This window comes from Streptomyces sp. NBC_00370, from assembly GCF_036084755.1.
GTDB lineage: Bacteria > Actinomycetota > Actinomycetes > Streptomycetales > Streptomycetaceae > Streptomyces.
In genome coordinates this window covers 4,922,501-4,977,233 of record NZ_CP107968.1, presented here as the reverse complement: position 1 = coordinate 4,977,233, position 54,733 = coordinate 4,922,501, and the positions used below count along the sequence as shown (strand labels likewise).

The 54,733-nt window shown below is 70.5% G+C and carries 57 protein-coding genes and 2 rRNA genes (2 of these 59 cut by a window edge); 24 read left to right on the top strand and 35 right to left on the bottom strand.

Annotated elements, in window-relative coordinates; genetic code table 11:
* The 3 genes in view from OHS57_RS22285 to OHS57_RS22275 are tightly spaced (each overlapping or abutting the next) and all read left to right on the top strand, a layout consistent with a single transcriptional unit that may run on beyond the window.
* Positions 1-1,605: the 3' portion of a cobalamin biosynthesis protein CobG gene (locus tag OHS57_RS22285; protein WP_443042937.1), read on the top strand. The gene continues 45 nt to the left of window position 1, outside the view; 1,605 of the gene's 1,650 nt are visible here — the last part of the coding sequence; its start codon lies off the left edge, out of view; its stop codon occupies positions 1,603-1,605.
* Positions 1,602-2,252: a precorrin-8X methylmutase gene (locus tag OHS57_RS22280; RefSeq protein WP_041986063.1), complete on the top strand. Its 651-nt coding sequence runs from the start codon at positions 1,602-1,604 to the stop codon at positions 2,250-2,252. The genes OHS57_RS22285 and OHS57_RS22280 overlap by 4 nt, the downstream gene beginning before the upstream one ends.
* Positions 2,252-3,775: a precorrin-2 C(20)-methyltransferase gene (locus OHS57_RS22275; protein WP_328583136.1), complete on the top strand. Its 1,524-nt coding sequence runs from the start codon at positions 2,252-2,254 to the stop codon at positions 3,773-3,775. Before OHS57_RS22280 ends, OHS57_RS22275 begins: the two co-directional genes overlap by 1 nt.
* A gap of 10 nt (positions 3,776-3,785) precedes the next feature.
* On the opposite strand, the gene OHS57_RS22270 is transcribed toward OHS57_RS22275, so the two are convergent.
* On the bottom strand, positions 3,786-4,559 hold the full coding sequence (locus OHS57_RS22270) for a cobalt-precorrin-6A reductase (RefSeq protein ID WP_328583135.1): 774 nt from the start codon (positions 4,557-4,559) through the stop codon (positions 3,786-3,788).
* Between the two features lie 38 nt (positions 4,560-4,597).
* Between OHS57_RS22270 and OHS57_RS22265 the strand changes: the two genes are divergently transcribed.
* Entirely contained in the window at positions 4,598-5,716 is a 1,119-nt protein-coding gene (locus tag OHS57_RS22265; protein ID WP_328583134.1) for a cobalt-precorrin-5B (C(1))-methyltransferase, read from the top strand.
* A gap of 30 nt (positions 5,717-5,746) precedes the next feature.
* Here OHS57_RS22265 and OHS57_RS22260 read toward each other — a convergent pair whose 3' ends face one another.
* From OHS57_RS22260 to OHS57_RS22240, 5 genes are all read right to left on the bottom strand, one after another.
* A complete protein-coding gene (locus OHS57_RS22260; RefSeq protein WP_328583133.1) occupies positions 5,747-6,754 on the bottom strand; it encodes a hypothetical protein in 1,008 nt (335 codons plus the stop codon).
* Between the two features lie 70 nt (positions 6,755-6,824).
* Entirely contained in the window at positions 6,825-7,280 is a 456-nt protein-coding gene (locus OHS57_RS22255) for a hypothetical protein (RefSeq protein ID WP_328583132.1), read from the bottom strand.
* A gap of 116 nt (positions 7,281-7,396) precedes the next feature.
* Positions 7,397-7,585, bottom strand: coding sequence for a DUF397 domain-containing protein (locus OHS57_RS22250; RefSeq protein WP_328583131.1), 189 nt, complete (start codon positions 7,583-7,585; stop codon positions 7,397-7,399).
* A gap of 65 nt (positions 7,586-7,650) precedes the next feature.
* Positions 7,651-7,872, bottom strand: a complete 222-nt coding sequence (locus OHS57_RS22245; protein WP_328583130.1) for a DUF397 domain-containing protein — start codon at positions 7,870-7,872, stop codon at positions 7,651-7,653.
* Positions 7,869-8,609: a helix-turn-helix domain-containing protein gene (locus OHS57_RS22240; protein WP_443042936.1), complete on the bottom strand. Its 741-nt coding sequence runs from the start codon at positions 8,607-8,609 to the stop codon at positions 7,869-7,871. The genes OHS57_RS22245 and OHS57_RS22240 overlap by 4 nt, the downstream gene beginning before the upstream one ends.
* 217 nt (positions 8,610-8,826) lie before the next feature.
* Here OHS57_RS22240 and OHS57_RS22235 point away from each other — a divergent pair, with 217 nt between their 5' ends.
* From OHS57_RS22235 to OHS57_RS22225, 3 genes are all read left to right on the top strand, one after another.
* The gene (locus OHS57_RS22235; protein WP_328583128.1) at positions 8,827-9,078 is read left to right on the top strand and encodes a hypothetical protein; all 252 of its coding nucleotides are present in this window, start codon (positions 8,827-8,829) and stop codon (positions 9,076-9,078) included.
* A 325-nt stretch (positions 9,079-9,403) separates the two neighbouring features.
* Positions 9,404-9,763, top strand: coding sequence for a DUF1330 domain-containing protein (locus OHS57_RS22230; protein ID WP_041986090.1), 360 nt, complete (start codon positions 9,404-9,406; stop codon positions 9,761-9,763).
* A gap of 22 nt (positions 9,764-9,785) precedes the next feature.
* Positions 9,786-10,370, top strand: coding sequence for a VOC family protein (locus OHS57_RS22225; RefSeq protein ID WP_328583127.1), 585 nt, complete (start codon positions 9,786-9,788; stop codon positions 10,368-10,370).
* A 179-nt stretch (positions 10,371-10,549) separates the two neighbouring features.
* Here OHS57_RS22225 and OHS57_RS22220 read toward each other — a convergent pair whose 3' ends face one another.
* The gene (locus OHS57_RS22220; protein WP_328583126.1) at positions 10,550-11,086 is read right to left on the bottom strand and encodes a TetR/AcrR family transcriptional regulator; all 537 of its coding nucleotides are present in this window, start codon (positions 11,084-11,086) and stop codon (positions 10,550-10,552) included.
* A 72-nt stretch (positions 11,087-11,158) separates the two neighbouring features.
* Here OHS57_RS22220 and OHS57_RS22215 point away from each other — a divergent pair, with 72 nt between their 5' ends.
* Positions 11,159-12,202 (top strand): aldo/keto reductase, encoded by a 1,044-nt coding sequence (locus OHS57_RS22215; RefSeq protein WP_328583125.1) that lies wholly within the window; start codon positions 11,159-11,161, stop codon positions 12,200-12,202.
* Between the two features lie 10 nt (positions 12,203-12,212).
* Here OHS57_RS22215 and cobM read toward each other — a convergent pair whose 3' ends face one another.
* From cobM to OHS57_RS22200, 3 genes are read right to left on the bottom strand one after another with little or no spacing between them, the layout of a single operon-like run.
* Complete coding sequence (cobM, locus tag OHS57_RS22210; RefSeq protein WP_328583124.1) at positions 12,213-12,974, bottom strand: precorrin-4 C(11)-methyltransferase; 762 nt, start codon at positions 12,972-12,974, stop codon at positions 12,213-12,215.
* A complete protein-coding gene (gene cbiE, locus OHS57_RS22205; protein WP_328583123.1) occupies positions 12,971-14,269 on the bottom strand; it encodes a precorrin-6y C5,15-methyltransferase (decarboxylating) subunit CbiE in 1,299 nt (432 codons plus the stop codon). The genes cobM and cbiE overlap by 4 nt, the downstream gene beginning before the upstream one ends.
* 9 nt (positions 14,270-14,278) lie before the next feature.
* Complete coding sequence (locus tag OHS57_RS22200; protein WP_328583122.1) at positions 14,279-14,950, bottom strand: TetR/AcrR family transcriptional regulator; 672 nt, start codon at positions 14,948-14,950, stop codon at positions 14,279-14,281.
* A 95-nt stretch (positions 14,951-15,045) separates the two neighbouring features.
* Here OHS57_RS22200 and OHS57_RS22195 point away from each other — a divergent pair, with 95 nt between their 5' ends.
* Both OHS57_RS22195 and OHS57_RS22190 read left to right on the top strand, forming a co-directional pair.
* Positions 15,046-15,681 carry an NAD(P)-dependent oxidoreductase gene (locus tag OHS57_RS22195; RefSeq protein WP_328585131.1) on the top strand — a complete coding sequence of 212 codons (636 nt, stop codon included), beginning with the start codon at positions 15,046-15,048 and terminating at the stop codon, positions 15,679-15,681.
* 29 nt (positions 15,682-15,710) lie between these two features.
* On the top strand, positions 15,711-16,277 hold the full coding sequence (locus tag OHS57_RS22190; RefSeq protein ID WP_328583121.1) for a histidine phosphatase family protein: 567 nt from the start codon (positions 15,711-15,713) through the stop codon (positions 16,275-16,277).
* A gap of 49 nt (positions 16,278-16,326) precedes the next feature.
* Here OHS57_RS22190 and OHS57_RS22185 read toward each other — a convergent pair whose 3' ends face one another.
* The 3 genes from OHS57_RS22185 to OHS57_RS22175 all read right to left on the bottom strand — a co-directional run bounded on the left by OHS57_RS22185 (position 16,327) and on the right by OHS57_RS22175 (position 17,788).
* Positions 16,327-16,599 (bottom strand): GlsB/YeaQ/YmgE family stress response membrane protein, encoded by a 273-nt coding sequence (locus tag OHS57_RS22185; RefSeq protein WP_041986127.1) that lies wholly within the window; start codon positions 16,597-16,599, stop codon positions 16,327-16,329.
* Positions 16,600-16,715: 116 nt separating this feature from the next.
* Complete coding sequence (locus tag OHS57_RS22180; RefSeq protein ID WP_041986131.1) at positions 16,716-17,117, bottom strand: J-domain-containing protein; 402 nt, start codon at positions 17,115-17,117, stop codon at positions 16,716-16,718.
* Positions 17,118-17,218: 101 nt separating this feature from the next.
* Positions 17,219-17,788 (bottom strand): TIGR03086 family metal-binding protein, encoded by a 570-nt coding sequence (locus tag OHS57_RS22175; RefSeq protein ID WP_328583120.1) that lies wholly within the window; start codon positions 17,786-17,788, stop codon positions 17,219-17,221.
* 226 nt (positions 17,789-18,014) lie between these two features.
* On the opposite strand from OHS57_RS22175, the gene OHS57_RS22170 reads away from it, so the two are divergent.
* On the top strand, positions 18,015-18,878 hold the full coding sequence (locus OHS57_RS22170) for a helix-turn-helix domain-containing protein (RefSeq protein WP_328583119.1): 864 nt from the start codon (positions 18,015-18,017) through the stop codon (positions 18,876-18,878).
* Here OHS57_RS22170 and OHS57_RS22165 read toward each other — a convergent pair.
* The gene (locus OHS57_RS22165; RefSeq protein WP_328583118.1) at positions 18,866-19,486 is read right to left on the bottom strand and encodes a hypothetical protein; all 621 of its coding nucleotides are present in this window, start codon (positions 19,484-19,486) and stop codon (positions 18,866-18,868) included. The two genes, OHS57_RS22170 and OHS57_RS22165, sit on opposite strands and share 13 nt — an antisense overlap.
* A 76-nt stretch (positions 19,487-19,562) precedes the next feature.
* On the opposite strand from OHS57_RS22165, the gene OHS57_RS22160 reads away from it, so the two are divergent.
* Genes OHS57_RS22160 through OHS57_RS22150 form a run of 3 tightly spaced genes read left to right on the top strand, consistent with a single transcriptional unit; the run spans position 19,563 to position 21,797 of the window.
* On the top strand, positions 19,563-20,099 hold the full coding sequence (locus OHS57_RS22160) for a GNAT family N-acetyltransferase (RefSeq protein WP_328583117.1): 537 nt from the start codon (positions 19,563-19,565) through the stop codon (positions 20,097-20,099).
* A gap of 47 nt (positions 20,100-20,146) precedes the next feature.
* Positions 20,147-20,914, top strand: coding sequence for a metallophosphoesterase (locus OHS57_RS22155; protein WP_328583116.1), 768 nt, complete (start codon positions 20,147-20,149; stop codon positions 20,912-20,914).
* Positions 20,915-20,957: 43 nt separating this feature from the next.
* Positions 20,958-21,797: an NAD(P)H-binding protein gene (locus tag OHS57_RS22150; protein ID WP_328583115.1), complete on the top strand. Its 840-nt coding sequence runs from the start codon at positions 20,958-20,960 to the stop codon at positions 21,795-21,797.
* Positions 21,798-21,803: 6 nt separating this feature from the next.
* Here the strand turns inward: OHS57_RS22150 and OHS57_RS22145 are convergent, their stop codons facing one another.
* On the bottom strand, positions 21,804-22,289 hold the full coding sequence (locus OHS57_RS22145) for a MarR family winged helix-turn-helix transcriptional regulator (protein ID WP_041986149.1): 486 nt from the start codon (positions 22,287-22,289) through the stop codon (positions 21,804-21,806).
* 58 nt (positions 22,290-22,347) lie between these two features.
* Positions 22,348-22,863 (bottom strand): hypothetical protein, encoded by a 516-nt coding sequence (locus tag OHS57_RS22140; protein ID WP_241778496.1) that lies wholly within the window; start codon positions 22,861-22,863, stop codon positions 22,348-22,350.
* An 87-nt stretch (positions 22,864-22,950) separates the two neighbouring features.
* Between OHS57_RS22140 and OHS57_RS22135 the strand changes: the two genes are divergently transcribed.
* Positions 22,951-23,301: a YnfA family protein gene (locus tag OHS57_RS22135; protein WP_041986152.1), complete on the top strand. Its 351-nt coding sequence runs from the start codon at positions 22,951-22,953 to the stop codon at positions 23,299-23,301.
* 81 nt (positions 23,302-23,382) lie between these two features.
* A complete protein-coding gene (locus OHS57_RS22130; RefSeq protein ID WP_328583114.1) occupies positions 23,383-24,156 on the top strand; it encodes an SDR family oxidoreductase in 774 nt (257 codons plus the stop codon).
* Positions 24,157-24,175: 19 nt separating this feature from the next.
* Here OHS57_RS22130 and OHS57_RS22125 read toward each other — a convergent pair whose 3' ends face one another.
* Positions 24,176-25,375 (bottom strand): RtcB family protein, encoded by a 1,200-nt coding sequence (locus OHS57_RS22125; RefSeq protein WP_328583113.1) that lies wholly within the window; start codon positions 25,373-25,375, stop codon positions 24,176-24,178.
* A gap of 189 nt (positions 25,376-25,564) precedes the next feature.
* Between OHS57_RS22125 and OHS57_RS22120 the strand changes: the two genes are divergently transcribed.
* The 3 genes from OHS57_RS22120 to OHS57_RS22110 all read left to right on the top strand — a co-directional run bounded on the left by OHS57_RS22120 (position 25,565) and on the right by OHS57_RS22110 (position 29,039).
* Complete coding sequence (locus OHS57_RS22120; protein WP_328583112.1) at positions 25,565-26,452, top strand: DUF3558 domain-containing protein; 888 nt, start codon at positions 25,565-25,567, stop codon at positions 26,450-26,452.
* A gap of 123 nt (positions 26,453-26,575) precedes the next feature.
* Complete coding sequence (locus OHS57_RS22115) at positions 26,576-27,421, top strand: DUF3558 domain-containing protein (protein ID WP_328583111.1); 846 nt, start codon at positions 26,576-26,578, stop codon at positions 27,419-27,421.
* Between the two features lie 184 nt (positions 27,422-27,605).
* Positions 27,606-29,039 (top strand): DUF2637 domain-containing protein, encoded by a 1,434-nt coding sequence (locus OHS57_RS22110; protein WP_328583110.1) that lies wholly within the window; start codon positions 27,606-27,608, stop codon positions 29,037-29,039.
* 50 nt (positions 29,040-29,089) lie between these two features.
* Here the strand turns inward: OHS57_RS22110 and lysS are convergent, their stop codons facing one another.
* Positions 29,090-30,841 (bottom strand): lysine--tRNA ligase, encoded by a 1,752-nt coding sequence (lysS, locus tag OHS57_RS22105; protein ID WP_041986165.1) that lies wholly within the window; start codon positions 30,839-30,841, stop codon positions 29,090-29,092.
* Positions 30,842-31,000: 159 nt separating this feature from the next.
* Between lysS and argS the strand changes: the two genes are divergently transcribed.
* Positions 31,001-32,779: an arginine--tRNA ligase gene (gene argS / locus OHS57_RS22100; RefSeq protein ID WP_328583109.1), complete on the top strand. Its 1,779-nt coding sequence runs from the start codon at positions 31,001-31,003 to the stop codon at positions 32,777-32,779.
* Positions 32,780-32,837: 58 nt separating this feature from the next.
* On the opposite strand, the gene OHS57_RS22095 is transcribed toward argS, so the two are convergent.
* Positions 32,838-34,193, bottom strand: coding sequence for an FAD-binding protein (locus tag OHS57_RS22095; RefSeq protein ID WP_328583108.1), 1,356 nt, complete (start codon positions 34,191-34,193; stop codon positions 32,838-32,840).
* A gap of 67 nt (positions 34,194-34,260) precedes the next feature.
* Between OHS57_RS22095 and OHS57_RS22090 the strand changes: the two genes are divergently transcribed.
* On the top strand, positions 34,261-35,193 hold the full coding sequence (locus OHS57_RS22090) for an aminoglycoside phosphotransferase family protein (RefSeq protein WP_328583107.1): 933 nt from the start codon (positions 34,261-34,263) through the stop codon (positions 35,191-35,193).
* A gap of 5 nt (positions 35,194-35,198) precedes the next feature.
* Here the strand turns inward: OHS57_RS22090 and hemB are convergent, their stop codons facing one another.
* The 6 genes from hemB to OHS57_RS22060 form a co-directional block, all read right to left on the bottom strand.
* Positions 35,199-36,194, bottom strand: a complete 996-nt coding sequence (hemB, locus tag OHS57_RS22085; protein WP_328583106.1) for a porphobilinogen synthase — start codon at positions 36,192-36,194, stop codon at positions 35,199-35,201.
* Between the two features lie 52 nt (positions 36,195-36,246).
* Positions 36,247-37,905, bottom strand: coding sequence for a uroporphyrinogen-III synthase (locus OHS57_RS22080; protein ID WP_041986180.1), 1,659 nt, complete (start codon positions 37,903-37,905; stop codon positions 36,247-36,249).
* The gene (hemC, locus tag OHS57_RS22075) at positions 37,902-38,942 is read right to left on the bottom strand and encodes a hydroxymethylbilane synthase (RefSeq protein ID WP_078863478.1); all 1,041 of its coding nucleotides are present in this window, start codon (positions 38,940-38,942) and stop codon (positions 37,902-37,904) included. The genes OHS57_RS22080 and hemC overlap by 4 nt, the downstream gene beginning before the upstream one ends.
* The gene (locus OHS57_RS22070; RefSeq protein WP_041986183.1) at positions 38,939-40,315 is read right to left on the bottom strand and encodes a glutamyl-tRNA reductase; all 1,377 of its coding nucleotides are present in this window, start codon (positions 40,313-40,315) and stop codon (positions 38,939-38,941) included. The genes hemC and OHS57_RS22070 overlap by 4 nt, the downstream gene beginning before the upstream one ends.
* Positions 40,312-41,148: a redox-sensing transcriptional repressor Rex gene (locus tag OHS57_RS22065; protein WP_328583105.1), complete on the bottom strand. Its 837-nt coding sequence runs from the start codon at positions 41,146-41,148 to the stop codon at positions 40,312-40,314. The genes OHS57_RS22070 and OHS57_RS22065 overlap by 4 nt, the downstream gene beginning before the upstream one ends.
* Before the next feature lie 284 nt (positions 41,149-41,432).
* Positions 41,433-41,714 (bottom strand): glutaredoxin family protein, encoded by a 282-nt coding sequence (locus OHS57_RS22060; protein ID WP_328583104.1) that lies wholly within the window; start codon positions 41,712-41,714, stop codon positions 41,433-41,435.
* A gap of 151 nt (positions 41,715-41,865) precedes the next feature.
* Here OHS57_RS22060 and OHS57_RS22055 point away from each other — a divergent pair, with 151 nt between their 5' ends.
* The 3 genes from OHS57_RS22055 to OHS57_RS22045 all read left to right on the top strand — a co-directional run bounded on the left by OHS57_RS22055 (position 41,866) and on the right by OHS57_RS22045 (position 45,395).
* On the top strand, positions 41,866-42,837 hold the full coding sequence (locus OHS57_RS22055) for an HAD family hydrolase (RefSeq protein ID WP_328583103.1): 972 nt from the start codon (positions 41,866-41,868) through the stop codon (positions 42,835-42,837).
* 260 nt (positions 42,838-43,097) lie between these two features.
* Positions 43,098-43,892, top strand: coding sequence for an ECF subfamily RNA polymerase sigma factor, BldN family (locus OHS57_RS22050; protein ID WP_041986189.1), 795 nt, complete (start codon positions 43,098-43,100; stop codon positions 43,890-43,892).
* A 267-nt stretch (positions 43,893-44,159) separates the two neighbouring features.
* A complete protein-coding gene (locus tag OHS57_RS22045) occupies positions 44,160-45,395 on the top strand; it encodes a DUF5667 domain-containing protein (RefSeq protein ID WP_328583102.1) in 1,236 nt (411 codons plus the stop codon).
* An 86-nt stretch (positions 45,396-45,481) separates the two neighbouring features.
* On the opposite strand, the gene OHS57_RS22040 is transcribed toward OHS57_RS22045, so the two are convergent.
* The 10 genes from OHS57_RS22040 to OHS57_RS21995 all read right to left on the bottom strand — a co-directional run.
* Positions 45,482-46,561: a lysophospholipid acyltransferase family protein gene (locus OHS57_RS22040; RefSeq protein WP_328583101.1), complete on the bottom strand. Its 1,080-nt coding sequence runs from the start codon at positions 46,559-46,561 to the stop codon at positions 45,482-45,484.
* A gap of 1 nt (position 46,562) precedes the next feature.
* Positions 46,563-47,618 (bottom strand): NAD-dependent epimerase/dehydratase family protein, encoded by a 1,056-nt coding sequence (locus OHS57_RS22035; RefSeq protein WP_041995407.1) that lies wholly within the window; start codon positions 47,616-47,618, stop codon positions 46,563-46,565.
* Between the two features lie 126 nt (positions 47,619-47,744).
* On the bottom strand, positions 47,745-47,843 hold the full coding sequence (locus tag OHS57_RS22030) for a 30S ribosomal protein bS22 (protein WP_003948845.1): 99 nt from the start codon (positions 47,841-47,843) through the stop codon (positions 47,745-47,747).
* Between the two features lie 122 nt (positions 47,844-47,965).
* Positions 47,966-48,178 carry a helix-turn-helix domain-containing protein gene (locus OHS57_RS22025; RefSeq protein WP_014046653.1) on the bottom strand — a complete coding sequence of 71 codons (213 nt, stop codon included), beginning with the start codon at positions 48,176-48,178 and terminating at the stop codon, positions 47,966-47,968.
* A 128-nt stretch (positions 48,179-48,306) separates the two neighbouring features.
* Positions 48,307-49,122, bottom strand: a complete 816-nt coding sequence (locus tag OHS57_RS22020) for a phosphatase (protein ID WP_041986204.1) — start codon at positions 49,120-49,122, stop codon at positions 48,307-48,309.
* A 126-nt stretch (positions 49,123-49,248) separates the two neighbouring features.
* Positions 49,249-50,421 (bottom strand): acetoin utilization protein AcuC, encoded by a 1,173-nt coding sequence (locus OHS57_RS22015; protein ID WP_328583100.1) that lies wholly within the window; start codon positions 50,419-50,421, stop codon positions 49,249-49,251.
* The gene (locus tag OHS57_RS22010; RefSeq protein ID WP_328583099.1) at positions 50,390-51,610 is read right to left on the bottom strand and encodes an MFS transporter; all 1,221 of its coding nucleotides are present in this window, start codon (positions 51,608-51,610) and stop codon (positions 50,390-50,392) included. Before OHS57_RS22010 ends, OHS57_RS22015 begins: the two co-directional genes overlap by 32 nt.
* Before the next feature lie 43 nt (positions 51,611-51,653).
* Complete coding sequence (locus tag OHS57_RS22005; RefSeq protein WP_328583098.1) at positions 51,654-52,298, bottom strand: HAD family hydrolase; 645 nt, start codon at positions 52,296-52,298, stop codon at positions 51,654-51,656.
* 90 nt (positions 52,299-52,388) lie between these two features.
* A 5S ribosomal RNA gene (gene rrf / locus OHS57_RS22000) occupies positions 52,389-52,505 on the bottom strand.
* Positions 52,506-52,587: 82 nt separating this feature from the next.
* Positions 52,588-54,733: ribosomal RNA gene (locus tag OHS57_RS21995) — 23S ribosomal RNA — on the bottom strand; it runs 977 nt beyond the window's last position.

The following is a 54,733-nucleotide window of genomic DNA, read 5'->3' as shown; positions in this document are numbered from 1 at the left end:
GCACGGGAGCGCGGCCCCGCCGTACGCGAGCGCGGCGACGCGTGCCCCGGCGCGCTGCGGCTGCATCCGGCCGACGACGGCCGCCTCGCGCGACTTCGGCTGCCCGCCGGACTCCTGACGTTCCGTCAGGCGGAGGTGCTGGCGTCGGCCGCGGAGCGTCTTGGCGACGGCCATCTCGACCTCACGTCCCGAGGCAACGTCCAGCTGCGCGGTCTGGGCGAGAGCTGCGGCGGCGAGCTGGCGCGGCTGCTGTACGACGCCGGTCTGCTGCCGTCGGAGGAGCACGAGCGGGTCCGCAACATCGTCGCGTCACCGCTGGCCGGACTGGACGAAGTCCCGTACACGGACGTCCAGTTGTGGGCCCGCGAACTGGACGGGCTGCTCTGCGCGAGCCCGGCGGCGACGGGACTTTCCGGCCGCTTCCTGTTCGCGCTGGACGACGGCCGGGGCGATGTCGCTGAGCTGGGCGCCGATGTGACGTTGCTCGCACGGCCCGACGGATCGGCGACGGTACGTACCGGCACGAACAGGACAGGCGGCCCGGTCGTCCTGGCCGCGAACGCCCCGAAGGCGGCACTGGTGGCGGCGGAGACGTTCCTCACGCTGGCGGAGGCGACCGGCTCGGGCGCCTGGCGCGTAAGGGAGTTGCCGGACGGCCACGGCTTGGCCGGGGCGGTGGAGGGCGCGCTGCGCGCGGCGGGCCTCCTGGCGACCGGGGGCGCCACGGCGGAGCCGGGCGACACGGCAGGGCCCGGTGCCGCCGCAGACCGGGACACCGTCCAGGCGCCCGACACCACCACAGAGCGGGCGATCCAGGCAGGGCGCAACCAGTCCGCAGGACCGGAAACGCTCGCCAACCCGGACGCCACGGCGGAGCCGGGCAATGCGGGGCCGGAGGCCACCGCCGCGCCCTGCAGCACGCTGGCGCCGGGGCCGGAGTTCACGGCTGGGCCGGACCCCACGCCGGGGCCGGAGTTCACGGCTGGGCCGGACCCCACGCCGGGGCCGGAGTTCACGGCAGGGCCGGACCCCGAGGCCACCCCCCTGCCGGAGGCCACCGCCGGGCCGGGCAGCACACCCGGGCCGGACTCCACCGCGATACCCCCGTCGCCCGACGCCGGCACTGCCCGCCCTCACGTCCCCGGCGCGCAGCCCCCGCCCGGTCTCATCCACTCCCCCCGCGACGGCACCACCGCCGTCTCCGTCTACGCGCCGCTCGGCCGCCTCAGCGTCGCGCAGTGGCGGCTGTTGCAGGACACCCGCAGCGGAACGGGTGAGCTGCGCGTCACCCCCTGGCGTGGCGTCGTGATCCCCGGCCTCGCCCCCGCCGCCGCGCGTGACCTGCTGGCCCGCCTCCGCACGGCGGGCCTGATCACCGACGTCACCTCCCCCTGGTACGGCGTGAGCGCGTGCACCGGCCGGCCCGGCTGTGCGAAGGCGCTCTCGGACGTACGGTCCGACGCGGCCCCGCGCCGGCACCCGGACGACCCGCCCGTCCACTGGTCGGGCTGCGCCCGCCGCTGCGGCCATCCGGCCGGGCGGAGCTGGGTCGACCTCGTCGCGACGGGCGAAGGCATCTACCAACCATGGCGACAGACGAGATGAGCGAGACCCCTGTGTCCACAGCGTTCGACTACGAGAAGGACGGCGCGGCGATCTACCGCCGCTCGTTCGCCACGATCCGCGCCGAGGCGGACCTGACCGGACTCCCCGCCGATGTCGCGCAGGTCGCCGTCCGGATGATCCACGCCTGCGGCATGGTCGACCTGGTCGCGGACCTCGGCTTCACCACCGGCGTGGTGGCCCGCGCCCGCGAGGCGCTGCGGGCCGGCGCGCCGATCCTGTGCGACGTCTCGATGGTCGCCAGCGGCGTCACCCGCAAGCGGCTGCCCGCCGGCAACGACGTCGTCTGCACCCTGTCCGACCCGTCCGTCCCCGCCCTCGCCGCCGAGCTGGGCACGACGCGCAGCGCGGCGGCCATGGAGCTGTGGCGGGAGCGGATGGGCGGCGCGGTGATCGCCGTGGGCAACGCGCCGACCTCGCTGTTCCGGCTGCTGGAGATGATCGAGGACGGCGCACCCCGCCCGGCCGCCGTCATCGGCGTCCCGGTCGGTTTCATCGGCGCCGCCGAGTCGAAGGACGCGCTCGCCGCGCACCCCTCGGGTCTGGAACACCTCGTCGTACGGGGCAGGCGCGGCGGCAGCGCGATAGCGGCGGCGGCCATCAACGCGATCGCGAGCGAGGAAGAGTAGTGACCGAGAACACCGCAGGAACCGGCAGGCTGTACGGCGTGGGCCTCGGCCCCGGCGACCCCTCCCTCATGACCGTCCGCGCCGTCCAGGTCATCGCCGAGGCCGACGTCGTCGCGTACCACTGCGCCCAGCACGGCCGGTCCATCGCCCGCTCCATCGCCGCCGAACACCTGCGCCCCGACCACGTCGAGGAGCGGCTGGTCTACCCGGTCACCACCGGGACGACCGACCACCCCGGCGGCTACCAGGGCGCCATGGAGGACTTCTACGCCGAGTCCGCCGCCCGGCTCGCCGCGCATCTGGACGCGGGCCGCACGGTCGCCGTGATCGCCGAGGGCGATCCGCTCTTCTATGGCTCGTACATGCACATGCACAAGCGGCTCGCCGACCGGTATCCCACCGAGGTCGTCCCGGGCGTCACGTCCGTGAGCGCCGCTGCGGCCCGGCTCGGTACGCCGCTGGTCGAGGGCGAGGAGGTGCTGACGGTCTTGCCGGGCACCCTGCCCGAGGAGGAGCTGACGGCCCGCCTCGCGTCGGCCGACTCGGCGGTGGTGATGAAGCTCGGCCGCACCTTCCCCGCCGTGCGGCGCGCCATCGAACGCGCGGGCCGGCTCCCCGACGCCCAGTACGTCGAGCGCGCCACGATGAGCGGCGAACGCACCCTGCCCCTCGCCGACGCCGACCCGGACTCCGTGCCGTACTTCGCCGTCGCCGTCCTGCCCAGCCGGGTCGACGCGGCACCAAGACAAAACCGCGAACGCGGCGAGGTCGTCGTCATCGGCACCGGCCCCGCAGGCCCGATGTGGCTGACGCCCGAGGCGCGCGGCGAGCTGGCGGCGGCCGAGGATCTGGTCGGCTACACGACGTATCTCGACCGGGTACCGGTACGGGCGGGCCAGCGGCGCCACCCGTCCGACAACAAGGTCGAGTCGGAGCGCGCCGAGTTCGCCCTGGACCTCGCGAAGCGCGGCCGGCGCGTGGCGGTCGTCTCCTCGGGCGATCCGGGCGTCTTCGCCATGGCCACGGCGGTCCTGGAGGTCGCCTCGACCGACGCGTACCGCGACGTGCCCGTACGGATCCTGCCGGGCCTGACGGCGGCCAACGCCGCCGCCTCCCGGGTGGGCGCCCCGCTGGGCCACGACTACGCGGTCATCTCGCTCTCCGACCGGCTCAAGCCGTGGGAGGTCATCGCGGAGCGGCTGCACGCGGCAGCGGCAGCCGATCTCGTCCTCGCCCTCTACAACCCGGGCTCCCGCAGCCGCACCTGGCAGGTCGGCAAGGCACGCGAGCTGCTGCTCGAACACCGCGCCCCCGACACCCCGGTGGTGCTGGCGCGCGACGTGGGCGGTCCGGAGGAGCGGGTACGGATCGTCCGGCTCGCCGACCTCGATCCGGCACAGGTCGACATGCGGACGATCCTGCTGGTGGGCTCGTCCCAGACGGTGACGGTACGACGCGGCGACGGCAAGGGAGGCGACGGCGACCAGGTCGTGTGGACGCCCCGCCGCTATCCGGAACGGTAGATCCCGTCCGTCACTCCCCCAGCCGCACCGACAGCTGCTCCAGCCACGCCGCCGCCTCGTCCGCCGTCGACACCACCGCCACCCCCGCCGGCATGGCGGGCCGCCGCACGACGACGACCGGCAGCCCGGCCTCCCGGGCGGCGGCGAGCTTCGGGGCCGTGGCGGCGCCGCCGCTGTCCTTCGTCACCACGACGTCGATCTTGTGCCGCCGCAGCAGCTTCCGCTCCCCGTCGAGCGTGAAGGGCCCCCGGTCGAGCAGCGGCTTCATACGGGCCGGGTGCGGCGGCTCGGGCGGGTCCACGGACCGGGCGAGGAACCACACGTCGTCCAGGCCGGCGAAGGCGGCCAGCCCCGTTCGGCCGGTCGTGAGAAAGACCCGCCGCGCCCCGAGGCCGGGCAGCGCTTCCGCCGCCTCGTCCAATGAGCCGACCGGGTGCCAGTCGTCGCCCTCGGCCGGGACCCAGGACGGCCGGCGCAGGGCCAGCAGGGGAACATGGTCGGCGGTGGCCGCACGGGCCGCGTTGAAGCTGATGATCTCGGCGAAAGGATGGGTGGCGTCGATGAGCGCGTCCACACGGTGCTCACGCAGCCAGTCGGCGAGCCCTGTCACCCCGCCGAACCCGCCGATCCGCACCTCGCCCGGCGGCGGTACGGGCCGGGCGACCCGCCCGGCCAGCGACGTCGTGACGCGCAGCTCCGGCCGCCCGTGCAGGAGCCCGGCGAGGGCGCGCGCCTCGGTCGTACCGCCGAGGATCAACACATGGAGCACCGGCAATCCCTTCACGTGTTCCCCCTTCGCCCGCGGCCCGCACGGGTCGTGCCATGACTGAGCCTGCCAGGGGTGGGCGCGCGGCCCAACTCGAACACACCGGACTGCGGGCCGGCTGGACCACCGGCGCGTGCGCGACGGCGGCGGCGACCGCCGCGTACACCGCCCTCCTGACCGGCGATTTCCCGGACCCGGTCAGCATCACCCTGCCCAAGGGCCATACCCCGTCCTTCGCCCTCGCGACGGAGGAGCGCACCGCCGGGCAGGCGACGGCCGGGGTGATCAAGGACGCGGGCGACGACCCGGACGTCACGCACGGCGCGCTGATCCGCGCGACGGTACGGCAGCTGCGCCCCGGCGCGGGCGTCGTCTTCCGCGCGGGCCCCGGCGTCGGGACGGTCACCCTGCCCGGTCTGCCGCTGGACGTCGGCGAACCCGCCATCAACCCCGTACCGCGCCGCCTTATCCGCGAACACATCGAAGCGGTGGCGGCCCGGCACGGCGGGACGGGTGACGTGGAGGTGACGGTCTCCGTGGACGACGGCGAGGAGATCGCCCGCTCCACGTGGAACCCGCGGCTGGGCATCCTCGGCGGCCTGTCGATCCTCGGCACCACGGGCATCGTCGTCCCGTACTCCTGCTCGGCCTGGATCGACTCGATCCGCCGTGGCGTGGACGTGGCACGCGCGGCGGGCCTGACGCATGTCGCGGGCTGTACGGGCTCCACGTCGGAGAAGACGGTCCGCGCGGCCTATGACCTCCCGGAGCTGGCGCTGCTCGACATGGGCGACTTCGCGGGCGCGGTGCTCAAGTACATCCGCCGCCATCCGGTCGACCGGCTGACGATCTGCGGCGGCTTCGCCAAGCTCTCCAAGCTGGCGGCGGGCCATCTGGACCTGCACTCGGCCCGCTCCCAGGTCGACAAAGCCTTCCTCGCGGAGCTGGCGGTGGCGGCGGGCGCCTCGGCCGAGCTGGCGGCGCAGGTGGCGGAAGCCAACACCGGCCTGGCCGCGCTGCGCCTCTGCCAGTCGGCAGGGGTCCCCCTGGGTGACGCGGTCGCGCTGAAGGCCCGCGAGGAAGCGCTACGGGTCCTGCGCGGGGCGCCGGTGACGGTCGACGTCATCTGCATCGACCGAGCGGGCGCGATGGTGGGCCGCAGCGACCCCGCCTAGGCCCTGTCCGACCGGACAGGGCCCAGCCCGCTACGAACCGGCGAGCGCCTTCCGCGCCGCAGCGAGATGGTCCGTCATCGCCCGGCGTACGCCGTCCAGACGCGCGCCGTACTGCTTCACGGCCGCCTGCTGGTAGCCGAAATCGGCCGTGAACCACACGCCGACGACGTTGGCGTCGTGACGGCACTCCTGATCGGCCACCGCCACCCGCAGTTCCTCGGCGGTCGGGGCAGGTCCCGAGGACCAGCGGGCGTCGCCCGAGGCCGCGAGCGGGTCGGCGTACGGGTGGCCCTTGCGCTGCATGCAGTCCGCCCAGGAGGCGAACACCGCGCGGGTCCGCGGGTCCCGCTGCCCCTTGGCCAGCGTGTCGAACTTGAGTGACACGACGAAGTCGGGGTTACCCGCGCTGCCCGTGACGCTGCCGGTCAGGATCCGGTTCGCCTCACCGACGCAGCCGTGATCCGGGACGGTGCGGCCGTTGAGCGTCATGCCGCCGGGGCCGTTCTTGCGCTTCGGGTCGGCCGTACCGGTCAGTGCGGTGTTCTCGCCGGCCGTCAGCGAAGGGGCCTGACCTCCGGCTGCCGCTCCGGCCTGGGCTCCGGCCTGCGGAGACGCGCCCTCGGGGTGATAGCCGAAGGTCTTCGCGTGCGCCATGGTCTGGAACCCGAAATAGCCGTCCATGCGGGTGGTGGGCGCGTCGGCGCCGATGCCGGTGGTATCGCCGCTCTGCGCAGGCGGGGCGTAGTCGAAGCGCAGCCGTCGCATACACCGGGAGACCAGGGTCGCGGAGGCCTGGCTGATCGTCTGGAACTGCTTCGGGTTGAGCAGGTACGGATCCAGCGGCATGGCCCGGTGGTTGGCGTCGGTGAGCACCGGGACGCCCGACAGGCCGTCCAGCGCCTGTGGTGAGGCGCCTGTGGATGACGAGGACGAGGGCGACGCCGAAGGGGACGCCGAAGGGGACGAGGAGGAGCACCCCGGCAGCAGGAGGACGGCACACCCGAGGGCGAACAGGGCGGGCAGGCGACGCACGGTCATGAGTCCCGGTTCCTTGAGGTGAACGGAGGAACGGAGCCGGGGAGGGCGGCTGCCCTCCCCGGCCCGCGCATCACAGGAACTTGCCGGACGCGTTGTTGTTCTTGAGCGAGGAGTTCAGGTCCGCGCTGCCCTGCGCGGGGATGTCCTGGCAGGCCACGGAGCAGTTGTAGTTGCGGTTGTAGTAGATGCGGAACGTCGAGTTGCCCCAACTGTCCACGGCAGCGGCGTGGTTCTTCACGCTCAGGCCCGCGCCGGCGCTGCCGTTCTTGCCCGCGTAGAACTGCCAGTTCTGGTAGTCCGCGATCGGCGCGGCGGTGGCGAAGACGGCCCCCCAGCCGTACGCCGAGGAGTTGTAGTAGAGGCAGACCCAGCCCGCGGTGCAGTCGTGACCGGGCGGCACGACGGCGGGCTTGGCTGCTGCGGCGGGTTTGCTCGGTGCGGCGGACGCGACGGGCGCCATGGCCAGCCCCGTCCCGACAAGTCCGATCGCCGCTACGGCGACTGCGGCCGTTCTGTTGATGCGCATGGTGTCAGCTACATCCTTCACATGTGGTCAAGCATGCGGAATGGCAACCTCCCCCGTTCCTAAGGGAGTTGATGCCATCCCAACAGGCCGTCGCCATACGTGGGGCAGCGGAATGTTCAAGGCCGGGCCAAGTCGTTCACCCCTTGAACGAACGCGGACCAGCTCGCGGTCTTGAGGCGAAGGACGGGCCCGGCGGGGCGCTTGCTGTCGCGTACGGGGACGACGCCGGACGCGGCGGCGGAGGTCGGGTCCCACTCAAGGCAGTCGCCGCCGCCGCCGTTGCTGTAACTGGATTTGATCCACATGCAGCCCATAAGAACGGACGGCCGGACCCTGCACCAGGCAGGTTCCGGCCGTCCGTTGTTGTGGCTCAGGCTATGGGAAAACCCTCGTCGTTCAGAGCGTGGACGAACGCGGCCCAACCGTCGGCGTTGACGAAGAGGACCGGACCTGCGGGGACCTTGCTGTCCCGTACGGGTACGACACCGAACGCGGCGATCTTCGGCGCCCACTCCACACAGTCGCCACCATTGCCGTTGCTGTAGGTGGACTTGACCCACTCCGCGAGGGAGAGGTCCAGGGTGGTGCTCATGTCGGTAGTGCCTCCATGACCGATCGGATGAGTGCCGCCGAGTCGCGGGGCGGCAGGGCGTAGGCCCTCATCAGATGGTAGGCCCGACAATGGGCCCTGACGCTTTCCGGGTCTTCAAGCAGCGTGCCGGTGCCAATGCTCTCCTCGTAGGACACAACCTGTTTGTCGTCCAGAGTCATTAGCGTCAACGAGCCGCCCATAAGCGCATGCGCCCCGTGGGAAAACGGGAGCACCTGCACGGTGGTGTTGGGGCCGTTCGAGAGATCTATCAGACGGGCGAGCTGCGCTCTCATCGCGTCCGAACCTCCGACGGGCCGCCGGATCACTGCCTCGTCAAGGATCATGAACAGATCCAACGCCGGGGTGCCGTTGAGCAGCAACTGACGGCTCATGCGAGCGACCACCAGCTCCTCGATCTTGTCCTCAGTGGCCTGCGGATAGGTCTCGCGGAAGATGTCCCGGGCGTACGCCTCCGTCTGCACCAGCCCAGGAACGATCTGCCCGGCGTACTGGTCAATGGTCCGGGCCCGAGCCTCAAGCTCCATTCGGCGCCGGTACCTGTCCGGATGGATCTCCTTCCGAGCCAGCGCGTACAGCTCCTGGAAGATCCCGTCCGTCCCGAAGCAGGCGTCCAACTGGGCCGCCAGCCCCGGCGGTGGCACGTAGTCGGCGATCTCGATGCGCGACAGATGACTCTTACTCATGTGCACGACGGACGCCAACGACTCCAGCGTCATTCCGTGCCGTTCCCTGAAGACCCGCATCTTCGCACCGAACAAGTGTCGGGCTGACAGGTCGGGGGTTAATTCGCGCGAAGGGCGGGCCATAACACTGCCTCCAAAGCTCCCATGGATGGGCTCGGGACTCAAAACGCTTCTCACGGTACGCGGTTGGGCCGATGGTGGAGAGAGAAAAGCGTGAAGAGCACGTGACCCGGTGAAAGGTACCCGACCCATGGCGGAATCAATGACCCCCGAATCCAGCATTGTTCACGGCCCGAGCGAGGCCCGCAGGATGCTGTCGGAGATGACGGAGGAGTTCGGTCAGGACGGCATCCTCGTCGTCCGCAAAGCCCCTGGTGCCTGGGTCGAGGACGAGGGGGCGGAGCTTGCGCCCAAGTCGGCGCTGGACTGGCCACCGTGCGAGTGCGGCCACCCGAAGTGCCCCGACCGCAAGACCGCCGAGGACGCCGGCCCCGGTGCGTGAGGTGGCTGGGGCGGCGCATCCGAGCACATTTTCGGATGCGCCGGCGCACGCCGAAACAGAAACTCGTCCGCAGCTCCACGATTCGCCTTTTCATAGCGGCCCATCACGACCGTGAGGCGTTCCTTGCCGAACTCCACGCGACCGCAACGCCCTTACCGAGGACCGAAACTGCCGGGCCGCATTACTCACACGAATGAGCAGTGCCGGCGTCGTGCCACGTGACGAATTCCCCGCCCGCCTGCCCCCGACCGGCAAGCGGCCGCCGCCCGCAGTACGCTGGTCAAAATGTGCTAAACCCTGCCATACGCGCAAGGGACGGAGTCCCATGACGGCGTACCTGATCAACCATTTGCGCATCCCCGGCGGTGTTCCCACCGAGGAGGGACTGTCGTATCTGGAGCAAGTGGAAGGCACCGCAAAGCCGTTCGGCGGCCGGTGGCTGGCTCAAGGCCCTGTGGAGGTCGTCGAAGGCGCCTGGCCGGACTCCGCCGTACTGATGGAGTTCCCGACCATGGACGCCGCCCGCGAGTGGTACGACTCGCCGGAGTACCGGGCGATCCGGCACCTGCGGATCAACAGCGCCATCAGCGACTTGGTCTTCATCGAGGGCGTGGCCCCCGATTTCACCGTGGCCGGGTTCGCCCAGCAGGTACGGGCCGCCATCGCGGCGGCGGGTACGACGTGAGGAGGTCACGATGCGTGCTGACATGAAACTTGAAGTGGTCACCCTGCCCGTCTCGGACGTCGACCGGGCGCGGGAGTTCTACCAGAAGCTCGGCTGGCGGCTGGACGCAACTCCTCCGTGGGTCGTCCAGTTGACGCCGCCCGGCTCGTGGTGCTCGGTCCAGTTCGGTGAGGGCCTGACGACAGGCGCGCCCGGGTCGGCCCAGCGGCTGTACTTGATCGTCTCGGACCTCGCTGCGACGCGCGACGACCTGCTGGCCGCCGGTGTGAACGTGGGCGAGATCTTCCACCTCGGTGAGAACGGCCCGGTCGCAGGCCCGGAGGCGGGCCCCGACCCCGGGCACAACAGCTACTCGTCCCTCGCCACCTTCGCCGACCCCGACGGCAACACCTGGCTGCTCCAGGAGATCACCTCCCGGCTGCCGGGCCGTGTCGACTCCGCGGGGACGACGTTCACCTCGACCCCGGACCTGGCGAGCGCGCTGCGCCGCGCGGCGGCGGCCCACGGCGAGCACGAGAAGCGGACGGGCGAGGAGGACATCAACTGGCCCGACTGGTACGCGGACTACATGGTGCGCGAGCAGTCGGGCACGCAGCTCCCCACCTGAGCCGCGAACGCGTCCCACCCGGAAAAAGCGATTGCACGAGCCGTCCTCCGGCAGACAGGGTGCGTGGGTCACCGCCCGACGCGTCTGCCGAGGACTTGCCGGCGCGCTCTGGGCCGCCCTCGAAACGGGCGCGGTCGCCCGGCTGGCCCCGTAACCTCCGGCCCCCGGCTTGTCCCCCGCTATCCGTCGATGACCGACATCAGTGCCGCGGTGAAGGGCGCGGGGTCCAGGTCACCGCGGATGGCGAGCTGCTGGCTGTAGCTCATGCAGAGCGCGACGAACCCTTCGGCGATCTGCGCGGCCTGCGGCCGGCGGCTTTCGGGCACCAGCCCGGCGACCGCGTCCCGCATGGCGGCGAGCTGTCGCTGGACGACGGCCGCCAGCGGCGGCGACACCGCGGCTTCGGCGTAGATCTGGGCGACCAGCCGCCCGTGGTCGCTCTCGCGCGCACGGGCCCGTACGAAGGCGAGGAAGCCCGCGACGGCCTCGGCGGTGAGCGCCTCCGGCAGGGCTTCGGTCCCCTCCTCGCAGACGGCGACGACGATCTCGTCCTTGCTCTTGAAGTACCGGTAGATGGCCCCGTTGGAGAGTCCGGACTCGGTGACGATGTCGGCCATGGACGTGCGGGCGAAGCCATGACTGGCGAACCGGGCGCGGGCGGCGTCCACGATCTGCTGACGGCGGGCGTCGAGGTGCGCCTGACTGACCTTGGGCATAAAAAGAGTGACCCCTCGTTTTTCTTGGTACGGTGGTGGAGCTTATCGCACCACCAATTTTCAGGAGTTGTCATGCGCTATCAGACGTTCGGCCGACTGACCGGGCTACGGGTGTCGGAGTACGCGCTGGGGACCGCGAACTTCGGCACCTCGGCCACCAGTGCGGGACCCGAGGCCTCGCGGCAGATCTTCGAGGCCTTCGTCGCCGCGGGCGGCACCACGTTCGACACCTCCAACCTCTACCAGGACGGAGCGGCCGAAACCGTGCTGGGCGAGCTGCTCGGCCGCCGGCGGGACGACTTCGTGGTGCTCACCAAGTACAGCGGGACCCGGCAGGACAAGCCCCGCCCCGGCACCACCGGAAACAGCCGCAAGATCATGGTCCGTTCCCTGGAGGCGAGTCTGCGCCGCCTGAACACCGACCACGTGGACGTCTTCATGCCGCATTTCCCCGACGGCACCACCCCGGTCGAGGAGATCCTGGCCGGCTTCGACGACCTGATCCGCTCCGGCAAGATCCTGCACGGCGGACTCTCCAACTTCCCGGCCTGGCGGGTGGCCGGCGCCGCGGCCCGTGCGGACCTGCGCGGCCTGGCCCCGCTGGTCGGCATCCAGACCGAGTACAGCCTGGCCGAGCGGTCGGCCGAGCGGGAACTGCTGCCGATGGTGCAGGCCCACGGCCTGGGCGCGTTCCTCTACTCGCCGCTGGCCGGAGGGCTGCTCACCGGCAAGTACCGGCAGGGCGGACAGGGTCGGCTGTCCGCGCGCGGCGACGCGGTCGAGGGCGCCGCGCAGCGCGCCACCGTCGATGCCGTACTGGCGGTCGCCGACGAGCTCGGCACGAGCCCCGTCCAGGTCTCGCTGGCCTGGCTCCGCCGCCGGGGCGCGCAGGCGCACACCGCCCTGGTCCCGATCGTCGGCCCCCGCTCACTGACGCACCTGGCGGAATATCTCGCGTCGCTCCAGCTCGAACTCGGCGACGAGCACTACCGGCTGCTGGACGAGGTCAGCGCGGTCCGGATGGGCACCCCGCACGAGGACGTCGCGGCGGCGCTGAGCCACGGCTTCGACGGCGACCGCTCGCTGCTCGACGCCCCGGCCGTTCCGGTCAGCTGATCCGCACGGCTCAGGCTTCGCCGCTGTCGTGGTCGCGGTCGCGTTCCGTCGAGTACAGGTGGCTGTCGCGGAACTGGGTGGCCGCCAGGGTGCGGCCGACCAGGATCACCGCCGTGCGGACCACGCCCGCCGCCTTCACCTGGCCGGCGATGTCGGCGAGGGTGCCGCGCAGGATCAGTTCGTCCGGGCGGCTGGCCATCGCCACCACCGCCGCCGGGCAGTCGGGGCCGTAGTGCGGGAGGAGTTCGGCCACCACGCGGTCGGTGTAGCGGGCCGCGAGGTGCAGGACCAGCAGGGCGCCGCTGCGGCCGAGCGTGGCGAGGTCTTCGCCGGGCGGCATCGGGGTGGCCTGCTGGGCGACGCGGGTGAGGATGACCGTCTGGCCGACGGTCGGCACGGTCAACTCCCGCTTCAGCGCGGCAGCCGCCGCCGCGAACGCCGGTACGCCGGGGACGACTTCGTACGGGACGCCGAGCGCGTCGAGCCGTCGCATCTGCTCGGCGACCGCGCTGAAGACCGACGGGTCGCCGGAGTGCAGCCGGGCCACGTCCTGGCCGTTCTCGTGGGCGCGGACCAACTCGGCCGTAATACCGTCCAGATCCATCCGCGCGGTGTCCACCAGCCGTGCGTCCGGCGGGCATTCGGCGAGCAGTTCGCGCGGGACGAGGCTGCCGGCGTACAGACACACCGCGCACGCGGCGAGCCTGCGGGCGCCGCGCACCGTGATCAGGTCGGCGGCGCCGGGGCCCGCGCCGATGAAGTACACCGTCATCGTTGGCCTCCTGGGGCCGTGTCGCTCACGGATTTCGTGGCCGCGGATTTCGTGACCGCCCACTGGGTGACCGGCATCGCCTGCCGCCACCCGGTGAAGCCGCCCACCGGCACGGCGTGGGCGACGGCGAGCCGGGTCAACTCCCCGCCGTGGCGCCGGTACCAGTCGGCCAGCAGCGCCTCGGACTCCAGCGTCACGGTGTTGGCGACCAGCCGGCCGCCGACCCGCAGAGCCTCCCAGCAGCTCTCCAGCATTCCCGGCGCGGTCAGCCCGCCGCCGATGAACACCGCGTCCGGCGCGGGCAGTTCGGCCAGCGCCTCGGGCGCGGCTCCGGTGACGACCCGCAGGTCCGGCACCCCGAGCGCCCGCGCGTTGCGGCCGATGCGCTCCGCGCGCGCCGGATCGCGCTCCACCGAGACCGCGCGGCAGGACGGGTGCGTACGCATCCACTCGACGGCGATCGACCCCGAGCCGCCGCCCACGTCCCACAGCGACTCGCCGGGCGCGGGTGCCAGCGCGGCCAGCGTCGCCGCGCGCACATGGCGCTTGGTGAGCTGGCCGTCGTGTTCGTACGCGGAGTCCGGCAGCCCCGGCACAGCGCCGAGCCGCAGCGCTTCCGGGTCGCGGCGGCACTCCACGGCGACGACGTTCAGCGGATCGCCTTCGGCCGCCGACCAGTTGGCGGCGGTTCCCTCGACGCACCGCTCGTCCGCCCCGCCGAGCTGTTCGAGCACCCGCAGCCGGCTCGGCCCGTAACCGCGCTCCCGCAGCAGCGCCGCCACCTCGGCGGGCGTCGCCGCGCCGGCGCTCAGCACCAGGACCCGGCGCCCGTCGTGCAGCGCGGCGGTGAGCCGGTCGGCGGGGCGGCCGACCAGGGTGACGACGTCGGTGTCCTCCACCGGCCAGCCGAGCCGGGCGCAGGCGTACGACACCGACGACGGGTGCGGCAGGATCCGCAGCGCGGCGGCGCCGACGGTCTCGGTCAGCGCGCGGCCGATGCCGTAGAACATCGGGTCGCCGCTGGCCAGGACGCAGACGGCGCGCCCCGCGTGGGCCGCGAGCAGGCCGGGCACCGCGGGCCGCAGCGGCGAGGGCCACGGGACCCGTTCGCCCGCGCACTCCTCGGGGAGCAGGTCGAGCTGACGCGGTCCGCCGATCAGTACGTCCGCGCCGCGCAACGCCGCCCGCGCCGGGCCGGACAGTCCGTGCCAGCCGTCGGCGCCGATGCCGACGACGGTCACGGCGTCGGCTGCGGGGTCGGCGTGGGCATCGGCGGTGGTCGGTGGGCGGCTCACCTGCGAACTCTAACGTGAGGGGGGTGAGGGCCTGTCGGGTGGCGCGATGCCCGCCAGCAGCGCGCGGACCGTCTCCTTCGCGAACTCCTCCTCGCCCGCCGGGAGCAGCACGCCCGGCGGCGGGTCCGGTGCGTAGAACAGCTCAAGGAAGGCGCGGTGGAAGCAGGCGCCGACGAGGAGCATCGCCGCCGCGTCCGGGTCGACGTCCTGGGCGATCCGGGACAGGGCCTGCTCCGCCGCCAGATACCCGGCGAGCGACCGGGAGGCGGCGTGCGGGCCCGAGTTCTCCTCGGCGATCCGCCTGCGGTGGGCCGCCAGCAGACCGGGGCTGGCGAAGAGGGAGGCACCCATCGGGAACGTCTTGCGGTAGAAGGGCACGCCCATCCGCACCACCTCCTCCAGGTGGTCCGCCACCTCGCCCAGGCCGACGCGTGACGGCAGTCCCGCGAGGGCTTCGGGAAAACGCGGGGCACGCTCGTGCAGGACGCGGACGAAGATCTCTTCCTTGTCGCTGAAGTGCTTGTAGAGCGTGGCCTCCGAGCAGCCGGCCTCGCGAGCGATCTCCTTCGTCGTCATCCGCGTCAGCCCCACGCTGGTCATCAGCCGGGCCGCGGCGTCGAGGATGCGCGAGCGGGTGAGGGCGCCCCCGGTCAGGGCGGGCGGAGAGGTGTCAGCGGCCATGGGACGGAGTCTAGCTTTGACAGGTGGGTGAGTATTCACTCACACTGGAGGGAGTAAGTATTCACTCACCCACGTCCCCCGAGAAGGGCAACGCCATGAAGCTCACGGTCCTGGGAGCCACCGGCGGTGTCGGGCGGCAGATCGTCACGCACGCGCTGGCGGACGGACACAAGGTGACGGCCGCCGTACGGGATCCCGCACGGCTCGGCGTCGAGCACGCGAACCTCGACGTCGTACGGGCCGACGCGCTCGACGCCGCGTCCCTGCGGGGCGTGGTCGACGGGGCCGAGGCCGTGTTGTCCGGGATGGGCCAGGCGGGGCGCACGGACCCGCTCAAGCCCGCCTCGGCCTCGGCGCGCGCCGTGGTCGACGCGATGCGCGCGACCGGCGCCCGCCGTCTGGTGGTGGTCAGCGCGGCGCCGCTGAACCGTACGGGAGCCGGACAGCCGTGGTTCACGCACAAGCTCGTCGTGCCGGTCATGTGGGCGGCGCTCAGGGAGCTTTACACCGACCTTGAGTCGATGGAGCGGATCCTGCGGGACAGCGGACTCGACTGGACGTCGGTCCGGCCGCCCCGGCTGACGAACGCGGCGGGGAAGGGCACGTACCGGCACGCCGTCGAGGCGGGCCCCGCCGGTTCGGCGATCAGCCGCGCGGATGTCGCACGGGCCATGCTGGACTTCGTTACGGTTCCGGAGACGGTCGGCCACGCGGTCGGCGTCAGCAACTGACGGCGGCGGCGGAGGGCGGGGGACGGCGGATGACCACTCGACTGACGCTGGTCTCCCCCGCCATGACGACGGCGCTGCGCGAGGCGCGCTTCAGCACGGACGACGCCGGGTTCGACGCGGCGGCCGTGGCGGCTGCCGGCCCCTTCCCCGCGGGCCGCGCCGAGGTCTACGCGTCCCCGTCGCCGCGCTGTGTCCGTACGGCCGAGGCGCTCGGCCTGGATGCGACGCCCCTGCCCGCGCTCGCGCCGTGCGCGACGGGCCGGTGGCAGGGCAGCACCCTGGACGAAGTCGCCGCCGCCGAACCGGAGTCGGTGGCCGCGTGGCTGGCCGACCCGGCGGCGGCGCCGCACGGCGGGGAGTCGCTGGCGGCGCTGCACGAGCGGGTCGGCGCGTGGCTGCGGGACCTGGCACCGGAGGGCGGCCGGGTCGTCGTCGTGGCGGAGCCGGACGTCGTACGCGCGGCCGTCGCGCTCGCCGTCGGCGCACCCGCGTCGGCGTTCTGGCGGATCGACGTACGGCCGCTGACCGCGACGGAGCTGAGCGGACGGAACGGCCGCTGGAACCTGCTCAGCGGCCGTTCTCTGTCCTCTGACTGATGACTGATGACTGACTGTTGACTGATGGGTGACGCCGCTCTGCCGCTGGTCAGCGGCGGCGGCTCGGGGACTTCGCACGGTCCAGCGCGGCCACACCGACCGCCGCCAGGACGATCTGGATGATCCACTCGATCCAGTCGGGTCCGTCCGTGTCGGCGACGCCGATACCGCTCGCGATGGCGGAGCCGATCAGCGCCGCGACGATGCCGATGATGATCGTCCAGATCACCCCGATGTGCTGACGGCCCGGTACGACCAGCCGTCCCAGAACACCGATGATGATGCCGATGATGACGGCTGCGATGATGCCGGAAATCTCCATGTCCGCTCCCTCTTCGCCGCACCCGCAACGCGCGGTGGCGTGCATGCGAACGTGTGCCCGCTGAACGTGGATTCAGTCAGCGGGCGCGGGGCGGGGGCGCGTTGGGAGGGCGCGCGTTACGAGGCTCGGCGCTCCCGCCAGTCCCGTACGACCTCTTCGACGTCGTACGGCCTGATGCCCAGCACGGGCCCCGGCGGCGGTTTCGCCAGGCACGCGGCGATCTTCTCGTTGATCTCCGCCAGGATCTGTCTGACCTGCCGCTCCGAGCGGGCCGCCCGCGCGCCGACGAGGGCGTCCTCCGCCTCCTTGCGCAGCATGAGCGTGGGCGGGAGGTAGGACAGGTTCTCCCGCCGCATCTTGTCCTTGACCCACCACAGCTCGTCGTACGGCGCGTTCGCCGAGGCCAGCGGCTTGCCAAGACCCGGCAGGTCGGCGAAGGCGCCGCGCTCCTCGGCCTCCCTGATCTGCCGGTCCGCCCAGCTCTCGAAGCTCACACCCGGTGGCTTGCGCTCAGTCATCCCCGGTCCTCCGCCTACGTAGCGAGATACGTAACCATCATGACCCGGACCGGGGCGCAGGCGGAAGGAACCCCCGACGGACGACGGAGGCCGTGCTCCGCCTACCGGCCCGCCCAGGCCGGGTCGCGGCCCGTCAGGCCCAGCAGCGCGGCGAACGGGCCCGCGTCGGCCGGCACCGGCACCTCTTCCCCGAAGACCCCCATCCTGCGGGCGGTCGGTGCCAGCGCCGCGTACTCGGCGCAGAGTACGTCCACGAGCGCCGGATCCAGCTCGTACGGCTGTCCCGTCGCGCGGGCCAGGTCCCACCCGTGGACCATCAGGTCGCCAAGCCCCATGGCGCCGATCGTGCGCGACGGCAGCCCCATCCCCTGCGAGACGCCCTCCTCGGCGCCGGGCTCCTCCCAGGCCCGCACGAGCCGGTCCGTCTCCTCGGCGAACCGCTCGCGCCAGTCCCCCGTCAGCGGCGGCGGTGGCGAGCTGAGATCGGCCTGCTCCTTGGCGGCGAGCGCCTGGAAGCCGACCACGACCTGGAGGAGATGCGCGGCGAGCGCGCGGACGTCGTACTCACCGCACGGGGTGGGCGCCGTGAGCTGGTCATCGGTGATGCGGCGGACGACGGGGACGGTCCGGCCGGCCGCCGAGCGCAGCAGCTCGCTGATCTTCTCGGTCATGGGCACGAGCCTAGGGTCTGTCGTTTGGATCAGGCCGGATCAGGGAGCGGGAGCTGGTGCCGTGGATCGCAAGGCGGAGGAGGGAGGCGACGCGGAGCGTCGCCGACCGACGACAACGCCGCGAGGCGCGGTGCCGGCCCCCGCGAGCCCGGCAAGATCCAAACGACAGGCCCTAGGAATCCGGCAGCCCCGGCGTATTGAAGAAACGCGACATAGGATCGGTTCCATGGCTGGTCCACGGCGTGACACCCGGGGCATCATCGACGCCCCGGAGCTCTTCGCGCAGGTGCGGTTCCGCCGCCGCGAGCCCGCCGCAGCGCTGCGGCCGTACCTGGAGCACTACTGGCTGATCGACTGGGATCTGACCCGGCCGTACGTCTCCCATCTCGTCCCGCATCCGTCGGTGAACGTGGTCTTCCAGCGCTTCGGGGAGCAGGAGCCGTTCGGGGAGGTCGCCGGCATCGGCCTCGAACTGTTCACGCAGAAGCTGGAGGGGCGCGGCCTGGTGCGCGGGGTGCAGTTCAGGCCGGGCGGTTTCCGGCCGTTCGCGCCGCAGTGGCCGGTGTCGCGGTGGACGGGGCAGCGGCTGCCGGTGGCGGAGGCGCTGCCGACGACGGAGGCGGAGATCGCGACGATCCTGGCCCCGGCGGGCGCGGACGCGGGTACGGGTGCGGGTGCGGGGGCCGACGACGCGGCGGTGGCGGCGCTCGACACGTATCTGCTGGGCGTCGCTGATCTCGGCGAGCCCGGCGGGCCGGCCGAGCCCGACCCGCAGGTCGCGATGGCGATGCGGCTGGCCGACCGGATCAGGACCGACCGCACGGTGCGCCGGGTGGCGTCACTCGCGGAGACGGAGGGGATCTCGGCGCGCTCGCTGCAACGGCTGTTCGCGACGTACGTGGGGGTGGGCCCCAAGTGGGTCATCCTGCGCTACCGCATCCATGAGGCGCTGGAGCGGGCCGAGTCGAGCGAGGGCGCCGAGGTGGACTGGGCCGAGCTGGCGGCCGAACTCGGCTACAGCGACCAGGCCCATCTCGTACGGGACTTCACGGCGACGGTCGGGGTGCCCCCGACGGCCTACGCGCGCTGACCGCCGGCGCCGCCGCCGGTGACTCCGAGGGCGCCCGCCCCGGTCGCCGCCGCGTGGCGCAGGACGCGCAGCGGACCCGCCAGCAGCTCGGCGGAGTCGAAGCCGGCGGGCGCCGCCGACATGGCCGACAGCCAGGCGTCGATCCTGGCGAGCACTTCGGTACGCCGTGGCCCCGTGACGGCGAGGACGGCCTCCGCGTGCGGCAGCACGCCACGTACCTCGTCGGCTCGCAGCAGGAAGTCCCCGAAGGAACCGGGCAGTTGGGCGGCGGCCTCGGCGCCGAGACCGTGGTAGAGCGCGGTGGCGGGATCCCCGTCGGGGACGGAGACGACGAAGTGCGCGTCAGGACCCACCCCGGTACCCGCGTCCCGCAGCAGCTCCAGACCGGCTTCCTTCATGGCGGCGACCGCCGGAGCGGTGGGCCCGCCGCTGCGCGCGAACGCGTCGAACCGGCGGGCCGCCGCGGTCGGACCCGGCGTGAAGTACGGTTCGCGGTCGCCGCCTTCGAGCCACCACCGCAGATCGTCGGCGTACCCGGGCGGCACGCTCCAGGCGCCTTCGGCCCCGGAGAACCGCAGCGGCAGGGCGGCGACTTCACCGTCCGGCACAACCCCGACGGTCCAGACGCCGGTTCGGAAGCCGGTCCGGCTCATATGTCAGACCCCCCACCTAGAGTTCCGTGACATGGAGATCAAAGCACCGCGAGTACGGCTTGATCCATGGTCCGAGGGCGATCTCGACCTGCTGCGCGGGATGAACGCCCCTGAGCTGATGGCGCATCTCGGCGGCCCCGAGACGGACGAGCAGGTGCTGAAGCGGCACCGGCGGTACGTGGAGCTGAGCGCCGACCGTACGGGCAAGGGCAGGATGTTCCGCGTCGTGCTGCTCCCCGGGGACGGCGAAGCGGAGCAGCCGGTCGGCACGGTCGGCTTCTGGGAGCAGACCTGGAACGGCGAGGCCGTGTACGAGTCGGGCTGGGGCGTCCTCACGGCGTACCACGGCCGGGGCATCGCCCCGGCAGCGACGACGGCCGTCGTGCACGAGGCCCGCACGGCCGGCAAGCACCGCTTCCTGCACGCGTTCCCGTCCGTCGACAACGCCCCGTCGAACGCGGTGTGCCGCAAGGCGGGTTTCACGCTCCGGGGAGAGGTGGACTTCGAGTACCCGGTGGGCCACCCGATGCGCTGCAACAACTGGCGCCTCGACCTCACCGCCTCCTGACTAATGGGATAGCCTCCATCTACCATTAGCGCAATGGAGGGGGCTTCATGCTGCTCGCCCATATCAGCGATCTGCATCTGGACGGCACGGAGCGGGCGACCGACCGCACCGCGCGCGTCGTCGCGTATCTGAACGGCCTGACCCGTCGGCCGGACGCTGTCCTCGTCACCGGAGACATCGCGGACCACGGCGCACCCGACGAGTACGCGGAGGCGGCGAAGTTCCTCGCCGAACTCGAAGCACCCGCCTTCCCCTGCCCGGGAAACCACGACGACCGCGCCACCTACCGCGGCTTCCTGCTCGGCGAGCAGCCCGCCCCGCAGCCCACTCCCGAGACCGCGGGCCGACCGGTCAACCGGCTGCACCACGTGGCTGGTCACGCGCTGCTGCTCTGCGATTCGACGATCCCGGGCGAGGACGAAGGACTGCTGGCCGACGAGACCCTGGAGTGGCTGGCGAGCACGCTGGACGAACTGGGGGACACCCCCGCCCTGCCCGCCTTCCACCACCCGCCCGCTGGCCTGATGCATCACGACGCGGTCGACGGCATGGGCCTGGCCGAGGCGGACCGGCTGGCCGGGATCCTCGCGGCGCACGGCAACGTACCGGCGGTGCTGACCGGACACGCGCACTCCCCCGCTGCCACGACGTTCGCCGGAAGGCCGCTCCTGGTGGCGCCGGGCGTGATCTCGACGCTGCGGCTGCCGTGGGAGAGCGGCACGGAGTTCACGGACCGCGCGGCACCGCCCGCCGTCGCGTTCCATGTCGTGGGCGAGGGCGGCCCCGTCACCACGCACTTCAGGTTCGTCCCGTAGAAATTTATCTGCGCGACGCAGCTTCTGCGCTACGCTGCACATCATGACCATTCTCGTCACCGGTAGCAGCGGCCGCGTCGGCGCCGCCCTCGTTCCCCTCCTGCACGGCGCGGGCCATGACGTACGCGCGGCCTCCCGTCGCCCGGAACGGCTGAGCCCCGTGCCGGGCGTCGAGGTGGTGGCGTGCGATCTGGGGGATCCCGGCACGTTCGCCGCCGCACTCGACGGCGTCGACTCCGTCTTCCTCTACGCCGAGCCCGCACATATCGGGGAGTTCGTCCGGCAGGCCCGGACGGCGGGAGTGACGCACATCGTGCTGCTCTCCTCCAGCTCCGTCGTCCTCCCCCGCGCCGACGACAATCCGATCGCCGTCGCCCATCTCGACGTCGAACGCGCCCTGACCGCCTCGCCGGTCGAGGCGACCTTCCTGCGCCCCGACGCCTTCGCGACCAACGCGTACCAATGGGCGGGTGCGGTGCGGACAACGGGCGCCGTGGACCTGCCGTACCCGCGGGCGTACACCAGCCCGATCCACGAGGCGGACATCGCCGACGCGGCGTTCGCGGCCCTGACCGAGGCCCGCCATCGCGGCGGGGCGTTCCTGCTGACCGGCCCCGAGTCGCTGACCTTCGCCGACCAGATCGCCGTCCTGGCGGAGATCACCGGCCGGGAGATCGCGGTCAACGCCCGCACGCCGGAAGCCTGGCGGGAAGCCACCTCCGCCTTCATGCCTCCGCCGGTCGCCAAGGCCCTGCTGCAGTACTGGGCGGCACAGGACGGCGTACGCAGCGAGGTCACGGACGCGATCCAGCACCTGACCGGCCACCCCGCCCGCACGTTCACGACCTGGGCAAGGGACCACGCGGCCGCGTTCGCTGACTGAGGCGCGCTAGGGGCTGCCGGGGGTGCGCAGGCGCTGGATCTGGGCCGCGCTGAGTTCGATCGTGCGCCGCATGTGCGTGATGAGCAGCGCGATCTCGGCGTCGTCGTACGCGTCGAACATCGCACCCCAGGGCGCGCGCAGCGTGTCCCAGACCTCGCCGAACCGCGCCATCCGCTCGGGCACGGTCGCGACGAGCACCTTCCGCCGGTCCCCGGTGTCGCGGCGGCGCGACACGTAACCGGCACGCTCCAGCCGGTCGACGAGCCGGGTGGCCGACCCGGTGGTGAGACCGGTGAGTTCGGCGATGCGCCCGGTGGTGACGGGGCCCGGCTCCAGGCTGAGCAGGTTGAGGCACTGGACGTCGGTCGGATGGAGCGACAGGTGATCGGCGACGGCCTGGTTGAACAGCGCGTACGACGCCATGTAGAGCCGCGAGGTGTCGGCCAGCTCGGCCAGCAGCCCGGGGCGCTCAGGGGTGTTCCGCTGCGGCATGCAGAGAGTGTACGGCGCAGACGACAGCCGCCCGCCGCCGCTCAGCAGGCGTACGGCCTCAGTAGGCGTACGCGTCGCCCGTGGCCGGCACGAGTACCCGGTGCCGGTTGTTGTCGGGGTTGCGGTCGCTGGCACCGCCGTTCCACACCGTGTCGATCTGCACGACCGCCTCGTCCGGATCGCCCACGGTCCGCAGCGCGATGGCCGTCTCGCCGCCCCGCCCGACGGCCCGCAGCTGCCCGGTGCGGCACAGTACGGTCCGGTCGCCGCCCCACAGACAGTTCGCGGGCAGCTCCTGGCCGCGCACCAGCGGCACCGAGAAGTCCAGCCGTACCGTCGCGTCGGCGACCGCCGAAGGGCCGTGGTTCTCGGAGGCGACCCGGACGCTCAGCTCGCCGCTCCACAGCGACAACCGCCCGTGGTGCGCCACATCGGCCTCGGGCGCGATCACACCCGTACCCGTAGCGGCAGCGGCACCAGCGCCCGAGTCGGCCTCGGCCGCCGCCCCGGCGCCCAGCACCACCACGGTCATCGCGGACACCACCACCAGCAGCGACTTACGCATTGGAGTCATGGCGGAAAGGTACAGATGATCACACCGCAACCCTGACCATCCGTCAGCCCGGCGCGCCCGCGATCACCCGCATGGCACGCTGTGCCCATGTACGTCCTCCGGTCCGCCGCCTTGTTCGTCGTCGCCGCCCTCTTCGAGATCGGCGGCGCCTGGCTCGTCTGGCAGGGCGTGCGCGGCGACGGCAACAGCGGCGGGCGTGGCTGGGTCTGGATCGGCGCGGGGGTCATCGCCCTCGGCGCGTACGGCTTCGTCGCGACGCTCCAGCCGGACGGCCAGTTCGGCCGGATCCTCGCCGCCTACGGCGGGGTCTTCGTGGCCGGCTCGATCCTCTGGGGCGTGGTCGCCGACGGCTACCGGCCGGACCGCTGGGACATCGGCGGCGCCATGGTCTGTCTGCTCGGCATGGGACTGATCATGTTCGCCCCCCGAGGGCACTGAATTCCCGTACCGGACCGCCCGTTTATCCTGGTCGGCACAGCCCACGGCCAGCACATCACCCCCACGCGCGAGGAGCACGCCATGACCGCCGCCGGTACCCGCATCGCCGTCGTCACCGGAGCGAGCAGCGGTATCGGCGCCGCCACGGCCCGGCAACTCTCCTCCGCCGGGTATCACGTCGTCGTCACCGCGCGCCGTAAGGACCGTATCGAGGCGCTGGCCGCCGAGATCACCGACGGCGGCGGGCAGGCCACCGCGTACGTCCTCGACGTCACGGACCGCGCCGCTGTCGACGCGTTCGCGGCCGACCTCGGCGGCTTCCCGTCCGTGGACGTGCTCGTGAACAACGCGGGCGGCGCGCTCGGCGCCGATCCGGTGGCCGACGGCAGCCCGGCCGAATGGCGCCAGATGTACGAGACGAACGTCATCGGCACCCTCAACGTCACCCAGGCCCTGCTCCCCGCCCTCACCGCGAGCGGGGACGGCACGGTGGTCGTCATCTCCTCCACGGCGGGCCTCGCCACGTACGAGGGCGGCGCCGGTTACGTCGCGGCCAAGCACGGCGCGCACGTCCTCGCGGAGACGCTCCGGCTCGAAATCGTCGGCACACCGGTGCGGGTGATCGAGATCGCCCCCGGCATGGTCAAGACCGAGGGCTTCGCCGTCACCCGCTTCCACGGCGACACGGAGAAGGCCGCGAAGGTCTACGCGGGGGTGGCGGAGCCCCTCACGTCCGACGACGTGGCCGAGACGGTCACCTGGGCGGTGACCCGTCCCAGCCACGTCAACATCGACCTGCTGGTGGTCAGGCCGCGCGCCCAGGCGTCCAACTCCAAGGTGCACAGGGAACTCTGAGGCCCGCAGGGCGCGCGGCTCAGCCCTTCACGCAGATGACCTGCTTCAGCTTCGCGACGACCTCGACCAGGTCGCGCTGCTGCTCGATGACCTGCTCGATCGGCTTGTAGGCCGCCGGTATCTCGTCCACCACACCGGAGTCCTTCCGGCACTCCACCCCGCGCGTCTGGTCCTCCAGGTCCCGCGTCGAGAAGCGCCGCTTCGCCGCGTTACGGCTCATCCGGCGTCCCGCGCCGTGCGAGGCCGAGTTGAACGCCGCCGCGTTCCCCAGGCCCTTCACGATGTACGACCCTGTCCCCATCGAGCCCGGGATGATCCCGTACTCGCCCGAGCCGGCGCGGATGGCGCCCTTGCGGGTGACCAGCAGGTCCATCCCGTCGTAGCGCTCCTCGCTGACGTAGTTGTGGTGGCAGGAGATCACCTCGCCGAAGGTCACCTTCGCCTTCCTGAACTCCCGCCGGATCACTTCCTGGGAGAGCGCCATCATGATCGCGCGGTTGTGCTTCGCGTACTCCTGCGCCCAGAACAGGTCGTTGCGGTACGCCGCCATCTGCGGGGTGTCGGCGACGAACACCGCGAGATCGCGGTCGACCAGTCCCTGGTTGTGCGGCAGGGACTGCGCCGTGCCGATGTGGTGGTCGGCCAGCTCCTTGCCGATGTTCCGCGATCCCGAGTGCAGCATGATCCACACGTCATCGTCGGAGTCGACGCACAGCTCCCAGAAGTGGTTCCCCGAGCCCAGCGTCCCCATCTGCTTCGTGGCGCGCTCCTGACGGAACTTGACCGAGTCCGCGACCCCGTCGAACCGGTCCCAGAACCCGTCCCAGCCCGCCGCCACCCCCGGCAGCCCGTACAGCCGGCCGGGTTCCACCGGATCAGCGTGCATACCTCGGCCCACCGGGATGGCCTGCTCGATCTTGGAGCGGAGCCGGGACAGGTCGCCCGGCAGGTCGTTCGCCGTCAGTGACGTACGGACCGCGGACATCCCGCAGCCGATGTCGACGCCCACCGCCGCAGGGCAGACAGCGCCGTGCATGGCGATGACGGAACCGACCGTCGCGCCCTTGCCGTAGTGGACGTCCGGCATCACGGCCAGGCCCTTGATCCAGGGCAGTGTGGCCACGTTCTCCAGCTGGCGCATCGCGACGTCCTCGACCGACGCGGGATCGGCCCACATACGGATCGGAACCTTCGCTCCGGGCAGCTCCACGTACGACATAATTTCCTCGATTCCCCCGAAAATTCTTGAAACGCAAAAACCGGAACGATGGCTGTGCAAAGGGACAGCCGACCAGCGTCGACGGCATCGCGTGCGATAGACATTGTGTCCATCGGCTGTCGTACGACGGCAAGCCGTTTTCGCGCGGGGCCCCGCGCGGAACCCCCGCACGCAAGGGAGCCCGGGACCGTGCAGCGAAAGGCGCGAAAGGCGTACGTACCCGGCGCGGCGGTGCTGCTCGTGGCACTCGCCGCCGGCTGTTCGTCCGGCGGCGGCACCGACGGGACCGCCACCGACGCCAAGGCGGGCGGCCCGACCGTGTCGGCGGCGGCGCCCGGCAAGTACCGCACGCTGCGTGAGCCGTGCGGTTCCGTGCCGCGCTCGACGCTGAAGACCCTGCTGCCCGGTATCGCGACCCTGCCCAAGGACCAGCAGGAGAAGGCGTACCAGGGCACCCCGGCCGTGACGTACGACACGGACCGCAGGGTCGGCTGCTCCTGGAAGTCCGACTCCCCCGACGAGTCGTACCAGCTGTCCGTCGACGTCGAGCGCGTCGTCTCGTACGACCCGACGGTGAGTGACGCGGACCAGGCGCAGGAGATCTACGCCAAGAAGCAGGACACCGCTCACCTGCCCTCGCCCAGCACCTCCCCGGCGCCGGACGCGAGCAACACCACCACGCCCCCCGCGAGCGGCGCGGCGGGCGGCAGCACGGCGCTGACGGGGGCGGCCCCGGGTGCCGTTTCGGGCTCGGCCTCCGGATCGGCCTCCGCCTCGGTGACCGACTCGCCTTCCTCCTCCACACCGCCCGGCGGGCCGGAGGAGGAGAGCGACGATCTCGAACCGCGCCGGCTGGACGGTCTCGGTGACGTGGCGTTCCTGAACGATGTCCTCGGCGGCAGCGGTTCGACCGTCCAGTCGCGCAAGGTGAGCGTGGTCTTCCGCACATCCAACGTCATCGTGACGATCGGCTACACCGAGCAGCCCGGCCGCGTCGGCGAGGTCCCCGACCGCAAAGAACTGCAGGAAAAGGCGCGGGGACTGGCCAAAACGCTGGCCGGCCAGTTCAACGAATAGCGGTCCGTGGCCCCCGCACGGGTCCGCCGCCCTGGAGCGGCGGAGTCCGGTTCCCCGGCACGCGGACGTGCCAGGGCGGTTACCGTGGCCGATCGGACCGTACGACCAATGACTGAAGGAACCATGCGCCGATCAGCTTCGCGACTCCCCCGCATTCTCGCCTGCGCAGCCGTTCCGGTGATGCTCGTCGTCGCCGGCTGCTCGTCCGGGTCGGACGACAAGAGCGACGCGGACGGACCGAGCAAGACCTCTTCTTCGCAGCCGTCACCCTCGGTCGCCCCCGCCAAGTTCAGCACGCTGCCCGACGCGTGCAAGACCGTGGGCGCCAAGACGATCGGCTCGCTCGTACCGAAGGCCAAGTCGAAGACCGGCACGCAGGGCAAGTCCACGGACGTGGCCACGCGCGGCGCCTGCTCGTGGAACGGCCTGGACGACAACGGCGTCAAGGGCTCGCAGTACCGCTGGCTGGACGTCTCCCTCATGCGCTACGACTCGGACGTGACGGTCGGCAGCGGCGCTTCGCGCGCGGGGAAGTTCTACGCCGAGGAGATCGCGGACGCGCAGGGGACGGTCGGCGCCAAGAGCGTGAAGACGGCGGCGGCGGCCGGTATCGGCGACCAGGCGTCCACGGTCACGTACACCCTGAAGAAGACCGGCGAGGACTTCTCGTACGCGACGGTCGTCGCCCGTACGGAGAACGTCGTGGTCACGCTGACGTACAACGGCGCGGGGTACGCGGGCGCGAAGTCGCCGAGCGTCGCGGACGTGTCGAAGGACGCGGCGAAGGCCGCGAAGGAGGCGGTCGCTTCGATCTCGGGCGGCAGCGCCGCGGCTGACTCGGGCTCGGGTTCGGGGACGGGTTCCGGTTCGGGACATTCGCCCGCACCCGGCAAGTCGTCGTCGGAGAAGCCCTCGAAGCCGTCCTCGTCCACCTCCCCGAAGCCGAAGTCGTCGACCGGCGACGCGTAGCCGCCGGACCGGCCGTTTTCCGGTCTTTGTCCGGTCCTTGGCCGGTCCTTTCCGCTGAGCCCGGCCCCGCGCGTACGGCCGGGCTCACCGCCCAGCGAAGCGGCGACCGCACACATGTGCCAGGCTGTGCCCGCCAGATGTCGGGCAGTCGAGCCCTGATTCGAGTACGGGGAGGGGATCGCGGGTGGCCGCGATGCAGCTGACACGCACGCACCGCATACTCATCGGCGTTGTGATCGCCGGTGCGGTGATCATCGCCGGGATCGGTTTCGCGGGTTCCTACGCGGCGGTGCGCGAACTCGCCGTGGAAAAAGGCTTCGGGAACTTCTCGTACTTCTTCCCCATAGGCATCGACGCGGGTATCTGCGTCCTGCTGTCGCTGGACCTCCTCCTCACCTGGATCCGGATCCCGTTCCCGCTGCTCCGCCAGGCGGCCTGGGTCCTGACGGCCGCCACGATCGCCTTCAACGGCGCCGCGGCCTGGCCGGACCCGCTGGGCGTCGGCATGCACGCCGTGATCCCGCTGCTGTTCATCGTCGCCGTCGAGGCGGCGCGCCACGCGGTCGGCCGGATCGCGGACATCACGGCCGACAAGCACATGGAGGGCGTGCGGCTCACCCGCTGGGTGCTGTCGCCCGTACCGACGTTCAAGCTGTGGCGCCGGATGAAGCTGTGGGAGCTGCGGTCGTACGAGCAGGTCATCAAGCTCGAACAGGACCGGCTCATCTACCAGTCGCGCCTCCAGGCGCGCTTCGGCCGCAACTGGCGGCGCAAGGCGCCCATCGAGTCGCTGATGCCGCTGCGGCTGGCGAAGTACGGGGTGCCGCTGGCCGACACCGCGCCGTCGGGCCTCGCGGCGGCCGGCATCGACCCGATGCTGCTGCCGGCGGCCCCGGTGACCCCGGTGGTGCCGGTGGTGGCGGAACTGCCGCAGGGGCAGCCGCAGATGCCGCAGCCGCAGCCGCAGATGCCGCAGCCGCAACTGCCGGGCCAGCAGCAACAACAGCTCCCGCAGCAGCAACAGCAACAACCGCTTCCGCAGCAACAGCCCGTCCCGCAGCAGGACTGGGCCCGGGACCAGGAGTGGTCCCAGGAGCAAGACTGGCCCCAGGAGCAGGAGTTCGCCCAGGAGAACCAGGGCAGCCCTTGGTTCGCCGCGCCGCAGGTCCCTGAGGGCGCCTACGAGGGCGCGTACAACCCGACGTACGTCGAGGGCCTGGAACCGACCCCGGTGATGATTCCTCAGCCCGAGGGCCCCGAGGGAAACGGCCGCCGCCCCCTGCGGGTGCCGGGCCAGCGGTCGGAGGAGCAGTACGAGCAGCAGCCCGTACCGGAGCAGCAGCCGGAACCGGAGCAACTGCCCGCCCCCACCCCGCCCGACGACCTCTCGTCGCGGGAGGAGACGTACTTCACCGCCTTCCGGAAGTACGTCAGCGAGCACGGTGACTTCCCCAACGCGCGCCAGTTCGGGCTGTACTTGCAGGATCTGTACGGCTTCAAGGGGCGCAGCGGCGGCCCGCTCAGCGAGAGCACGCTACGGGGCCCGCTGCGCGAGTTCCGCCACCGCTATCAGGCGGAGCTGGACGCGGACGCCGACGACTCCGAGCACATCGCGTAGCACGCGACGCACCCGGAGCCGACGAGGATCAGCCGGGGGTCAGGCGGGGGTCAGGCGCCCAGCAGCTTGCGCACCCGGTCGGCGCCCACCGCCAGCAGCAGCGTGGGCAGCCGGGGCCCGGTGTCCCTGCCGACCAGCAGCCGGTAGAGCAGCGCGAAGAACGACCGCTGCGCGGTCTTCAGCTCGGCCGTCGGCTTGGCGTCCGGCTCCAGGCCCGCCAGCGTCTTCGGTACGCCGTAGACGAGCGTCGTCAGCCCGTCCAGCGACCAGTGGCTGTCCAGACCCGCCAGCAGCAGCCGCAGCGCCTCGCGCGCCTGCTCGTCCAGCGAGCCGAGCAGCTCCTCGTCGGGCTCGGACCTGACGATCGTCCGGGCCTCGGCGGGCACCTGGCTCGTGATCCAGTTCTCGGCGCGGTCCAGCCGGGGGCGCGCCTCGTCGAGCGTGGCCAGCGGGTGCGCGGGGTCCAGCTCGCTGAGGATGCGCAGCGTCTGCTCCTCGGCCCCCGCCGTGACGTCCACGACGGACGCGAGCGTCCGGTACGGCAGCGGGTGCGGCGTGCGGGGCAGCTCGCCGTCGGCGGTGGACGCGGCGCGCGCGTACGCGGCGGCGTCGGCCGGCAGCACGGACCCGTCGGCGACCTTGCGCTCCAGGGCGTCCCACTCGTCGTACAGCCGCTGGATCTCCTGGTCGAAGGCGATCTTGAAGGACTGGTTGGGCCTGCGGCGCGCGTACAGCCAGCGCAGCAGCGGCGCCTCCATGATCTTCAGGGCGTCGGCCGGGGTGGGCACTCCGCCCTTGCTGGACGACATCTTGGCCATGCCGGAGATCCCGACGAAGGCGTACATCGGGCCGATCGGCTGCACGCCGTCGAAGATCTCCCGGACGATCTGGCCGCCGACGACGAACGAGGAGCCGGGCGAGGAGTGGTCGACACCGGACGGCTCGAAGATCACGCCCTCGTACGCCCAGCGCATCGGCCAGTCGACCTTCCAGACCAGCTTGCCGCGGTTGAACTCACTCAGCAGCACCGTCTCGCTGAAGCCGCAGGCCGCGCAGGTGTAGGTCAGCTCCGTCGTCGCGTCGTCGTACGACGTGACGGTGGTGAGGTCCTTGCCGCAGTCGCCGCAGTACGGCTTGTACGGGAAGTAGCCGGCGGAGCCGCCGCTGCCGTCGTCCTCGGCGGCGGCGCCGGAGCCTTCGGCGGCTTCGAGCTCGGCCTCCTCGGGCTTCTTCTGCTGCTGCTTGCCCTTGCCCTGACCGTCCTGCTTGGGCTTGTCCTTGGTGCGGTACCGGTCGAGGATCGCGTCGATGTCGGCGCGATGCCGCATCGCGTGCAGCACCTGCTCGCGGTAGACCCCGGCGGTGTACTGCGCGGTCTGGCTGATGCCGTCGTACGTGACGCCCAGCTCGGCCAGGGACTCGGTCAGGGCGGCCTTGAAGTGCTCGGCCCAGTTCGGGTACGGGGAGCCGGCCGGGGCGGGCACCGAGGTCAGCGGCTTGCCGATGTGCTCGGCCCAGGACTCGTCGACCCCCGCGACGCCGGCCGGGACCTTGCGGTAGCGGTCGTAGTCGTCCCAGGAGATCAGATGCCGGACCTCGTAGCCGCGCCTGCGGATCTCGTCGGCGACCAGGTGCGGGGTCATGACCTCGCGGAGGTTGCCCAGGTGGACCGGGCCGGAGGGAGAGATTCCGGACGCGACGACGACCGGTTTGCCAGGCGCACGTCGCTCCGACTCGGCGATGACATCGTCCGCGAAACGGGAGACCCAGTCGGTCTCGGTGCTCTGAGCCACGATCGGCACGTCCTTCTTTCTCGTACGCCTCGGCCGCGTCGGCAACGGGCGAAGGCCATTCTCCCAGGTACCACCGACAGAGCGAAAACGGGTTGATGGCCCATGGGATACTGGGGACACGACTCCCCGACGATTTCCCCACCCCTCAACAGGAATGGAAGCCGGCCCATGGCCTCGGTCCCCTCCCTCGCTTCGACCGTCGATCAGCGCATCGCGGACGCCCTCTCGGCTGCCCTGCCGGAGGCCGGTTCCGCGGATGTCCTGCTGCGACGCAGCGACCGGGCGGATTTCCAGGCCAACGGCATCCTGGCGCTGGCGAAGAAGCTGAAGGGGAACCCGAGGGAGCTGGCGACGAAGGTGGTAACGGATCTGACATCCGCCGACGCCTCCCCCTCCAGTCTGATCAAGGAGGTCGAGGTCTCAGGGCCGGGCTTCCTCAACATCACGGTCGCGGACCGGGCGATCATCGAGACGCTGGCCGCCCGCGCCGCCGACGACCGGCTCGGCGTGCCGTACACGGAGCACCCCGGCACGACCGTCATCGACTACGCCCAGCCGAACGTGGCGAAGGAGATGCACGTCGGGCATCTGCGGTCGGCGGTGATCGGCGCCGCGATGGTCGAGATCCTGGAGTTCACCGGCGAGAAGGTGATCCGGCGGCATCACATCGGCGACTGGGGCACCCAGTACGGCATGCTCATCCAGTACCTGATCGAGCACCCGCACGAGCTGGACCACGAGGGCGACGAGGTCGACGGCGAAGCCGCGATGTCCGCACTGAACCGCATCTACAAGGCCTCGCGGGCCGTCTTCGACTCCGACGAGGAGTTCAAGGACCGGGCACGGGACCGGGTGGTGGCCCTGCAGTCGGGGGACCCGGAGACCAGGGCGCTGTGGCAGCAGTTCGTGGACGAGTCGAAGATCTACTTCTACTCGGTCTTCAACAAGCTGGACATGGAGATCAGCGACCCCGACATCGTCGGTGAGTCCGCGTACAACGACATGCTGGACGAGACGTGCCGGCTCCTTGAGGAGTCGGGTGTCGCCGTGCGGTCCGAGGGCGCGCTCTGTGTCTTCTTCGACGACGTGAAGGGCCCGGACGGCAACAAGGTCCCGCTGATCGTCAAGAAGTCGAACGGCGGGTACGGCTACGCGGCCACGGACCTGTCGGCCATCAGGGACCGGGTCCAGGGCATCGGCGCGTCGACGCTCCTCTACGTGGTGGACGTACGGCAGTCGCTGCACTTCAAGATGGTCTTCGAGACGGCCCGCAGGGCGGGCTGGCTGAACGACGACGTCCAGGCGGTCCAGCTCGCGTTCGGCACGGTCCTCGGCAAGGACGGCAAGCCGTTCAAGACCCGTGAGGGCGAGACGGTCCGGCTGGAGGACCTGCTGGACGAGGCCGTGGAGCGGGCGACGGCGGTCGTCCGCGAGAAGGCCGAGCGGGCGGGCCTCGACGAGCGGGAGATCATCGAGAACGGCCGGTACGTGGGCATCGGCGCCGTGAAGTACGCGGACCTGTCGACGTCGGCCGTCCGGGACTACAAGTTCGACCTGGACCAGATGGTCTCGCTGACCGGCGACACGTCGGTCTACCTCCAGTACGCGTACGCCAGGAACCGCTCCATCCTCCGCAAGGCGGGCGACACCGTCCCCACCCCCCACCCGGAGCTGGAACTGGCCCCGGCAGAACGCGCCCTGGGCCTCCACCTGGACGCGTTCGCGGCGACCCTCGCCGAGGTGGCTACGGCGTACGAACCGCACAAGCTGACGGCGTACCTCTACCAACTGGCCTCGCACTACGCGACGTTCTTCGAACAGTGCCCGGTCCTGAAGGCAGACACCCCGGCCCAGGTCGAGAACCGCCTCTTCCTCTGCGACCTGACAGCCCGCACCCTCAAACAGGGCCTCACCCTCCTGGGCATCCGCGCCCCCGAGCGCCTGTAACACCACGGCGTGGCGCCGACCGTGTCGGCGACGAGCGCTGACGTCCCCCCGGTCGGCGTCATGCCGGGGGGATGTTGTGGTTCAGGCGGAACGTGTTGTTCGGGTCCCAGGTCGACTTCGTCCGCCGCAGGCGGGTGAAGGCGTCATCCGTGTAGGCGGTACGGACGCCGGCGGGGGTCGCGTCTTCCACGCCCAGGAAGTTGAGGTTCGCGCCTCCCGTGGCCCACGGGGTCAGTTTGCGGTGCAGGGTGTCTCGGGCTGCTCTGTCGGTGGTCGCGGCGCCCGTTCCCGTGAAGAGGGAGAAGGCCGCGTCCCGGCCGCCCACCGCGTTGGGGGTCTCCGGGGGACGGGCGTACGCGCCGCCGAAGTGGCGTAGTTCCGCCAGGAACGGGGCTCCCGCGTCCGGGCCTGCCAGGGTCAGGAGGGTGTCTGTGGCGGCCGGGTCCGGGTGGTGGAGCAGGAGGTTGCGGTCGTAGCTGACGTAGGACGCGTTCACCGGCTCGTGGTGGATCGTTCCGACGTCGGCGTACGGCATGTCCCGTACCGTGTCGAGCAGTCGGGGGCCCAGCGCCCGCAGCGGGTGGATCAGGCGCTCGCCGTCCGCCGTCCGGGTTGGGGTGTCCGGCGAGTACGCGATCCGTACGTGCGTCACGAAGTGGCCGCGCAGCGCCGCCAGTTGGCCCGGCAGGTCCATGTCCGGGTAGCGGAGCAGCAGTACGGACGACGCCATCTCCTCGGGCACCGTGCGCGTCCACTGCGCGTACGCGTGCAGGACGTCGGCGGTCGCTTCGCCGGGGAAGTACAGGCCGCCGCCGTACAGCCTGCCGACGGGGAACAGGTCCATCTCCATCTCCGCGACCACACCGAAGTTGTCCTTGCCGCCGCGCAGCGCCCAGAACAGCTCGGGATCGCTGTCGGCCGTCACCCGGCGCAACTCGCCCTCGGCGGTGACCACTTCGAGCCTGCGCACATGGTCCGCCGCATACCCGTACCGCCGTCCCAGCAGCCCCGCTCCGCCGCCGAGCGTGTAGCCGACCGCGCCGACGCTCGGACTCGATCCGTTGAGCGGGGCAAGACCGTACGGCGTCGTCGCGGCCAGCACATGCCGCCACCGCGCCCCGGCGGCGACCACCGCCGTCCGCCGCGCCGGGTCGACCCGTACCTGGTCCATCCGCCGCGTGGCGATCAGCACCCCGTCGTCCCCCGCCGCCACCGCAGGACCGTGCCCGGTCGCCAGCACCCCGACCGCCCGGCCGGTTGCCGCCGCCCCCCGTACGGCGGCAACCACATCGTCGGCACCGACCGCGCCCACCACGAGAGCCGGCCGGTGCTCGGCCGCGAGGTTCAGTCCTGCGCGCTCGGTGTCGTACGCGGCGTCGTCCGGCCGGAACACCGGGCCTGCGAAGTCGTTCATACAGGTCACGGTAGGAAAGTGCGGCGCTCGGCGTCTTGTACGAATCGGACACTGGTTGACTGGGGCCGTGGACGCCCTCACGATCGACGCGGACCTCGTCCGCGCCCTGGTACGCGACCAGCATCCCGACCTCGCCCACCTCGACGTACGCGAGGTGCCCGGCGGCTGGGACAACCAACTGTGGCGGCTCGGCAACGACTTGGCCGTACGCATGCCACGCACCGAGCGCGCGCCCGCCCTCCTGCGCACCGAACACCGCTGGCTGCCCACGCTGGCGCCGCGCCTTCCGCTGCCGGTCCCCACCCCCGTACGGATCGGTGAGCCGTCCGCACGCTTCCCCAAGACCTGGACCGTCGCCACCTGGGTGCACGGCGAACCGGCCGACCGCGCCCCGATCAGCGACGCCGGCGCCGCCGACACCCTGGCCGCCTTCCTCACCGCGCTCCACGAAAAGGCACCCGCCGACGCACCGGTCAGTGCGGACCGAGGCGTTCCGCTGACCCAGCTCTCCGACGGTATGACGAGGTCGCTCGACGACTTCCCCGAGTTCCCCGGACTTCGCGACATCTGGCAGCAGGCCGTCACCGCCCCCGAGTGGCACGGCCCCCCGCTGTGGCTGCACGGCGACCTTCACCCGGCCAACGTCGTGGTCAGCGACGGCACACTCGCCGGCGTGATCGACTTCGGCGACCTGTGCGCGGGCGACCCGGCGGTCGATCTCGCGGCGGCGTGGGTGCTGCTCCCCGAAGGGGCCGCGGCGCGCCTCTTCGACGCGTATCCGCACACGGACGACGCGCTGATCCGCCGCGCCCGTGGCCTGGCCGCAGCGAAGTGCCTCTTCCTCATCCAGATGGGCCGCAACGGCGAACTCGGCCTGCCCGGCGGCAAACCCGGCTGGGGGCCGGTGGGCCACCGGGCACTCGCCCGCGTCCTGGCACCGGCGCCAGCACCGGCACCGGCCTCGGCAGCGGCACCGGCACCGAGGCCGACCGGAAACTGAACCCCTCAGCGACCCAGCTTCTGCGCGACCTCCGTCGCCCAGTACGTCAGGATCGTGCCCGCGCCCGCCCGCTTGATCCCGGTGAGGGTCTCCATGATCGCCGCGTCGCGGTTGATCCAGCCCTTCTCCGCCGCCGCCTCGATCATCGCGTACTCGCCGGAGATCTGGTACGCCGCCACCGGCACGTCCGACTCGGCCGCGACGCGCGCGACGATGTCCAGGTACGGCAGGGCCGGCTTGACCATCACCATGTCGGCGCCCTCTTCGAGGTCGAGCGCCAGCTCGCGCAGGGCCTCGCGGGCGTTGGCCGGGTCCTGCTGGTACGTCTTGCGGTCGCCGCTCAGCGACGAGGCGACGGCCTCGCGGAACGGGCCGTAGAACGCCGACGAGTACTTCGCCGTGTACGCGAGGATCGCGACGTCCTCGTGGCCCGCGCCGTCCAGGGCCTCGCGGACCACCCGCACCTGACCGTCCATCATGCCGCTCGGGCCCACCATATGGACTCCGGCGTCGGCCTGGACGCGGGCCATCTCGGCGTACCGCACCAGCGTCGCGTCGTTGTCGACCCGGCCCTGGTCGTCCAGGACACCGCAGTGGCCGTGGTCGGTGTACTCGTCCAGGCACAGGTCCGACATGATGACGAGGTCGTCGCCGACCTCGGCCTTCACGGCGCGGATCGCGACCTGCAGGATGCCCTGCGGGTCGGTGCCTGCCGTGCCCGTCGCGTCCTTCTTGTCGTCGTCCGGGACCCCGTAGATCATGAACCCGGAGACGCCGGCGGCGACCGCGTCGGCCGCCGCCTTGCGCAGCGAGTCCAGCGAGTGCTGGACGACCCCGGGCATCGCCGAGATGGCGACGGGCTCGGCCGCGCCCTCCCGTACGAACGCGGGCAGGATCAGGTCCGCCGGATGCAGCCGTGTCCCGGCCACCATCCGCCGCACCGTCGGGTTGACCCTGAGCCTGCGCGGGCGCGCGCCGGGAAAGGATCCGTACTCACTCATCGTCCATCGCCTCTTGCGTCGTGAGGGTCGTCCCGCAGCGGGGCGGGTGTGCTCAGGTGGTGCGCCGCCGCCGGCCGCCCGGACGGCGCTCGCTCGGCCGGGTGACCGTCTCGCCCGCCTCCCGCGCCGACTCGCGGCGCCGCGTACCGAACGCGGCGAGCGCCTCGGCCAGCTTGTGGACCGACGGCTCCGGTGAGAGGACGTCGACCCGCAGCCCGTGCTCCTCGGCCGTCTTCGCCGTCGCCGGGCCGATACAGGCGATCACCGTCACGTTGTGCGGCTTGCCCGCGATCCCGACCAGGTTGCGCACGGTCGAGGACGACGTGAACAGCACGGCGTCGAAACCGCCGCCCTTGATCGCCTCACGGGTCTCGGCCGGCGGCGGCGACGCGCGCACGGTGCGGTACGCCGTGACGTCGTCCACCTCCCAGCCCAGCTCGATGAGGCCGGCGACCAGGGTCTCGGTCGCGATGTCGGCGCGCGGCAGGAACACCCGGTCGATCGGGTCGAAGACCGGATCGTACGGCGGCCAGTCCTCCAGGAGTCCGGCGGCCGACTGCTCGCCGCTGGGCACCAGGTCCGGCTTGACGCCGAAGTCGACCAGCGAGGCCGCCGTCTGGTCGCCGACGGCGGCGACCTTGATCCCGGCGAAGGCTCGGGCGTCGAGCCCGTACTCCTCGAACTTCTCCCGCACGGCCTTGACCGCGTTGACCGAGGTGAACGCGATCCACTCGTAGCGGCCCGTCACCAGGCCCTTGACCGCGCGCTCCATCTGCTGGGGCGTACGCGGCGGTTCGACGGCGATGGTCGGCACCTCGTGCGGCACCGCGCCGTACGACCTGAGCTGGTCGGAGAGCGAGGCGGCCTGCTCCTTCGTGCGCGGCACGAGCACCTTCCAGCCGAACAGCGGCTTGGACTCGAACCAGGCGAGCTGGTCACGCTGGGCGGCCGAACTGCGTTCGCCGACCACGGCTATGACGGGCTGGTGTCCGTCCGGGGACGGCAGCACCTTGGCCTGCTTGAGCGTCTGCGCGATCGTGCCGAGCGTGGCGGTCCAGGTGCGCTGCCGGGTCGTCGTACCGGCGACGGTGACGGTCATCGGGGTGTCCGGCTTGCGGCCGGCCGCGACGAGTTCACCGGCGGTGGCGCCGACGGCGTCGAGCGTCGTGGAGACGACGGCCGTGCCGTCGCTCGCGCCGACCTCGGTCCAGCAGCGCTCGCTGGCGGTCCTGGCGTCCACGAAGCGCACGTCCGTGCCCTGCGCGTCGCGCAGCGGCACCCCGGCGTAGGCCGGCACGCCGACCGCGGCCGCGATACCGGGCACCACCTCGAAGGGGATGCCGGCGGTCGCGCAGGCGAGCATCTCGGCGCCGGCGTCGCCGTCGAGACCGGGATCGCCCGTGACGGCACGGACGACCCGCTTGCCGCCCCGCGCGGCCTCCATGACAAGATTGGCCGCATCCCTGATCGCGGGGATCCCGGCGGCTGTTGACACATCGTCAACGACCGTCAGAGCAGGCGTGCTCACACTCGCACGGGCATGGCTGCGTACAACATCGAGCACATCCGGCTCGGCAATCAGTACATCCGCCCCCGCGAGCGCCTCGACGGCGCGGAGTGTCAGCAGACCCGGGTCTCCGGGTCCGGCACCGAGGAAGGTGACGTGCCCTGATGTGGAGTAGGCCGGAAGGTCAGTGGCGGTGGCGCTCAAAGTGCTCGCTCCCCCATAAGACCGGCCGCACCCTTGGCGAGCATCTCGGACGCGAGTTCGCGACCGAGCGCGACGGCGTCGCCATGCGACGTGGGTACAGGACCGGTGGTGGACAGCTGCACCAGCGTCGAACCGTCGGTTGTCCCGACGACCCCCCGCAGGCGCATTTCGTTGACAGCCTGTCCGTCGTCCAGCAGGTCGGCCAGAGCACCCACAGGTGCGCTGCAGCCGGCCTCCAGGGCGGCGAGCAGGGAACGCTCGGCGGTCACGGCGGCCCGGGTGCCCGGGTCGTCGAGTCCGGCGAGCAAAGCGGCGAGATCTACGTTGACCGCGGCGCACTCTACTGCGAGAGCCCCTTGACCGGGGGCGGGCAGGACGGTGTCGGCCGACAGGACGTCGGTCACCTCGCCGGTCATGCCTATCCGGTGGAGCCCCGCCGCGGCGAGTACGACGGCGTCGAACTCCCCGCTGTGGACGTATCCGACGCGGGTGTCGATGTTCCCCCGGATCGGCACGGTTTCTATCCGGCGGCCGTGGCCGCGCGCGTACGCGTTGAGCTGCGCGGACCTGCGCGCCGAACCCGTACCGACCCGGGCGCCGTCGGGCAACTGCTCGAACGTCAGCCCGTCCCGTGCGACCAGGACGTCCCTCGGGTCGGCGCGCGGCGGCACGGCCGCGATCACCAGCTCGTCGGGCTGGGCCGTCGGCAGGTCCTTCAGGGAGTGCACGGCGAAGTCGACCTCGCCGCGCAGCAGTGCATCGCGCAGCGCGGTGGCGAACACGCCGGTGCCGCCGATCTGCGCCAGCAGCTCACGGGACGTGTCCCCGTACGTGGTGATCTCGACCAGCTCGACCGGCCTGCCGGTCAGCTCGGTCACCGCTCGGGCCACCAGTGCGGACTGGGCCTTGGCGAGCTTGCTGCGCCGCGTTCCCAGCCTCAGTGGCCTGTTGTCCGGCGTGTTCTCCGGCGTGCTGCCCGGCGTGCTCTCCGGTGTCAGGGCCTTGTCCGGCCTCAGGGGCCTGTGTGCCTCGGTCATACCTGCCCTCTGCCTACACCGTCAGTGGTGTCATTCAGGTCGGCCCTGCTGACGGCGGCGACCGTCTGCGGGTCGATGTCGAAAAGTTCCCGCAGGGCGTCCGCGTACCCGGCGCCGCCGGGTTCGCTGGCCAGCTGCTTCACGCGCACGGTGGGCGCGTGCAGCAGTTTGTCGACGACGCGGCGTACGGTCCTGGTGATCTCGGCGCGCTGCCTGTCGTCGAGCCCCGGCAGCCTGCCTTCGAGCCGCGCGACCTCGCTGCTCACCACGTCGGCCGCCATCGCGCGCAGCGCGACCACGGTCGGAGTGATGTGCGCGGCGCGCTGAGCCGCCCCGAAGGCGGCCACCTCGTCGGAGACGATGGTGCGTACCTGGTCGACGTCGGCCGCCATCGGCGCGTCGGCCGAGGCCTCGGCAAGGGACTCGATGTCCACGAAGCGGACCCCGCCCAGCCGGTGCACGGCGGCGTCGATGTCGCGCGGCATGGCCAGGTCGAGCAGGGCGAGCCGGTCGGTACGGTCGGTGCGCCCCGCCAGCGCGGCCTCGACGGCGACGACGCTCAGCACGAGCCCGGTCGAACCCGTACAGGACACGGCGATGTCGGCGCGCTTCAGCTCGTCGCCGACGGCCGCCATGTCGACGGCGCGCGCCGCGACGCCCGTACCGCCGGGCCCGGTGAGGATCTCCACGAGCCGGTCGGCGCGAGCCGCCGTGCGGTTGGCGACGACGATCTCGGCGACACCGGCCCTGGCCAGCGTGGCCGCGGCGAGCGAGGACATCGAGCCGGCGCCGATGACGAGCGCACTCTTGCCCTTGGCCCATACGTCCACGGCGCCGCCCGCCGGGCCGGCCGCGAGCTGTTCGAGGCCGAAGGTGACGAGCGACTGTCCCGCCCTGTCGATACCGGTCTCGCTGTGCGCGCGCTTGCCGACCCGCAGGGCCTGCTGGAAGAGGTCGTTGAGCAGCCGTCCCGCGGTGTGCAGCTCCTGGCCGAGGGCGAGCGCGTCCTTGATCTGGCCGAGGATCTGGCCCTCGCCGACGACCATCGAGTCGAGTCCGCACGCCACCGACAGCAGGTGGTGGACGGCGCGGTCCTCGTAGTGCACATAAAGATAAGGAGTGAGCTCGTCCAGGCCGACGGAGCTGTGCTGCGCGAGCAGCGTCGACAGCTCGGCGACGCCCGCGTGGAACTTGTCCACGTCGGCGTAGAGCTCGATGCGGTTGCAGGTGGCGAGGACGGCCGCCTCCGTCGCCGGCTCGGCGGCCAGCGAGTCCCGCAGCAGTTTCACCTGAGAGTCGGAGTCGAGCGACGCGCGCTCCAGCACACTCACCGGCGCGCTGCGGTGGCTCAGTCCGACGACCAGAAGACTCATGCCGGCATCACCGCGGGGACGTCCCCGTCGGGTCCCTTCCGGCCGGGGGCGGTGCCGTCCTGCGCGGCCGAAGCCTCGGCCGCAGGATCGGCGGCGGGTTCGGCGGGCGGTGCCGGGGGCGCGACGGGCGGCGGCGCCGCCGCTGCTTCCGCCGCCTCGGCAGCGGCGTCCTCGCCGGCCTTGCGCTGCTCGTGGAAGGCGAGGATCTGCAGCTCGATGGAGAGATCGACCTTGCGCACGTCGACACCGTCGGGAACGGTCAGGACGGTCGGCGCGAAGTTGAGGATGGACGTGACACCGGCGGCGACGAGCCGTTCACAGACGGCCTGCGCCGCTCCCGCGGGGGTGGCGATGACACCGATCGAGACACCGTTGTCACTGATGATCTTCTCCAGCTCGTCCGAGTGCTGGACGGGCATCCCGGCGACCGGCTTGCCGGCCATCGCGGGATCGGCGTCTATCAGGGCCGCGACCCGGAAGCCGCGCGAGGCGAACCCGCCGTAATTGGCGAGCGCCGCGCCGAGGTTACCGATACCGACGATCACGACCGGCCAGTCCTGGGTGAGGCCGAGCTCACGCGAGATCTGGTACACGAGATACTCGACGTCGTAGCCCACACCGCGGGTCCCGTAGGAGCCGAGGTACGAGAAGTCCTTGCGCAGCTTCGCGGAGTTGACCCCGGCGGCCGCGGCCAGTTCCTCGGACGAGACCGTGGGGACCGAGCGCTCCGAAAGTCCGGTGAGCGCTCGCAGATACAGCGGAAGCCGGGCGACGGTTGCCTCGGGGATTCCTCGGCTACGGGTCGCCGGTCGGTGAGTTCGGCCAGTTGCCACGGTGCTCCTGCGGGATGAGCGGGGCTGCAGGCGGCCGTATGTCCCAGGACCGCCCCGTCGAATGCAGGCTATGTCTTTGTGAACGCGTGCACAAAGATGGTGTCCGCTTTGTCCGAGCAAAGTGACCGGGGTCACGCGTCCCGATCGACCGCCGGAGGAACCGCCGGCCACGTCAGCCCGTTGCACACACGAAGGGGGCAAAGCCGCACACACTCCTCACGAATACGCCCCCGGGACCTGAGAAAACACCAGCAAAGCGCCCACGATGGTAACCGCCTTTTCGGTCAGGCCCCCAGTTCGCGACGGAGCCGATCGGCGTCCACCCGCCAGAACGTGTGCTGCTCGCCGTCGACCAGGACCACCGGAATCTGCTCCCAGTACTCCCGGTGCAGCGCCTCGTCCCGCGAGATGTCCTTCTCCTCCCAGACCGCACCCGTCTCGGCGCACACGGCCTCGACGACCGAGCGCGCGTCGTCGCAGAGATGACACCCCGGTTTGGAGATGAGCGTCACAACACGCTCGGCCGCATCCTTCTTCTTCACGCCACGCCGCAACAGAGGACTCATGGACCCCATTCTCCGCCCGACCGGCGCGAGAAGCCGCCGGTCATCCACAGCCGCCCAGGATCTCCCGATTAACACACCGGTCGTGGAGAGTTCACGCCCCCGGCGCCACGACACGTCAGGAACTGACAGACAGACTGGCTATGCTCACGATATGGCCGCACTGGGATGGCTCACCCCCCGTAGGCGCTCCGCGACACCCCGGAGCGTGCTGGCAGGCGAAGCCGCAGCCGAGGCAGCACGCAAGTCCTCGCAAGGCTCCCAGGTCCTGCCGGACCTGCTGGACCAGCAGGACCCGGCAGCGCGGGGCGCGGACGAAGACCCCGGGCGGACGCCCGACTTCCCCGTCATCGGCGACGAGCGGGCAGCCGCCTTCTTCGACCTCGACAACACCGTGATGCAGGGCGCCGCGATCTTCCACTTCGGCCGCGGCCTCTACAAGCGGAAGTTCTTCCAGCGCCGCGAGCTGGCCAGGTTCGCCTGGCAGCAGGCGTGGTTCAGGCTGGCAGGCGTCGAGGACCCGGAACACATGCAGGACGCGCGCGACAGCGCCCTGTCCATCGTCAAGGGCCACCGCGTCTCCGAGCTGATGTCGATCGGCGAGGAGATCTACGACGAATACATGGCCGACCGCATCTGGCCGGGCACCCGCGCCCTCGCCCAGGCCCACCTCGACGCCGGCCAGCAGGTCTGGCTCGTCACGGCGGCGCCCGTCGAGACGGCGACCATCATCGCCCGCAGGCTCGGCCTGACCGGCGCGCTGGGCACCGTCGCCGAATCCGTCGACGGCGTGTACACGGGCAAGCTCGTCGGCGAGCCGCTGCACGGCCCGGCCAAGGCCGAGGCCGTACGGGCGCTCGCCGCGGCCGAGGGGTTCGACCTCGAACGCTGCGCCGCGTACAGCGACTCCCACAACGACATCCCGATGCTCTCGCTCGTCGGGCACCCGTACGCGATCAACCCGGACACCAAACTCCGCAAGCACGCGCGGCAGCTGGACTGGCGCCTGCGCGACTACCGCACCGGCCGCAAGGCGGCCAAGGTCGGCATCCCGGCCGCCGCCGGAGTGGGCGCCCTCGCGGGCGGTACGGCAGCCGCCGTGGCGCTGCGCCGCCGCTACCGCTGACAGGTATCCGCCACACCCCCGGAGCGGTCCGGCCGCGGACAGATCTTGACGCAATCTGATCAATTAGCGATCACGATGTGCGACTTAAAGCGCTACCCAGACGCCACAGAAGCGACCTAATCGGTGATTTGAGCAACTGGGTGTAGCGCTGCCTGTACGAAGCGTTATTCTCCTCAGACGCATACCGGACCCCACACGTCGCCACGACGAGTGAACGGTCCCGCACTGCACGTGATGGAAGCTCTGCCTCTGGGAGTCCCGTGTACCCACACGTCGGGGTTGACGCCTCGGGCCTGGCTACGCTGCGCGCAACGGTCCTCGACCACTTGCGCGGCTTCGTCCCCACCGCGTACGCCGTCCCCGCCTTCGCCGCACCGGCCCCTGCCGTGAGCGGCCCTATCGGACCTTGTTATGCCCTGGCGAGCGGCGGTGCGGCAGTCGGCAGACGGGGAAGCCGAAGCAGCGCCGCCGCATCGACCACCGCTCGCCGGCCCAGCGCCGACAGCGACAGCGCGCGCATGATGGATCTCGTCGAGCGCGCCCAGGCCGGTGAGGCCGACGCGTTCGGCCGGCTGTACGACCAGTACAGCGACACCGTCTACCGCTACATCTATTACCGCGTGGGCGGAAAGGCGACCGCGGAAGACCTCACCAGCGAGACGTTCCTGCGCGCCCTGCGCCGGATCTCCACCTTCACCTGGCAAGGGCGCGACTTCGGCGCCTGGCTGGTCACGATCGCCCGGAACCTGGTCGCCGACCATTTCAAGTCGAGCCGCTTCCGACTGGAAGTGACCACGGGCGAGATGCTCGACGCCAACGAGGTGGCACGCAGCCCGGAGGACTCCGTCCTGGAGTCCCTCTCCAACGCGGCGCTGCTCGAAGCCGTACGCAAGCTCAACCCCCAGCAGCAGGAGTGCGTGACACTGCGCTTCCTGCAGGGCCTCTCGGTCGCCGAAACGGCCAGGGTCATGGGCAAGAACGAAGGAGCGATCAAGACCTTGCAGTACCGGGCCGTCCGCACCCTGGCCCGGCTGCTCCCGGAAGACGCCCGCTGACCGAACCACCCTCGACCCCCGCCCACCCCTGGTGGGCCCTGTCCGGCCGAAGACCCAACTCACAGTCGGTGACGCCTCGATGACGCACTGGTCCGATCATCCGTCGCGCGTAACCCAAGTGCCGCGCCGCTCGTTGTGCGGGATGCAGGCTCCCTGCGGTCACGCCGTGCTCGCAGCCACTCACTCGATCGTGTGGCTGCGCTCAAGGCGTGCAACCTTCCGGACCCCCAGGGGAGTCGATCGTCATGACGAGAGGAGGTGCCGCCAGTGATCGCGAACGTTTCGTCACACCGGCGGGCGAACGCCTTCGCCCAGGCCCTGGAAGACCAGACGGTCCAGGGCGCGGCGGCCGAACAGCCCGCCGATTCGGCCGAACCGGCCGAACAGGGGCGGCTGTTGGCCCTGGCGAGCGGGCTCGGCGAACTGCCGAGACCGACGCTGGACCCCGAGGTCAAAGTGGTGCAACGAGCACAGCTCGTGGCAGCCATGGAGACCATGCTGCGGGAAGGCACAATCGGCGGAGGTGTGACGTCGGGCCCCACGGTGCCCGAGCAGCGGACGGCAGGCAGGGGTGCCCACCGGGCCTCCCCGCTCCGGAAGCTGCGCCCGCGGTCCCGCTGGTCGAAGAGTCTCGCCGCCGGCGGACTCACGGTCGGCGTGGCAGCCGGCGCGTTCGGCGGCGTGGCAGCGGCAAGCAACAACGCACTGCCGGGTGACTCGCTCTACGGGCTCAAACGCGGCATGGAGGACTTCAAGCTCGGCATGGCGGGGGACGACTCCGCCCGGGGCGGGATCTACCTCGACCACGCCTCGACCCGCCTCAACGAAGCCCGCCGGCTCCTCGAACGCGACCGCGCGGGCCAGCTCGACCACGAGCAGCTGAACGAGATCCGGCGCGCGCTGAGCGGGATGAAGTACGACGCCACGCAAGGCCACCGGCTGCTCCACCAGGCGTACGAACGGGACGGCTCGCTCGGCCCGATCGCCACGCTCTCGTCGTTCTCCGCCTCGCACCGCCAGGCGTGGAACGGGGTGCGTGACCGGCTGCCCGTACAGCTCACCGACGTCGGAAACCAGGTCAGTTCGGTCTTCGACGCCATAGACGAAGAGGTCGCCCCGCTCCAGTCCCTGCTGCCACCCACCCCGGAGAAGCGCCACCGCTCCACCTCCACCAGCCCTGGCTCCACCCAGGACGCCGGCGGCTCCGCCCACAAGGACAGTCCCTCGCCCTCCTCACCGCACAAGAGCGAGAGCGGCGGCCCGCACCACGAGAGCGGCACCCCCTCACCGTCGGGATCCCGCTCGCACTCCGGCAGCACGCCGGACAAGGGCCTCCTCGACGGCGGTGCGGGCGGACTGCTCGACCCCCCGTCGGACAGCGACGAACCGTCGTCCCCGCCCGACAAGCAGGACAACGGCAACCCCGGTCCGGACGTCACGATCCCGCCCCTGCTGCCGGATCTGCTGCCGGGCCTCGGCCTGAACGCGGAAGACGCCGACTGATCACGGCTGAGGCGCGGCGCACCCGAAAGGGAGCGCCGCGCCTCAGCCATGTCCCGGCGGCCGACCTCAGAAGAACTCAGAAGACCTCAGAAGAACACGGACCGCCGCTGCACCAGCAGCTTGTACAGCGTGTGCTGGATCTGCTCCCGCACCTGGTCCGTCAGGTTGAACATCAGCATCGGATCCTCCGCCGCCTCCGGCGGGTAGCCGTCCGTGGGGATCGGCTCACCGAACTGGATCGTCCACTTCGTCGGCAGCGGCACCGCCCCGAGCGGCCCCAGCCACGGAAACGTCGGCGTCAGCGGGAAGTACGGGATCCCCAGCAGCCGCGCGACCGTCTTCGCGTTGCCGAGCATCGGATAGATCTCCTCGGCCCCGACGATCGAGCACGGCACGATCGGCGCCCCCGCGCGCAGCGCCGTCGACACGAACCCGCCCCGGCCGAACCGCTGCAGCTTGTAACGCTCGCTGAACGGCTTGCCGATGCCCTTGAAGCCCTCCGGCATCACCCCGACGACCTCGCCGCGCTGCAGAAGCCGCTCCGCGTCCTCCGCGCACGCCAGGGTGTGCCCGGCCTTGCGCGCCAGCTCGTTGACGACCGGCATCATGAAGACCAGATCGGCGGCCAGCAGCCGCAGATGCCGCTCGGCGGGATGGTTGTCATGGACGGCGACCTGCATCATCAGCCCGTCCCACGGCAGCGTCCCCGAGTGGTTGGCCACCACGAGCGCCCCGCCCTCCGCCGGGATGTTCTCGATGCCCTTCACCTCGACGCGGAAGTACTTCTCGTACAGCGGCCGAATCAGCGACATCAGGACCTGGTCGGTCAGCTCCTTGTCGTACCCGAACTCGTCGACCTCGTAATCCCCGGTGACCCGCCGCCGCAGGAACGCCAGCCCGCCGGCCAGCCGGCGCTCCCAGCTGTCGCCGCGCGGCTCGGGCTCCGCCGCCGCGGCCACCGCCGGCTCCGGCCCGGCGGCGGACCGCTCGTCCGCCGCGGGCTGCTGGAGCGGCTCTTCCTCCGGTACGGGGATCAGTCCACCCGGTTTGCGTGTGCGGCCCTGTGAACGCTTCGTGGCCGCGTCCTTGGCCTGCTTCTGCCGGCCGGCCGCGCCCCGCCTGGACCGCGGATCGTCACCGAAAGGGATGACCTTGGCATCCGCCATGTCAGATGCCCTCCTTGCCGACGAGTTGGGAGCTGACGAATTGGGACAGCCTGTCGACCGCGAGAGCCACCGTCTGCGGCGGCAGCAGCCCCGCGCCACGGCTCCGCGCGAAATCGGCGAAGGTCTGCGCGGTCGAATACGTGGGCACGAATCCCAGTGTCTCGCGCATCTGGTCCGTACTGACCACCCTGCCGTGGGTCAGCAGCCGGATCTGCTCCGGCGAGAAGTCCGTCATCCCCGCCGTACGCAGCGCCGAGCCGACCCAGGTCACCGCCGGCAGCAGCACGGGCACGGTGGGCCGCCCCAGCCGCCGCGAGCACTGCGACAGCAGCAGCACGCCCTCGCCGGCGACGTTGAAGGTCCCGCTGTTGAGCGTCCCGCGCCTGGCCTCGGCCGCGGCGATCAGCAGGACGTCGATCACGTCGTCCTCGTGGACGAACTGCAGCCGCGGGTCGTACCCGAAGACCGTCGGCAGCACGGGCAGCGACAGATACTCGGCGAGCGGCGAATCGGCCGCGGGCCCCAGGATGTTCGCGAAGCGCAGCACGCAAACAGCCACATCGGGCCTGCGGCGCGCGAATCCGCGCACGTACCCCTCGACCTCGACGGCGTCCTTCGCGAATCCGCCGCTCGGCAGCGACTTCGCCGGCATCGTCTCGGTGAACACGGCAGGATCGCGCGGCGCCGAACCGTACACGCTGGTACTGGACTTGACGACGAGGCGGCGGACCGTCGGCGATTTCTGACAGGCGCCGAGCAGCTGCATCGTGCCGATGACGTTGTTTTCCTTCACCGACGCACGGCTGCCCGTACCGCCCAGCGCGGTACCCGTCACATCCAGATGAACCACGGTGTCGACACTGTGTTCGGCGAGAACTCTCGCTATGGCCGGCTGACGGATATCGGCCCGGACGAATTCCGCCTCGCCCAAATGGTGCTCGGGAGGAACCGCGTCGACCGCGATCACCCGCTCCACACCGGGGTCGCGTTGAACGCGCCGTACGAAACGGCCGCCCAGCTGTCTGGCCACTCCGGTCACGAGCACGACCTTGCCCAAGATCAACTGCCTTCCCCTAGAACTGCGTCTACGCGTCACCGTAGCGGTTCACGATTGCCCGGGGATGACACCGCGGCCCTCCCACCGTGCTGGTGGAAGGGCCGCGGATGTACGAACAGCTGCCGCTTACTTCTTGTTGCGGCGCTGAACGCGGGTGCGCTTGAGCAGCTTGCGGTGCTTCTTCTTGGCCATCCGCTTACGCCGCTTCTTGATAACAGAGCCCACGACTACCCTCGCTCACTTCTCTTCACTCGGTGCGGGGCGTCTGGGCCCACACGACCTACGTCGGCCTAGCCTACCCGTCAGCGAGTGAGGGACGTAATCCGAGGGGATGCCGCCGGCTCAGCTCAGGCCGACTCAACCCCCACAAAGGACTCGCGGAGGTACTCGTGAACCGCTTGCTCCGGAACCCGGAAAGACCTGCCCACCCGGATCGCCGGCAGATGACCGCTGTGCACCAACCGGTACACGGTCATCTTCGACACTCGCATCACCGAGGCGACCTCCGCCACGGTAAGGAACTTGACCTCGTTGAGAGGCCTCTCGCTGCCAGCAGCCATGACCCACCTGTACCTTCCGCACCCGACGGCCACCGGCTTCCCCTCCGGTAACTCTTCGTCGCTGTGCGCTCACACACCAGACTAGGGGCGGGTGATACGAGTGGGGAAGAGGAGCAACCTCCGGCTGATTACTGTGACAGACACGCCCGATTGAGTACATAGCGAGTAAGCGGGCGGTAGTAATCGGAGCGCACCGCGTCATCAAGTGGCACCACCACGGACACCCGGCCCTCCGCCTCACCGACGAACAGCGCCGGATCGTCCGTGTCCGCCAGCCCGATCGCCTCAATGCCGAGCTGACCTGCCCCGCAGACCCAGCCGTGGTCCCCCACCACCAACTCGGGCAGCGGCCGGCCGGCCTCCGCGAGACCGTCGAGCGCGACCCGCACGGGCAGCGGCGAATGGGTGTGTGCGCCCGGCTCACTCCCGGCGCACCGAACACCCGGTTCGCGCACCAACGCGACGCCCCGTACGTAGTCAAGACGGTACGTGCGTACCCCGAACCGGGTCGTTATGTCGATACATCGCCCCTGCGAAGGTGTGAGAACAACACATCCCGCCGCCGACAAAGCGTCTGCGAGACCTGCGTAGAAACCCAGCAGCCGATGCGGATGGCCCGTCCCGAACAGCACAGGCGCCCGCTCCGCCACCGCCTGCCGCAGCCGCCCCGCGAACGCCTCCAGCGCACCGAGCGTCCGCTCGGGATCGATCACGTCCTGCCCCGACACATGACCGGGATCGGCGGAGACCCCGCACTTGTCGGCCATGAGACTGAGCAAGTCCCGCTCCCCCCAGGCCCATTCGGGGTCCAGGCCGAGCATCACCCGCGGATCACGGGCGGCGAAGAGCCGGTAACTGCGCAGACTCTCCTCCCGCGACGTCGCCACAGGACCGGCCAGCCTGGCCGCCAGCAGATGCGCACGCAACGCTCCGGTGCTCAACACACCACCGATGCTCGCGCACCAGGACCGGCGAGGGGCCGGAACCCGGTATACACCCCACAGTTGGCGTAACGTGCCTGCGCCGCCCCCGCATGTGCCCGCACCGCCACGGCCCAACCGGCGGACGGCTCAGGCGAGCAGCCCCCGCAGCGGGAACACCGCCTTACGCGTCGCCAGCACCGCCTGGTCCAGCCGGTCCGCCGGATCGTACCCCGCGTCCCACGGCTGCCACTGCGCCGTACGCCCGTCCGTCATCCGCACCGGACCCGGCTGACGCGTCCGCGCGTACACCTCGTCCCGCCACGACGCCGGCACAGCCGACTGCGGGTCGACCGGCGCGTGCGCGGCGATCCCCACCAGATGCGCCCAGGACCGGGGCACCACGTCGACCACCGCGTAACCACCACCGCCCAGCGCCAGCCAGCGGCCCCCGTCCGCGTACTCGTGCGCCAGGTCATGGCAGGCGGCCTGCACCGCGCGCTGCGCGTCCAGCGACACCGCGAGATGCGCCAGCGGATCCTCGATATGCGTATCGGCGCCGTGCTGCGTCACCAGCACCTGCGGCCGGAAGTCCGCCACCAGCTCGGGCACCACGGCGTGGAACGCCCGCAACCAGCCCTCGTCCCCGGTCCCCGCGGGCAGCGGCACATTCACCGCACCACCCTCCCCCGCACCGGCCCCGGTCTCCTCGGCCCACCCCGTCCCCGGGAACAACGTCCGCGGATGCTCGTGCAACGAAACGGTCAGCACCCGCGGGTCCTCCCAGAACGCCGCCTGGACCCCGTCGCCGTGATGCACGTCGACGTCGATGTACGCCACCCGCTCGGCACCCAGCTCCAGCAGCCGGGCAATCGCCAGCGCCGCGTCGTTGTAGATGCAGAAACCCGAAGCGGCACCCGGCATCGCATGATGCAGACCACCCGCGAAGTTCACCGCGTGCGCGGCCTCGCCCCGCCACACCGCCTCCGCCGCACCGACCGACTGCCCGGCGATCAGCGCCGACGCCTCGTGCATCCCCGCGAACGCCGGATCGTCCGCCGTCCCCAGACCGTACGACCCGTCGGCGGACCCCGGGTCCAGCGACAGCCGCCGTACGGCCTCGACGTACTCGGCCTGGTGCACCAGCCGCAGCGTCGAATCACCCGCCGCCGGCGCCGCCACCACATCCACCGCTCTGTCCAGCCCGTACGCCCGGACCAACCCCATGGTCAGCGCCAGCCGTACCGGATCCATCGGGTGGCTGGGTCCGAAGTCGTATCCCGAAACTGCGTCATCCCACATCAACAGTGCGCGGCCGCTCATGCCCGCCACCGTATCCGGCCGGGTCCGTCCCGAACGAGCGGGCGTACACGAGGGTCACCAGAACCATCACCATCGGCACGAGCATCGCGCCCCGGTAGCTCCACGCGTCACCCAGGGCACCCACCAGCGGCGACCCGATCAGAAAGCCCACATAGTTGAAGATGTTGAGCCGCGCCACCGCCGCGTCACTCGCGGCGGGAAACAGCCGGCCGGCGGCGGCGAAGGTCTGCGGCACGATCACACACAGCCCAAGACCCAGCATCGTGAACCCGAGAATCCCCACCCAGGGCCCCGAAGCGATGGCGACCACCCCGAACCCGGCGGCGGCGAGCACCGTCCCGCACCGCACGACAGCCACAGCACCGAAGCGCCGCACGCCGAAGTCCCCGACGGCGCGGCCCAGCAGGGTCGTCACCATGTAGGCGTTGTACGGAACGGTCGCCAGCTCCTCCGAGCTGTGCAGCACGTCCTGGAGGTACTTGGCGCTCCAGTTCGAGACGGTGGAGTCACCGATGTAGGCGAAGGCCATCACCAGACACAGGGGCAGCAGCAGCTTGAAGACGACGGGCTTGCTGCCCGCGGTTACGGGCTTGTCCCCCGACCCGGCGGCTGCCTCGACCGCGTCCGGTGTCGCATCGGCGTACCACCGGCTGCCGATCAGCGTCAGCGGCAGCAGCACGACCACCACCGGGAGATACGACACCAGCAGCGACAGATCCCAGTGCGCCCCCGCCCAGGCCAGCGAGGCCCCGGCTATCCCACCGAGGCTGTACGCGGCATGGAACCCGAGCATGATGCTGCGCCCGTAGGCCCGCTGGAGACTCACCCCGAGCATGTTCATCGACGCGTCGAGCGCCCCCACCGCAAGACCGAAGGCAGCGAGGGAGACGGCGATCTGCCACAGCGCGTCCCCGGCACCGACCCCGAGCAGAGCGAGCAGCACCACGGGCTGCGCACACCGCAGCACCATGCTCGGCCGCACCTTCGCGACCAGCTTCTCGGTGACGACACTCCCGACACCCGCGAGAATGGGTACGGCGGCGAGGAACACCGGCAGCAGCCCGTCGGATATCCCGTACCGGTCCTGGATCGCGGGGATACGGGTGACGAGGAGAGCGAAGGCCACGCCCTGGGCGAAGAAGCTCACCGCAAGGGAGGCCCGACCGTGCCGCAACCGCACATCTGTCATGGCCGGAAAGCGTATGACGCCGCGCTACCCATGGGTAGATGGATCAGGCGAGCAATCCCAGCAGTTCGTTCATCCCGCCGAAGTACCCGTTGGCCCCGGCCAGCTTCTCGGCGGGCGTCATGGCAGCGAACGCGTACACATCCATCCCGGCGGCCCTGGCCGCCGCGACACCCAGCGGCGAATCCTCGACGACGGCGCAGACGTCGGGGGCGACTCCCATCTGCTCGGCGGCATAAAGGAAGAGATCCGGCTCGGGCTTGCCCCTGCCGACGTCCTGCGCGCTGAAGATGACCCGGTCGTCGAACCACCGGTCGAGCCCGGTCTTACGATGCCCGACCCTGATCCGCTCATGGCTCCCGGAGGACGCCACGCAGTACGGCACCCCGTCGGCGGCAAGCTTCTCCAGAACATCCGCGACGCCGTCGACCGGCGTCAACTCGCGCTCGAAGGCGGCGAAGACGCGGGAGTGCAGGGTCTCGTCGAAGTCGTCGGGTAGCAGACGCCCGGTACGGGCACCGATGAGGTCGTGGACGCGATGCACCGCAGCGCCCATGTAGTCCCGCAGGGAGTCCTCGTAGGAGGTGGGATGTCCCAGCTCGGTGAGATAGCCGGCGAGAATGGTGTTGGAGATCGGTTCGCTGTCGACCAGCACGCCGTCGTTGTCGAAGATGATCAGTTCGTAGCGCATACGTCGACCTTAAACGGCACATGACCGTGAACGCAGAAAAGCCCCTACACCACGTGGGTGCAGGGGCTTCCCTGGTCTAACTGAAGAATTGTTCGGCGGCGTCCTACTCTCCCACAGGGTCCCCCCTGCAGTACCATCGGCGCAATGAGGCTTAGCTTCCGGGTTCGGAATGTAACCGGGCGTTTCCCTCACGCAATGACCACCGAAACACTATGAAGATGTCGAACTACACCGGATATGGACACAGCTGTTCGTTACTTCAGAACTAACACAGTGGACGCGAGCAACTGAGGACAAGCCCTCGGCCTATTAGTACCAGTCAGCTCCAACCGTTACCGGTCTTCCACATCTGGCCTATCAACCCAGTCGTCTACTGGGAGCCTTAACCCCTCAAGGGGGTGGGAGTCCTCATCTCGAAGCAGGCTTCCCGCTTAGATGCTTTCAGCGGTTATCCCTCCCGAACGTAGCCAACCAGCCATGCCCTTGGCAGGACAACTGGCACACCAGAGGTTCGTCCGTCCCGGTCCTCTCGTACTAGGGACAGCCCTTCTCAAGACTCCTACGCGCACAGCGGATAGGGACCGAACTGTCTCACGACGTTCTAAACCCAGCTCGCGTACCGCTTTAATGGGCGAACAGCCCAACCCTTGGGACCGACTCCAGCCCCAGGATGCGACGAGCCGACATCGAGGTGCCAAACCATCCCGTCGATATGGACTCTTGGGGAAGATCAGCCTGTTATCCCCGGGGTACCTTTTATCCGTTGAGCGACGGCGCTTCCACAAGCCACCGCCGGATCACTAGTCCCGACTTTCGTCCCTGCTCGACCCGTCGGTCTCACAGTCAAGCTCCCTTGTGCACTTACACTCAACACCTGATTACCAACCAGGCTGAGGGAACCTTTGGGCGCCTCCGTTACTCTTTAGGAGGCAACCGCCCCAGTTAAACTACCCATCAGACACTGTCCCTGATCCGGATCACGGACCCAGGTTAGACATCCAGCACGACCAGAGTGGTATTTCAACGACGACTCCACCTGAACTGGCGTCCAAGCTTCACAGTCTCCCACCTATCCTACACAAGCCGAACCGAACACCAATATCAAACTGTAGTAAAGGTCCCGGGGTCTTTCCGTCCTGCTGCGCGAAACGAGCATCTTTACTCGTAGTGCAATTTCACCGGGCCTATGGTTGAGACAGTCGAGAAGTCGTTACGCCATTCGTGCAGGTCGGAACTTACCCGACAAGGAATTTCGCTACCTTAGGATGGTTATAGTTACCACCGCCGTTTACTGGCGCTTAAGTTCTCAGCTTCGCCACACCGAAATGTGACTAACCGGTCCCCTTAACGTTCCAGCACCGGGCAGGCGTCAGTCCGTATACATCGCCTTACGGCTTCGCACGGACCTGTGTTTTTAGTAAACAGTCGCTTCTCGCTGGTCTCTGCGGCCACCCCAAGCTCACACCGTAAAGATGATCACCAGGAATGGCCCCCTTCTCCCGAAGTTACGGGGGCATTTTGCCGAGTTCCTTAACCATAGTTCACCCGAACGCCTCGGTATTCTCTACCTGACCACCTGAGTCGGTTTAGGGTACGGGCCGCCATGAAACTCGCTAGAGGCTTTTCTCGACAGCATAGGATCATCCACTTCACCACAATCGGCTCGGCATCAGGTCTCAGACTTAATGTTGTGCGGATTTACCTACACAACGCCCTACACCCTTACCCCGGGACAACCACCGCCCGGGCTGGACTACCTTCCTGCGTCACCCCATCGCTTACCTACTACCACCTTGGACCGGCGGCTCCACCACTCCCCTTTGCCCGAAGGCTCCAGGACGGCTTCACGGCCTTAGCATTAATGGGTTCAGTACTGGGCGTTTCAAAGCGGGTACCGGAATATCAACCGGTTATCCATCGACTACGCCTGTCGGCCTCGCCTTAGGTCCCGACTTACCCTGGGCAGATCAGCTTGACCCAGGAACCCTTAGTCAATCGGCGCACACGTTTCCCACGTGTGTATCGCTACTCATGCCTGCATTCTCACTCGTGAACCGTCCACCCCTCGCTTCCGCGGAGGCTTCACCCGGCACACGACGCTCCCCTACCCATCCCAACGGGCGTTGGCCCTCATGCTGGAATGACACGACTTCGGCGGTACGCTTGAGCCCCGCTACATTGTCGGCGCGGAATCACTTGACCAGTGAGCTATTACGCACTCTTTCAAGGGTGGCTGCTTCTAAGCCAACCTCCTGGTTGTCTCTGCGACTCCACATCCTTTCCCACTTAGCGTACGCTTAGGGGCCTTAGTCGATGCTCTGGGCTGTTTCCCTCTCGACCATGGAGCTTATCCCCCACAGTCTCACTGCCGCGCTCTCACTTACCGGCATTCGGAGTTTGGCTAAGGTCAGTAACCCGGTAGGGCCCATCGCCTA

Bases quoted from the DNA above. Each gene is read 5' to 3' on its own strand.
- hemB (WP_328583106.1), bottom strand. From the start codon at position 36,194: ATGAGTGAGTACGGATCCTTTCCCGGCGCGCGCCCGCGCAGGCTCAGG.
- OHS57_RS22195 (WP_328585131.1), top strand. From the start codon at position 15,046: ATGAAGCTCACGGTCCTGGGAGCCACCGGCGGTGTCGGGCGGCAGATC.
- hemC (WP_078863478.1), bottom strand. From the start codon at position 38,942: ATGACCGAGGCACACAGGCCCCTGAGGCCGGACAAGGCCCTGACACCG.
- OHS57_RS22230 (WP_041986090.1), top strand. From the start codon at position 9,404: ATGACGGCGTACCTGATCAACCATTTGCGCATCCCCGGCGGTGTTCCC.
- OHS57_RS22250 (WP_328583131.1), bottom strand. From the start codon at position 7,585: ATGTGGATCAAATCCAGTTACAGCAACGGCGGCGGCGGCGACTGCCTT.
- OHS57_RS22010 (WP_328583099.1), bottom strand. From the start codon at position 51,610: ATGACAGATGTGCGGTTGCGGCACGGTCGGGCCTCCCTTGCGGTGAGC.
- OHS57_RS22200 (WP_328583122.1), bottom strand. From the start codon at position 14,950: ATGGCCGCTGACACCTCTCCGCCCGCCCTGACCGGGGGCGCCCTCACC.
- OHS57_RS22135 (WP_041986152.1), top strand. From the start codon at position 22,951: ATGTACGTCCTCCGGTCCGCCGCCTTGTTCGTCGTCGCCGCCCTCTTC.
- OHS57_RS22070 (WP_041986183.1), bottom strand. From the start codon at position 40,315: ATGAGTCTTCTGGTCGTCGGACTGAGCCACCGCAGCGCGCCGGTGAGT.
- OHS57_RS22280 (WP_041986063.1), top strand. From the start codon at position 1,602: ATGAGCGAGACCCCTGTGTCCACAGCGTTCGACTACGAGAAGGACGGC.
- OHS57_RS22130 (WP_328583114.1), top strand. From the start codon at position 23,383: ATGACCGCCGCCGGTACCCGCATCGCCGTCGTCACCGGAGCGAGCAGC.
- OHS57_RS22170 (WP_328583119.1), top strand. From the start codon at position 18,015: ATGGCTGGTCCACGGCGTGACACCCGGGGCATCATCGACGCCCCGGAG.
- OHS57_RS22255 (WP_328583132.1), bottom strand. From the start codon at position 7,280: ATGCGCATCAACAGAACGGCCGCAGTCGCCGTAGCGGCGATCGGACTT.
- OHS57_RS22245 (WP_328583130.1), bottom strand. From the start codon at position 7,872: ATGAGCACCACCCTGGACCTCTCCCTCGCGGAGTGGGTCAAGTCCACC.
- OHS57_RS22095 (WP_328583108.1), bottom strand. From the start codon at position 34,193: ATGAACGACTTCGCAGGCCCGGTGTTCCGGCCGGACGACGCCGCGTAC.
- OHS57_RS22220 (WP_328583126.1), bottom strand. From the start codon at position 11,086: ATGCCCAAGGTCAGTCAGGCGCACCTCGACGCCCGCCGTCAGCAGATC.
- OHS57_RS22215 (WP_328583125.1), top strand. From the start codon at position 11,159: ATGCGCTATCAGACGTTCGGCCGACTGACCGGGCTACGGGTGTCGGAG.
- OHS57_RS22145 (WP_041986149.1), bottom strand. From the start codon at position 22,289: ATGCCGCAGCGGAACACCCCTGAGCGCCCCGGGCTGCTGGCCGAGCTG.
- OHS57_RS22240 (WP_443042936.1), bottom strand. From the start codon at position 8,609: ATGACGCTGGAGTCGTTGGCGTCCGTCGTGCACATGAGTAAGAGTCAT.
- OHS57_RS22160 (WP_328583117.1), top strand. From the start codon at position 19,563: ATGGAGATCAAAGCACCGCGAGTACGGCTTGATCCATGGTCCGAGGGC.
- OHS57_RS22140 (WP_241778496.1), bottom strand. From the start codon at position 22,863: ATGACTCCAATGCGTAAGTCGCTGCTGGTGGTGGTGTCCGCGATGACC.
- OHS57_RS22040 (WP_328583101.1), bottom strand. From the start codon at position 46,561: ATGGCGGATGCCAAGGTCATCCCTTTCGGTGACGATCCGCGGTCCAGG.
- OHS57_RS22125 (WP_328583113.1), bottom strand. From the start codon at position 25,375: ATGTCGTACGTGGAGCTGCCCGGAGCGAAGGTTCCGATCCGTATGTGG.
- OHS57_RS22260 (WP_328583133.1), bottom strand. From the start codon at position 6,754: ATGACCGTGCGTCGCCTGCCCGCCCTGTTCGCCCTCGGGTGTGCCGTC.
- argS (WP_328583109.1), top strand. From the start codon at position 31,001: ATGGCCTCGGTCCCCTCCCTCGCTTCGACCGTCGATCAGCGCATCGCG.
- OHS57_RS22055 (WP_328583103.1), top strand. From the start codon at position 41,866: ATGGCCGCACTGGGATGGCTCACCCCCCGTAGGCGCTCCGCGACACCC.
- OHS57_RS22180 (WP_041986131.1), bottom strand. From the start codon at position 17,117: ATGACTGAGCGCAAGCCACCGGGTGTGAGCTTCGAGAGCTGGGCGGAC.
- OHS57_RS22225 (WP_328583127.1), top strand. From the start codon at position 9,786: ATGAAACTTGAAGTGGTCACCCTGCCCGTCTCGGACGTCGACCGGGCG.
- cobM (WP_328583124.1), bottom strand. From the start codon at position 12,974: ATGACGGTGTACTTCATCGGCGCGGGCCCCGGCGCCGCCGACCTGATC.
- OHS57_RS22005 (WP_328583098.1), bottom strand. From the start codon at position 52,298: ATGCGCTACGAACTGATCATCTTCGACAACGACGGCGTGCTGGTCGAC.
- OHS57_RS22175 (WP_328583120.1), bottom strand. From the start codon at position 17,788: ATGACCGAGAAGATCAGCGAGCTGCTGCGCTCGGCGGCCGGCCGGACC.
- OHS57_RS22185 (WP_041986127.1), bottom strand. From the start codon at position 16,599: ATGGAGATTTCCGGCATCATCGCAGCCGTCATCATCGGCATCATCATC.
- OHS57_RS22115 (WP_328583111.1), top strand. From the start codon at position 26,576: ATGCGCCGATCAGCTTCGCGACTCCCCCGCATTCTCGCCTGCGCAGCC.
- OHS57_RS22190 (WP_328583121.1), top strand. From the start codon at position 15,711: ATGACCACTCGACTGACGCTGGTCTCCCCCGCCATGACGACGGCGCTG.
- OHS57_RS22235 (WP_328583128.1), top strand. From the start codon at position 8,827: ATGGCGGAATCAATGACCCCCGAATCCAGCATTGTTCACGGCCCGAGC.
- OHS57_RS22025 (WP_014046653.1), bottom strand. From the start codon at position 48,178: ATGGCTGCTGGCAGCGAGAGGCCTCTCAACGAGGTCAAGTTCCTTACC.
- OHS57_RS22265 (WP_328583134.1), top strand. From the start codon at position 4,598: ATGACTGAGCCTGCCAGGGGTGGGCGCGCGGCCCAACTCGAACACACC.
- OHS57_RS22150 (WP_328583115.1), top strand. From the start codon at position 20,958: ATGACCATTCTCGTCACCGGTAGCAGCGGCCGCGTCGGCGCCGCCCTC.
- OHS57_RS22155 (WP_328583116.1), top strand. From the start codon at position 20,147: ATGCTGCTCGCCCATATCAGCGATCTGCATCTGGACGGCACGGAGCGG.
- OHS57_RS22060 (WP_328583104.1), bottom strand. From the start codon at position 41,714: ATGAGTCCTCTGTTGCGGCGTGGCGTGAAGAAGAAGGATGCGGCCGAG.
- OHS57_RS22015 (WP_328583100.1), bottom strand. From the start codon at position 50,421: ATGAGCGGCCGCGCACTGTTGATGTGGGATGACGCAGTTTCGGGATAC.